General features: G+C 34.2%; 51 protein-coding genes. 29 read left to right on the forward strand and 22 right to left on the reverse strand.

Going from position 1 to position 57671, the window contains the following annotated elements; translation table 11 throughout:
- Nucleotides 1-2559, forward strand: a 2559-nt coding sequence (locus ABWO08_RS06155; protein WP_353084348.1) for a CUB domain-containing protein, incomplete at its 5' end; no start/stop codon positions are given.
- A 308-nt stretch (nucleotides 2560-2867) separates the two neighbouring features.
- Here ABWO08_RS06155 and ABWO08_RS06160 read toward each other — a convergent pair.
- Nucleotides 2868-3173 (reverse strand): hypothetical protein, encoded by a 306-nt coding sequence (locus ABWO08_RS06160; RefSeq protein WP_353084349.1) that lies wholly within the window; start codon nucleotides 3171-3173, stop codon nucleotides 2868-2870.
- Nucleotides 3174-3310: 137 nt separating this feature from the next.
- Entirely contained in the window at nucleotides 3311-4825 is a 1515-nt protein-coding gene (locus ABWO08_RS06165) for a T9SS type A sorting domain-containing protein (protein WP_353084351.1), read from the reverse strand.
- Between the two features lie 71 nt (nucleotides 4826-4896).
- Here ABWO08_RS06165 and ABWO08_RS06170 point away from each other — a divergent pair, with 71 nt between their 5' ends.
- From ABWO08_RS06170 to ABWO08_RS06180, 3 genes are all read left to right on the forward strand, one after another.
- On the forward strand, nucleotides 4897-6126 hold the full coding sequence (locus tag ABWO08_RS06170; RefSeq protein WP_353084354.1) for a hypothetical protein: 1230 nt from the start codon (nucleotides 4897-4899) through the stop codon (nucleotides 6124-6126).
- 228 nt (nucleotides 6127-6354) lie between these two features.
- The gene (locus tag ABWO08_RS06175; RefSeq protein ID WP_353084356.1) at nucleotides 6355-6708 is read left to right on the forward strand and encodes a cupin domain-containing protein; all 354 of its coding nucleotides are present in this window, start codon (nucleotides 6355-6357) and stop codon (nucleotides 6706-6708) included.
- A gap of 41 nt (nucleotides 6709-6749) precedes the next feature.
- Nucleotides 6750-7313, forward strand: coding sequence for a helix-turn-helix domain-containing protein (locus ABWO08_RS06180; RefSeq protein WP_353084358.1), 564 nt, complete (start codon nucleotides 6750-6752; stop codon nucleotides 7311-7313).
- A gap of 60 nt (nucleotides 7314-7373) precedes the next feature.
- Here the strand turns inward: ABWO08_RS06180 and ABWO08_RS06185 are convergent, their stop codons facing one another.
- Entirely contained in the window at nucleotides 7374-8285 is a 912-nt protein-coding gene (locus ABWO08_RS06185; protein WP_353084360.1) for a PorP/SprF family type IX secretion system membrane protein, read from the reverse strand.
- Between the two features lie 9 nt (nucleotides 8286-8294).
- A complete protein-coding gene (locus ABWO08_RS06190; RefSeq protein WP_353084361.1) occupies nucleotides 8295-14567 on the reverse strand; it encodes a LamG-like jellyroll fold domain-containing protein in 6273 nt (2090 codons plus the stop codon).
- Between the two features lie 277 nt (nucleotides 14568-14844).
- Here ABWO08_RS06190 and ABWO08_RS06195 point away from each other — a divergent pair, with 277 nt between their 5' ends.
- Nucleotides 14845-15291 carry a KTSC domain-containing protein gene (locus ABWO08_RS06195; protein ID WP_353084363.1) on the forward strand — a complete coding sequence of 149 codons (447 nt, stop codon included), beginning with the start codon at nucleotides 14845-14847 and terminating at the stop codon, nucleotides 15289-15291.
- A gap of 71 nt (nucleotides 15292-15362) precedes the next feature.
- Here ABWO08_RS06195 and tpiA read toward each other — a convergent pair whose 3' ends face one another.
- The 4 genes from tpiA to ABWO08_RS06215 are packed head-to-tail and all read right to left on the reverse strand — an operon-like array spanning nucleotide 15363 to nucleotide 18331.
- A complete protein-coding gene (tpiA, locus tag ABWO08_RS06200; RefSeq protein ID WP_353084364.1) occupies nucleotides 15363-16115 on the reverse strand; it encodes a triose-phosphate isomerase in 753 nt (250 codons plus the stop codon).
- Complete coding sequence (locus ABWO08_RS06205; protein ID WP_353084366.1) at nucleotides 16115-16618, reverse strand: TlpA family protein disulfide reductase; 504 nt, start codon at nucleotides 16616-16618, stop codon at nucleotides 16115-16117. The genes tpiA and ABWO08_RS06205 overlap by 1 nt, the downstream gene beginning before the upstream one ends.
- Before the next feature lie 25 nt (nucleotides 16619-16643).
- Nucleotides 16644-17753: a MauE/DoxX family redox-associated membrane protein gene (locus tag ABWO08_RS06210; protein WP_353084368.1), complete on the reverse strand. Its 1110-nt coding sequence runs from the start codon at nucleotides 17751-17753 to the stop codon at nucleotides 16644-16646.
- 35 nt (nucleotides 17754-17788) lie between these two features.
- Complete coding sequence (locus tag ABWO08_RS06215; RefSeq protein ID WP_353084369.1) at nucleotides 17789-18331, reverse strand: DUF1599 domain-containing protein; 543 nt, start codon at nucleotides 18329-18331, stop codon at nucleotides 17789-17791.
- Between the two features lie 113 nt (nucleotides 18332-18444).
- Between ABWO08_RS06215 and folP the strand changes: the two genes are divergently transcribed.
- Together folP and ABWO08_RS06225 are read left to right on the forward strand one after the other, a co-directional pair.
- Nucleotides 18445-19269, forward strand: coding sequence for a dihydropteroate synthase (gene folP / locus ABWO08_RS06220; protein ID WP_353084371.1), 825 nt, complete (start codon nucleotides 18445-18447; stop codon nucleotides 19267-19269).
- 1 nt (nucleotide 19270) lies between these two features.
- Nucleotides 19271-19891 carry a hypothetical protein gene (locus tag ABWO08_RS06225; protein ID WP_353084373.1) on the forward strand — a complete coding sequence of 207 codons (621 nt, stop codon included), beginning with the start codon at nucleotides 19271-19273 and terminating at the stop codon, nucleotides 19889-19891.
- A 16-nt stretch (nucleotides 19892-19907) separates the two neighbouring features.
- On the opposite strand, the gene rlmH is transcribed toward ABWO08_RS06225, so the two are convergent.
- Nucleotides 19908-20381 (reverse strand): 23S rRNA (pseudouridine(1915)-N(3))-methyltransferase RlmH, encoded by a 474-nt coding sequence (gene rlmH, locus ABWO08_RS06230; RefSeq protein WP_353084374.1) that lies wholly within the window; start codon nucleotides 20379-20381, stop codon nucleotides 19908-19910.
- Nucleotides 20382-20492: 111 nt separating this feature from the next.
- On the opposite strand from rlmH, the gene ABWO08_RS06235 reads away from it, so the two are divergent.
- Together ABWO08_RS06235 and ABWO08_RS06240 are read left to right on the forward strand one after the other, a co-directional pair.
- On the forward strand, nucleotides 20493-21512 hold the full coding sequence (locus ABWO08_RS06235) for a quinone-dependent dihydroorotate dehydrogenase (RefSeq protein ID WP_353084375.1): 1020 nt from the start codon (nucleotides 20493-20495) through the stop codon (nucleotides 21510-21512).
- Between the two features lie 20 nt (nucleotides 21513-21532).
- On the forward strand, nucleotides 21533-22396 hold the full coding sequence (locus ABWO08_RS06240) for a hydroxymethylglutaryl-CoA lyase (protein ID WP_353084377.1): 864 nt from the start codon (nucleotides 21533-21535) through the stop codon (nucleotides 22394-22396).
- Between the two features lie 8 nt (nucleotides 22397-22404).
- Here the strand turns inward: ABWO08_RS06240 and ABWO08_RS06245 are convergent, their stop codons facing one another.
- Nucleotides 22405-24912, reverse strand: a complete 2508-nt coding sequence (locus ABWO08_RS06245; protein ID WP_353084379.1) for a cation-translocating P-type ATPase — start codon at nucleotides 24910-24912, stop codon at nucleotides 22405-22407.
- A 155-nt stretch (nucleotides 24913-25067) separates the two neighbouring features.
- Here ABWO08_RS06245 and guaB point away from each other — a divergent pair, with 155 nt between their 5' ends.
- A complete protein-coding gene (gene guaB, locus ABWO08_RS06250; protein WP_353084380.1) occupies nucleotides 25068-26540 on the forward strand; it encodes an IMP dehydrogenase in 1473 nt (490 codons plus the stop codon).
- Nucleotides 26541-26755: 215 nt separating this feature from the next.
- Here the strand turns inward: guaB and ABWO08_RS06255 are convergent, their stop codons facing one another.
- The 10 genes from ABWO08_RS06255 to purB all read right to left on the reverse strand — a co-directional run bounded on the left by ABWO08_RS06255 (nucleotide 26756) and on the right by purB (nucleotide 37562).
- Nucleotides 26756-29419, reverse strand: coding sequence for a carboxypeptidase-like regulatory domain-containing protein (locus ABWO08_RS06255; protein WP_353084382.1), 2664 nt, complete (start codon nucleotides 29417-29419; stop codon nucleotides 26756-26758).
- Nucleotides 29420-29447: 28 nt separating this feature from the next.
- Entirely contained in the window at nucleotides 29448-30191 is a 744-nt protein-coding gene (locus ABWO08_RS06260; RefSeq protein WP_353084383.1) for a GLPGLI family protein, read from the reverse strand.
- Between the two features lie 66 nt (nucleotides 30192-30257).
- A complete protein-coding gene (locus ABWO08_RS06265) occupies nucleotides 30258-30644 on the reverse strand; it encodes a hypothetical protein (protein ID WP_353084384.1) in 387 nt (128 codons plus the stop codon).
- A gap of 594 nt (nucleotides 30645-31238) precedes the next feature.
- Nucleotides 31239-31835, reverse strand: a complete 597-nt coding sequence (locus ABWO08_RS06270; RefSeq protein WP_353084386.1) for a hypothetical protein — start codon at nucleotides 31833-31835, stop codon at nucleotides 31239-31241.
- Nucleotides 31836-32041: 206 nt separating this feature from the next.
- A complete protein-coding gene (locus ABWO08_RS06275) occupies nucleotides 32042-32734 on the reverse strand; it encodes a transmembrane-type terpene cyclase (protein WP_353084388.1) in 693 nt (230 codons plus the stop codon).
- Nucleotides 32735-33172: 438 nt separating this feature from the next.
- Nucleotides 33173-33511 (reverse strand): hypothetical protein, encoded by a 339-nt coding sequence (locus tag ABWO08_RS06280; protein WP_353084389.1) that lies wholly within the window; start codon nucleotides 33509-33511, stop codon nucleotides 33173-33175.
- Between the two features lie 578 nt (nucleotides 33512-34089).
- Nucleotides 34090-34566, reverse strand: coding sequence for a redoxin family protein (locus ABWO08_RS06285; protein WP_353084391.1), 477 nt, complete (start codon nucleotides 34564-34566; stop codon nucleotides 34090-34092).
- Nucleotides 34563-35609, reverse strand: a complete 1047-nt coding sequence (locus ABWO08_RS06290) for a hypothetical protein (RefSeq protein WP_353084392.1) — start codon at nucleotides 35607-35609, stop codon at nucleotides 34563-34565. Before ABWO08_RS06290 ends, ABWO08_RS06285 begins: the two co-directional genes overlap by 4 nt.
- Before the next feature lie 46 nt (nucleotides 35610-35655).
- Nucleotides 35656-35877: a hypothetical protein gene (locus ABWO08_RS06295; RefSeq protein WP_353084394.1), complete on the reverse strand. Its 222-nt coding sequence runs from the start codon at nucleotides 35875-35877 to the stop codon at nucleotides 35656-35658.
- Nucleotides 35878-36218: 341 nt separating this feature from the next.
- Nucleotides 36219-37562: an adenylosuccinate lyase gene (gene purB / locus ABWO08_RS06300; RefSeq protein WP_353084396.1), complete on the reverse strand. Its 1344-nt coding sequence runs from the start codon at nucleotides 37560-37562 to the stop codon at nucleotides 36219-36221.
- Between the two features lie 202 nt (nucleotides 37563-37764).
- Between purB and ABWO08_RS06305 the strand changes: the two genes are divergently transcribed.
- Nucleotides 37765-38394, forward strand: coding sequence for a TrmH family RNA methyltransferase (locus ABWO08_RS06305; RefSeq protein WP_353084460.1), 630 nt, complete (start codon nucleotides 37765-37767; stop codon nucleotides 38392-38394).
- Nucleotides 38395-39342: a GSCFA domain-containing protein gene (locus ABWO08_RS06310; RefSeq protein WP_353084398.1), complete on the forward strand. Its 948-nt coding sequence runs from the start codon at nucleotides 38395-38397 to the stop codon at nucleotides 39340-39342.
- On the opposite strand, the gene ABWO08_RS06315 is transcribed toward ABWO08_RS06310, so the two are convergent.
- Complete coding sequence (locus ABWO08_RS06315; protein WP_353084400.1) at nucleotides 39343-39651, reverse strand: rhodanese-like domain-containing protein; 309 nt, start codon at nucleotides 39649-39651, stop codon at nucleotides 39343-39345. It lies immediately after the preceding gene.
- 106 nt (nucleotides 39652-39757) lie between these two features.
- Here ABWO08_RS06315 and ABWO08_RS06320 point away from each other — a divergent pair, with 106 nt between their 5' ends.
- The 17 genes from ABWO08_RS06320 (at nucleotide 39758) to ABWO08_RS06400 (ending at nucleotide 56801) form a co-directional block, all read left to right on the forward strand.
- On the forward strand, nucleotides 39758-40327 hold the full coding sequence (locus ABWO08_RS06320) for a TetR/AcrR family transcriptional regulator (RefSeq protein ID WP_353084403.1): 570 nt from the start codon (nucleotides 39758-39760) through the stop codon (nucleotides 40325-40327).
- Between the two features lie 101 nt (nucleotides 40328-40428).
- Nucleotides 40429-41502: a 1,2-phenylacetyl-CoA epoxidase subunit PaaE gene (paaE, locus tag ABWO08_RS06325; protein WP_353084404.1), complete on the forward strand. Its 1074-nt coding sequence runs from the start codon at nucleotides 40429-40431 to the stop codon at nucleotides 41500-41502.
- A 49-nt stretch (nucleotides 41503-41551) separates the two neighbouring features.
- Nucleotides 41552-42508 (forward strand): 1,2-phenylacetyl-CoA epoxidase subunit PaaA, encoded by a 957-nt coding sequence (paaA, locus tag ABWO08_RS06330; RefSeq protein WP_353084406.1) that lies wholly within the window; start codon nucleotides 41552-41554, stop codon nucleotides 42506-42508.
- Between the two features lie 75 nt (nucleotides 42509-42583).
- Nucleotides 42584-42868, forward strand: a complete 285-nt coding sequence (gene paaB / locus ABWO08_RS06335; RefSeq protein ID WP_353084462.1) for a 1,2-phenylacetyl-CoA epoxidase subunit PaaB — start codon at nucleotides 42584-42586, stop codon at nucleotides 42866-42868.
- Between the two features lie 61 nt (nucleotides 42869-42929).
- Complete coding sequence (gene paaC, locus ABWO08_RS06340) at nucleotides 42930-43679, forward strand: 1,2-phenylacetyl-CoA epoxidase subunit PaaC (RefSeq protein ID WP_353084408.1); 750 nt, start codon at nucleotides 42930-42932, stop codon at nucleotides 43677-43679.
- A 13-nt stretch (nucleotides 43680-43692) separates the two neighbouring features.
- Nucleotides 43693-44193: a 1,2-phenylacetyl-CoA epoxidase subunit PaaD gene (paaD, locus tag ABWO08_RS06345; protein ID WP_353084410.1), complete on the forward strand. Its 501-nt coding sequence runs from the start codon at nucleotides 43693-43695 to the stop codon at nucleotides 44191-44193.
- Between the two features lie 6 nt (nucleotides 44194-44199).
- Entirely contained in the window at nucleotides 44200-44985 is a 786-nt protein-coding gene (locus tag ABWO08_RS06350) for an enoyl-CoA hydratase-related protein (protein WP_353084411.1), read from the forward strand.
- Between the two features lies 1 nt (nucleotide 44986).
- The gene (locus ABWO08_RS06355; RefSeq protein WP_353084413.1) at nucleotides 44987-46138 is read left to right on the forward strand and encodes a 3-hydroxyacyl-CoA dehydrogenase NAD-binding domain-containing protein; all 1152 of its coding nucleotides are present in this window, start codon (nucleotides 44987-44989) and stop codon (nucleotides 46136-46138) included.
- An 86-nt stretch (nucleotides 46139-46224) separates the two neighbouring features.
- Nucleotides 46225-46629, forward strand: coding sequence for a PaaI family thioesterase (locus ABWO08_RS06360; protein WP_353084415.1), 405 nt, complete (start codon nucleotides 46225-46227; stop codon nucleotides 46627-46629).
- 27 nt (nucleotides 46630-46656) lie between these two features.
- The gene (locus ABWO08_RS06365; protein ID WP_353084416.1) at nucleotides 46657-47022 is read left to right on the forward strand and encodes a four helix bundle protein; all 366 of its coding nucleotides are present in this window, start codon (nucleotides 46657-46659) and stop codon (nucleotides 47020-47022) included.
- A gap of 32 nt (nucleotides 47023-47054) precedes the next feature.
- A complete protein-coding gene (gene pcaF / locus ABWO08_RS06370; RefSeq protein WP_353084417.1) occupies nucleotides 47055-48257 on the forward strand; it encodes a 3-oxoadipyl-CoA thiolase in 1203 nt (400 codons plus the stop codon).
- Nucleotides 48258-48339: 82 nt separating this feature from the next.
- A complete protein-coding gene (gene paaZ, locus ABWO08_RS06375; RefSeq protein WP_353084418.1) occupies nucleotides 48340-50835 on the forward strand; it encodes a phenylacetic acid degradation bifunctional protein PaaZ in 2496 nt (831 codons plus the stop codon).
- Nucleotides 50836-50928: 93 nt separating this feature from the next.
- The gene (locus ABWO08_RS06380) at nucleotides 50929-51678 is read left to right on the forward strand and encodes an enoyl-CoA hydratase/isomerase family protein (RefSeq protein WP_353084420.1); all 750 of its coding nucleotides are present in this window, start codon (nucleotides 50929-50931) and stop codon (nucleotides 51676-51678) included.
- Between the two features lie 72 nt (nucleotides 51679-51750).
- Complete coding sequence (locus ABWO08_RS06385) at nucleotides 51751-52347, forward strand: acyltransferase (protein WP_353084422.1); 597 nt, start codon at nucleotides 51751-51753, stop codon at nucleotides 52345-52347.
- On the forward strand, nucleotides 52344-53624 hold the full coding sequence (locus ABWO08_RS06390) for a dihydrolipoamide acetyltransferase family protein (RefSeq protein WP_353084424.1): 1281 nt from the start codon (nucleotides 52344-52346) through the stop codon (nucleotides 53622-53624). Before ABWO08_RS06385 ends, ABWO08_RS06390 begins: the two co-directional genes overlap by 4 nt.
- A 15-nt stretch (nucleotides 53625-53639) precedes the next feature.
- On the forward strand, nucleotides 53640-54695 hold the full coding sequence (locus ABWO08_RS06395; protein ID WP_353084426.1) for a branched-chain amino acid aminotransferase: 1056 nt from the start codon (nucleotides 53640-53642) through the stop codon (nucleotides 54693-54695).
- 39 nt (nucleotides 54696-54734) lie between these two features.
- On the forward strand, nucleotides 54735-56801 hold the full coding sequence (locus tag ABWO08_RS06400) for an alpha-ketoacid dehydrogenase subunit alpha/beta (protein WP_353084428.1): 2067 nt from the start codon (nucleotides 54735-54737) through the stop codon (nucleotides 56799-56801).
- 48 nt (nucleotides 56802-56849) lie between these two features.
- Here the strand turns inward: ABWO08_RS06400 and ABWO08_RS06405 are convergent, their stop codons facing one another.
- A complete protein-coding gene (locus ABWO08_RS06405; RefSeq protein ID WP_353084430.1) occupies nucleotides 56850-57374 on the reverse strand; it encodes a DUF4136 domain-containing protein in 525 nt (174 codons plus the stop codon).
- Between the last annotated feature and the right edge of the window lie 297 nt (nucleotides 57375-57671).

A 57671-nucleotide genomic window follows, 5' to 3' on the forward strand; every position in this document is an offset into this window, starting at 1 on the left:
AATAATGGAAATTATATCGTTGAAAGTATTAACGGAAACCCAGCAATTGATGCTCATTGGGGAGCTGAAAAATCTCATGATTTTTTTCAAGATATCTTTGGTAGAAATAGTTTTGATGGGAATGGTGGTTTATTAAAGCAGTATTTAAATGTGCCCAAATCCATTTCCAGTACAATGCCTAATAACGCTTTTGCAGATCCATCAGCAACAAATAATATTTTAGGTTACGGCTTAGGTGATGGATTGTCGATAAATCCATTTGTCGGACTTGATTGTGTAGGGCATGAATTTTCACATTTAGTAGTTGCTTATAGACAAAACCTTAATACAACTCTTTTTCATTTGGGCAACGGTCTGAAGTATCAAGGTGAGTCTGGGGCATTAAATGAATCGTTTGCAGATATCTTTGGCACAGCTATTGAATTTCATACGAAACCAAGCACTGCAAATTGGACATTATTTGAAGATTTTTGTTTACCCTCTGGGGCACCTGATAGTTTTTCAAGGTCAATGTCAAATCCCAATTCAAAGGGACAACCAGATACTGTTAATGGTACTTATTGGACAAGCACTGCAGGCGTCCACACTTTGAGCGGTGTTCAAAATTATTGGTTTTATTTGCTTGCTCAAAACACTACTACACCAACAATAACTGATACTAATGATTTAGGCGATCAATATTCAGTTACCTCTATTGGAATTGATAAAGCACGACGAATAGCATATAAAAACTTAACCACATATATGCCGAGTAACACATCAACTTATATGGATTCGTATTATGGTTCGTTACTTGCTGCACAGGAACTTTATGGCAATCCGTCACCAGAATATAGCGCAGTTAGGAATGCTTGGTATGCAGTTGGTTTAGGGAATAATCCAAATTTTTCATGTAGTGGAACAACAAATTTAACAGCTAGTTCAGGAACTTTTACGGACGGTAGTAATAATGCTAATTATGGAAATAATTCAACTTGCAAGTGGGTGATTGCTCCCGCTGGCGCGACACAAATATCATTAAATTTTACAACATTTAATACAGAAGCTTCTTGGGACTTAGTTAGAGTTTATAATGGCCCGGATGATACATTTCCTTTATTAGATACATATTCTGGAAACGCGTTACCTTCCTCAATTTCGACAACTGCAGGAGTGGGTGCAATGTGTATAAAGTTTACTTCAGACACTTCAAATACTTTCAGTGGTTGGTCTGCTAATTATACTTCAATAATTACTACTCCAACGTGTAGTGGGTTAACAATGCTTACAACTCCGACAGGAACTTTTAGCGATGGTTCAGGTTCTAATAATTATACAAATAACCAACAATGTTTATGGTATATAGCACCACCCTGCGCGACAAGTGTAACTTTAAACTTTTCTTCATTCAATACAGAATTAGATTATGATCGTGTTTTAATTTACAATAGTTTAACGGCTACGACGACACCTGTAACATATTCAGGAACTTCTCTACCTGCATCTGTAACTTCTACAACTGGTGTCATGTTAGTTGTTTTTATTTCTGATTTTTCAACTATTTCACAAGGATTTACAGCTAATTACACATCAACAGGTTCATCATTTTGCTCGGGAACAACAAATTTAAATACAGCTGATTATGGTACAATTTCTGATGGTAGTGGTAGTAATAATTATTGTAATAATAGCAATTGTTCTTGGTTAATTCAACCACCAAATGCAACAAGTGTAACATTAAATTTTACATCATTTGATTTAGAACAACCATCAACAGATGGAAACTCTATTTATGATGTAGTTGAGGTTTATGATGGTACATCTGCAAATGCAACTTTGCTTGACAAATTCACTGGTAGCAATATACCACAATTAGTTACATCAACAGGCGGTAGTATGTTTATTAAATTTACTTCTGACATATCAGACACTTTTCAAGGTTGGACTGCAAATTACACATCAACTCAAAATTCTTATTGTAATTCTTCAACTACCACATTAACTTCTACAAGTGGAGCATTTACTGATGGTAGTGGTTTAGATAAATATGCCAATAATAGTGAATGTACTTGGTTAATTCAACCTACAAATGCAAATAACATTACGTTATCCTTTTCTTCATTTGATACAGAATTAGGCTTTGATGGCGTTATTGTTTATGATGGAACAAATAGTTCTGCTTCAGTTTTAGATGAATTCACTGGCACAACTTTACCTCCATCACTTACATCAAGTGGCGGTAGCATGTTTGTAGCTTTTATTTCAGACGAATCTTTTAGAAGTAATGGCTGGAACGCAAGTTATACAAGTACAATATTATCATCCGAAACTTTTGACTCTAATAATTCAATAAAATTATATCCAAATCCTACAACTTCAAAAGTCTTTTTTGATAACACAAATTCAAATTTTAACGAAGTAGTTATCTACAATTACTTAGGTCAAGAAGTAGGTAAGTCTAAATTTTCAGAATTTGCAAACAAACAAGAAATTGATTTAAGCATTTTTGCTTCGGGAGTTTACGTATTAAAATTTAGTAATCAGGAAAGTAATCAATCGGTTAAAATCATTAGAGAATAATAAAAAAACAATCGATGGGTTATTTAGAGCAGTAAGGTCATTTTAAAATATATATTCTATATAGTATTATTAAGGTATTAGGGTATTTTATTTCTATATCCTTTTTTGAATGTCTTACAAAGGATAATCTGGTTTGTTTGAGTTTTTATTTTGGTGGTTTAGTTGATATGTTGTCTTATTATTCTTGGTTTTCTAAATTGTATGATTTGTAGGGTGAAGGGTGAAGGGGTTTTCCTTCGGCAAGCTCAGGATGTGGAATAACTAATTTTCAAATAGTTGGCTTTACTTTGTAAAGTGGTTGATGTGTATTATCTAATTGTTGAAAATATTTTTTTGGGTTGTTTTATGAATGCTGTGCCGTTCCAATTGAATTGGTATATGACACTTTGTCCAGATAGTTGAAATCCAGAAGTGAGATAAACGAAAAGCGTATGTTGATTTTCTTCTAGGAAATAAATACTTCTAGAAAACGATTCGGTTTTTCTTGTATGATATTCTTTAATGATTGGTTTTTTTGGATTTCTTTTGTCAACTATAAATTCCCATTCAAAACATCCAATTTCTGTAATAGTTTCAATAGATTCTTCATAATATTGAAAAAGCCACGATGTCATGGCTTTAGTTAAAAAGTGGGGTAGTGCGGTTAGTCCTTTAAAAAAGCTTCAGATTTATCTGAAGCTTTTTGTTTTTAACAAGTTAAAAAGGAATTATTTTTTTATTTCTTGCTAAATCAAACTAACTAATTATTTTGTTACATTTTTAAAAACTTGATTGAGTTATTATCATTTACCTTTATAAAATAAACTCCTTTTGATAATTGTTCAACATTAATGGAATTATTATTTTTATTCAGTAACCCTTTATTAATTATTTTACCTTCAATATTAATTATTTGATAAGTATTAATTTCTAAATTATTTTCTAATTTTAGGTTTAATACATTGGTCACTGGATTAGGAAATAAAGACACTAAATTATTATTGGATGTTTCTTCTAACCCAAGAAAGCTGGAAAGTTTAACAATCCAGATATCACTACCTCCTTGATTTCCAGAAGCATCACCATCATTTGAAGTTGTATTACCAGCTATAATATAACCTCCATCTGTAGTTTGCTGTATAGTTTTACTATTATCATTATTTGTTCCTCCTAAACATTTCTTCCATTCAATTCCGCCTATATTAGTTAGTTTAACTACCCAAACATCATCTGCCCCATGCCAACCAGAAACATCACCATCAAAAGAGGAAGTATCGCCACACAGAATATAACCACCATCTGTAGTTTGTTGTATTGATGCTGCAAAATCAGACTGAACTCCTCCTAGACATTTCTGCCATTCAATTCCACCTAAATTAGTTAGTTTAGCTACCCATATATCAGAACCTCCGTGATTTCCAGAAACATCACCGTTACTTGAACTAGAACTACCCATTAGGATATAGCCACCATCTATAGTTTGCTTTATTGAACTCCCATAATCATTGCCAACTCCTCCTAAGCATTTCTGCCAAAGAATACCTGTATTATTTAGTTTAACCACCCAAATATCATATCCACCGTGATTTCCAGAAACATCACCATTATTTGATTCTGTGGAGCCAGTTAGAATATAATTACCATCTGTAGTTACCTGTATTGATCCACCGTAACTATTCCCCAAAAGTCCTCCTTTGCTATAAGACCATTGAATAGTAAAATTAAAATTTAATTTACATACATAGACAAGAGATCTAAATACACCATTGTTACTTATCTTCATTATTCCTGTTAATATATAACCTCCATCAGTTGTTTGTTTTATTGATCCCCCAAAATCATCCAAACTACCTCCTAAACATTTTTTATATTCAATTGTACCTAGGCTATTTAGTTTAACTACCCAGATGTCAGATCCACCTTGATTTCCTGAAACATCACCGTTATTTGATTTAGTACTACCTACTATGATGTAGCCACCATCTGTAGTTTGCTGTATTGAAGCTGCTGAATCATCAACACTTCCTCCTAAACATTTCTGCCATGAAAAGGTACCTAGGCTATTTAGTTTAACTACCCAAATATCAGATCCACCTTGATTTCCCGAAATATCACCGTTAGTAGAACTAGTACTGCCCACAAGGATATAGCCACCATCTGCTGTTTGCTGGATTGCCCCTACATAATCATACTGAAATCCTCCTAAGCATTTTTGCCAAGTTATTGTAGGTTGAGCATTTGAGTACAAACTCACTACCATTAATAAACCAAATAATAATTTTTTCATAATTTCTATTTTTTTTTCAAATTTCCATTTTCAAATAATTATAATTGATACATAATTGATACATTTGAAAAATGATAGACTATTTAAAAGAGCTTACTGTTAAAAATGCGGGTTTTGATATTGTTGATCGAGGTGATTGCCAATTGCTATCGGAACTTATAATTGAAAGAACAGATGAATCAGTTAACTATAATACCCTGAGGCGATTGTTTGGTTTAGCAAGTTATGTAAAACCAAGTAAAAGAACACTTGATACTCTTGCAAGATTTAATGGTTATAATAATTACATTCATTATTTAAAAATTAATCCTTATGAAGCGTATTGGAGTGATAAAGAAAAGCTGTACAATATTATTAATGAAGATTCTGAAGAGATTATTGAATTTATTAATAAGTCCGACTTTAAATATGAACATGCTCTAGATTTTATGATTTCGTTGTGCAGAGAATTAATTTATCTAAATAAAATAGATGAATTAGATCAAGTATTTAGGACCAAGTTTTTCAATAATCGTGATTTTAGTTACTCGGAAATAATCCATTTTGGAAATTCTGTTGGAATATTATTTAGAACAAAACAAGATTTAAATAAAAAACTGCTATCAAATGCTAATTTTTTAAAATTTGTTTATTGTATTCATGTAGATTATTCCTATTTAAATGGTTATTACGGAACATGGAGTGCTTATGTAAGTGAAAATACAACTGACATTCAAATCAAAAGTTTTTCTAAAGCAATACTTCAACTAATTAACTTTTTGAATGGAAAGACAGTTTCCTATTCTGGCTTTGAATTATTGGATACAAAAGAGTTTCATCCAATACTAAAAGGTAGGCTATTGTCTGTAAAGATACTTTCGGGAGATTATAACCTTACTGAAGTTTACAGGTATTTTGATAGTCTTAGAATTAACAGAAAAAGTAACTTATTTGATTATTTTTATGAGCTAATGATAATAGCTATTATTTCTAGAAATTTTTCATTAATGGAATTTATAAAAAATTTTCTATCAAATGAAAAATTTAATATTAAATACTATTATCAAGAACATCATCTGGAATTATATGAATTAATGTGCTTGTTTTATTCCTATTTTAGGCAGGATGAATTAAAAAATAATATTCTAGATTCAGAATTTAAATATAGTTATAAAGAAGTTATTCAGCTATTAAAAGTAGTCATCAATTTTCATACAGATAAAATAAACGGTGAAAAATATTTGAAGAAATTTGAAGAAATTTCAAAAAAACTCGGATACCCATTATTCACCAAAGATTATCTAATAAATTATTTTACATGATAAGTAAATCTTAAGTACCTTATATTTTTATCTACTGAAAAAAATTAATAAATAGAAATAATTAAAGTAATGACTTTGTTTAGTTTAACTTAGCTATTGACATCTTTACTTTAAATATAGGATATATGTAACTTATTTAACTAAAAGTGTAACTAGTTAAATGTAAATTTCATCAACTTTGTTTAGTAGTCTTATTAAGCTACTTACTAAAGAAAAACTACAATAAGGATGAAAAATAATCTCGAAAATTCAGAATTAGAAAAAAGTAAAATTCATATTGTCGTTGAGATTATTGAATACATGGCTAACGCTATTGTTAGTAAAACCATAATTAAAAAAACAACGGGCAATGTTACAGTTTCTTCATTTGATGCTGGTGAAGAACTTGATGAGAAAATTTCTCCATTTGACACCTACATTCAGATTATTGATGGTGTTGCTGAATTAACAATTAACAATAAAAAATATAAATTGAATTTAGGGGAAGGCATAATAATTCCTGCGCATTCAAAACATCATTTTAATGCAAATGTTCAGTTTAAAATGGTAGCTACTGTTATAAAAAGTGGATATGAAGAGTGAATTCTAACTACATGAATTAATTCATGTCTAAGCCATACTATATGATACTTTATATAAAATATATGGTTAGCCTTCGATGCAAGATGGTGGTTAAAGAGGAGTTGAAAAACCTAGGACTCCATTATGTTGTGGTAGATTTAGGTATGATTGAGATATTAGAAGACCTATCTTTGAGCCAATTCAATGAATTAAAATTGAATTTAGCTACTTCGGGGTTAGAACTTCTAGATGATAAAAGGGCAATCTTAATTGAAAAGATAAAAAGTGTAATCGTAGAAATGGTCCATTATACTGAAGAAGTGCCCAAAACAAATTATTCCAATTACATAAGTGAAAAGCTTCATCTTGATTATAATTATTTATCGAGTATTTTTTCAGAAGTTAAAGGAATTACAATTCAACAATTTATTATCATTCATAAAATAGAGCGTGTAAAAGAATTGTTGCTTTATGATGAATTGAATTTAACCGAAATATCTCAAATACTAGATTATAGCAGTGTAGCTCATTTGTCAAATCAATTCAAAAAAATTACAGGTTTAACTCCTTCTTATTTTAAAAAAATGAAATTGAAAAGAACTCAAAATTTAGAAAATATAAATTGAGCCTATAATGATATAAAAACCCCACCAATTGGTGGGGTTTTTTGTTTTTTCTAATCAAGTTTAGAATGTCCCGTAACCGTAATGATTTTCAAATAAATCTTCAAGTTTAAAACTTATATAAAAGGTGTGACACCCATTGTTGTTGGTGCTAAATTTATTTAATGAATTATCATAAGCATAACCTACAGCAATATTATTTTCGAATCGGTAGCCAAAAAATCCTCCTAAACTTGCTCCAGGCTGCATATTTATACTTCCTAATATTTTGTTTTCAAAATCTAAATTCACAGCAAATAAATTACTTACAGGTGCTCCCGAGGTAACACGCGTTAAGATATTTGGAGTTACAAATACTTCATCTCCTAATTCAAATTTATATCCTGCAGTCAGGAAATAATTTGGTTTAGCACTAGCTACCGAATTTTTAAATTCATTATAAAAATTAGTTTCTAACAAGTTTGGAACCGATAATCCAAAGTAACCGTTTTCATTAGATAAATACATTCCAGCACCAATAATTGGTGAGTATTGGGAAACTGAACCACGAATTAATCCGAACTCTTCTGGATTTTCAATGCTAAGTAAATCGTAGTTAATAATAAAATTATCTATCCCTGCCTTTAATCCGAATGTTAAATTAATTTCGTCGTTTATATAAACATGATAAGCAAAGTTTCCAACAAATTGGTTGTCTTGAACGGGTCCTATTTTATCACTGGTAATATTAATACCGGCACCAACTTCTCTTCTAAAAACATTAGAATGTGCAGAGAGAAAAAGGGTGGTTGGAGCTCCTTCAAATCCTACCCATTGGGAACTATAAAGTCCATTTACGCTCAGTCCGTTAAATACTCCCGCATAAGCTGGATTGTATTGTAGGGGATTATAACTAAATAAAGATAGTTTTGGTTCTGATTGGCTAAAAGCCGAAACCGTTAGTAATAAACTAAATGCAATTATATATTTTTTCATCTTTAAATCTTAATTATTATTACTGATATACAAATAGGACTTTGTTACCTCGTATTTATTTCGGTAAGGATTAAAATATTTTAATACATAATAATAAGTACCTGTTGGTAAATTATCATTTATTCGATATATCCCACCATAATTAGCTCGACCTTTAAATGTATTTGTAGTATTGTTATAATTATCTGTTCTCCATACTACTTGTCCGTATCTGTTATAGATTTCAATTTCGTTGGCTGGAAAGCTTTCAATATTTATTATATTCAAATTGTCATTTAAATTATTCCCATCTAAAGTCAGTAAATTATTTGCTTTTACCTCACAATCAAATGTGGTTATTGTTATCGTTTGTCTATCCAAACTTTCACAACCCGAAGTAGAATTATAGGTAGCTGCATAAAGCACTTGACTGTTAACTAATAAATAATCACTTGATAGCGGTGTGCCACCTGCTGGAGTATCATACCATATAACTATAGCGCCATTTGTATTTATGTCTCCAATAGTCTTTTCATCGGCTTCACAAAAAGTCAAATCATCAACTATTGTAGGTGCGTTTTCATTAATAATAAACACCGTTACTGCCAATCGGGTTAAACTTTGACAGCCAGTTATAATGTCAAATTGTTCAGCATAGTAAATAGTATTTGGAATTAATGGAGTATTTGGCGCTAAAGCAGTTGAACTGGTTGCAGAGCTATACCAATTTATAGAATTTTGATTTAATACTAAATTCTGAATTGTTGGATAGATGTTGGCACAAAAATATTGTGATGAATTACCTGTTGGTTCAAGTGGAGCAGCATTTATTATTACATCAATAGCAGTTCTAAGACTTTCGCATCCTGAAACTGTTTGCGATACATAATAGGTTGTATTTCCTGCAATTGTGGTTATTGGAGTTGGGGCTAAAACAGCTCCTGTTCCTCCAGTTGCAGCAGTATACCAAAGCAGGTTTGTACCAGTAGCTGTAAGTGGCAATGCTACACTATTTTGACAATAGGTTACTGGAGTTGTAACTGTTGGTTCTGATGGAGCTGCACTAATTATTACTTCAATTGCCGCTCGTGGACCTTCACAACCCGAAATAGATTGAGATACATAATAGGTGGTTGTCCCTGCAGTTGCGGTATCAGGTGTTGGTGCTGTTATAGATCCTGTACCTAAGTTTGGATCGGTATACCAAAGTAAATTTGGTCCTAATGCATTTAAGGGACTAGTAGTACTATACTGACAGAAAGTTACTGGAGTTAAAACCGGCGGAGCTATAGGTGTTGCAATTACTCTTACAATAATAGTTGCTCTTGATCCTTCGCATCCAGCTACAGTTTGTGAAACATAGTAATTAGTAATTCCAGCAGTTGTCGTGTCAGGGGTAGGTGCTGTTGCAGAACCAGTTCCGCCAGTTGCCGTAGTATACCAAAGCAGGTTTGTACCTGTAGCTGTTAATGGTGTTGCAATACTATTTTGACAATAATTAACTTGATTAGTTACTGCAGGTGGAAATGGCACAGCAGTAATTGTAACTTCTATTGCAGCTCTAGGACTTTCGCATCCTGAAATTGTTTGAGATACAAAATAATTTCGAACTCCAGGAAAAGTAGTAACCGGAGTTGGAACAACAGTAGATCCAGAACCTCCAATTGAAGCAGTATACCAAAGTAAATCAGTACCAGTTGCCGCTAAAGGAACTGCATTACTGTATTGACAATAGGTTAATGGTGAGGTTACAACTGGTGTTGGCGGAGTTGGAGTAATACTTACTTCAATAGTTTCTCTAGGACTCTCACAACCAAAAACCGTTTGTGACACATAATAAAAGGCAGATCCTGCAGCTGAAGTACTTGGTGTTGGCGCTGTTGCCGAACCAATTCCCGCATTTGGAGCAGTGTACCAAAGTAAATTAGTACCCGTTGCCGCTAACGGAATTGCAGAGCTATTTTGACAATAAACAAGTGGTGTAGTAACTAATGGTGGTGCTGGCGATGGAGTCACATAAATTACAATAGCTTCTCTTGTGCTTTCACAACCTGCTACAGATTGTGATACATACCAAGTAGTTGAACCAGGTGTTGTAGTATCAGGTGTTGGTGCAGTTGAAGTACCTGTTCCACCAGTTGCATCAGTATACCACAATAAGTTGGCCCCAGTTGCAGTTAATGGAGCTGCCACACTATTTTGACAATAAGTAACCGGAGTTATTACCGTAGGTGCTGGTGTGGTATTTACTGTAATTTCAATCTCTTTTCTACAAGTCACTCCGTTTACCGTTACATCACACCAGTAGGTTGTGGTTGCTGTTGGAGTAGGGTTGATTGTAGCCGTAGTTTCCCCTGTTGACCATAAGTAGGTAGTTTGGTTGTTATTGTAAAGTTGGTTAATTTCCGCTGAAGAAAGCGCACGGTTGTAGATAGCTACATCATCAATGATTCCATTTACCCAATAGTCATTTTCTATTGACTTGCCAATCAATAAATTACCTTGAGTAGTTGGGATGTTAATGTTAGTGTTAAATTCTGCATCTAAAATTGAATTAACATATATTTTGATAGAATTATTATCGTAGGTTCCTACAACATGATAATAATTATTTAAATTAATTATAGTATTTCCCCAAAGAGTTGTGAAGGTTCCATTTATATAAGTTCCATATTTGAATCTTTCACTATTTAGATTAATAGTTCCAGGATTATCATCATCCTGATAACATATCGTTAATGGTCCGGTGTTTGAATTTAGTCCTATTGAAATTAATGCATTACCCTGACTCGATCCGCCATAGAATGAACTTGGTTTAACCCAGCAACTAAATGTATTATTTGAAAGATTAGAAAGTGATGAGCTATTTGGAACTGTTATATAATTACTTACACCATCAAAACTATACGCGTTATTCGCATTTCCAAAACGGTCGGTAGTTAAAGTTGCCCCATTAACGGTTCCGTTATTGTTATTTCCTGAAGTATCATTTGCGTTTCCGCAGAAAGGCCAATAACCTACTAAGCCGTTTTGTAAATTGGTTGGTAAGTTGCAGGTTAATGGGTTTACAGTTGAACTTGCAGCCGATAAAGTCACTGCAGTTCCGCTACAAATGGTTGTTGCCGAAGCGGTAATTTGTGGATCGTTTAAGCTTACAGTTACGGCAAGCCTGTCGGTGCTTTCACAACCGGATACGGTTTGTGAAGCATAAGCTATTTGACCGTTGGTTAAGGTTGCGGTACTTGCTAATAAGTTACCGCCAGTTGCTGCGTCATACCATTGAATTGCTGTTCCTGAAGCAACTAAATCGGCTACTGTTGGCACCGGAGTCGCACAGAAAGTTTGTGTTGCCGCTCCTGTTGGTGCTGGCGTAGTGCTGTTTACAGTAATTGTAACTGATTTTCTACAAGTAACCCCGTTTACCGTTACATCACACCAGTAAGTTGTGGTTGCCGTTGGAGTAGGGTTAATTGTAGCCGTAGTTTCCCCTGTTGACCATAGGTAAGTGGTTTGATTGTTATTGTAAAGTTGAGTAATTTCCGCTGAAGAAAGTGCACGGTTGTATATGGTGATATCATCAAGTATTCCCGAAAAATAAGCAGACATATTATGGTTGTTAACACCAAAATAATTGTTCTGCCCAATTGTATTAAAAGATATTAATGAACTACTAAATTCATATCCATCCAAATATGTTTTTAAATTTCCTTGCCCATCATAAACAGCTCCAATATTATGCCATTGTCCATTATTCATGTTAGTAGTTGCTGAATAGAAATCACATGGATTAAATCCCATAACTCCAATGTTTCCATTGGAATTATTCATGTTAGCAAATAAATTGAATGTGTTACATGTTGAAGGATTTCCAGTAGAAATTGCACACAAGTAACCACTTGTTGAATCATATTTTACCCAAACAAAAATTGATCTCGCTTGATTTCCACTTCCTGCTATGTTAGGTACCGATATATAATCATTCACCCCATCAAAACTATACGCACTATCTGCATTCCCAAAACGGTCGGTAGTTAAAGTTGCGCCATTAACGGTTCCGTTATTTCCATTTACTGAAGAGTCATTTGCGTTTCCGCAGAAAGGCCAATAACCTACTAAGCCGTTTTGTAAATTGGTTTGTAAGTTGCAGGTTAATGGGTTTACAGTTGAACTTGCAGCAGATAAATTCACAGCAGTTCCGTTACAAACAGTTGTTGCCGAAGCGGTAATTTGTGGATCGTTTAAGCTAACTGTTACCGCAGTTCTTGTGCTTTCACAACCGGATACGGTTTGTGAAGCATAATAAGTCGTGCCGTCTACCAAAGAAGTTGTACTTGCTAATAAGTTACCAGCAGTAGCAGCATCATACCATTGAACACCAGTTCCTGTAGCAACTAAATCGGCTACGGTTGGCGCCGGAGTCGCACAGAAAGTTTGTGTTGCCGCTCCTGTTGGTACTGGCGTAGTGCTGTTTACAGTAATTGTAACTGATTTTCTACAAGTCACTCCGTTTACGGTTACATCACACCAATAAGTTGTGGTTGCCGTTGGAGTTGGGTTAATTGTAGCGGTTGTTTCACCTGTTGACCATAGGTAAGATGGCGCAGAAGTATATAATTGGTTTATTTCTGATACAGAAAGAGTGCGGTTCCAAAAACCGATATCATCAATTTTTCCATTGAAAAAATATTGCAGTAAGTTGAATTCTAACTGAGCTCCAAATGTGAGAGGTTTGTTATCAAATTGAATTAAATTTGTAGTTGTATTATTTGCAACTAATAATCCATCTATAAATAGTTTTTGAGAGTTTGTATTTTCATTATAGAGATAAACAATATGATGCCATTGTTGTTCGCTAATAGTGTTTGGTGATTGAATTAAAGTGCCATAATACCCTAAGCCACCTATTTGTGCTGTTAGGTTCCAATTAGAATTATTGTTAATTACTAAATTAATTGATTCGTTATTTGATGTACCTATGTTTTTTGATAATATTTGTTTAAAACCATTATAGTCAAGGCCATTAACCCATGATGAAATTGTAAATACATTTTGATTAAGAGAGTTACTATCTTGGACAGAAATTACATTACTTAAGCCATCAAAACTATACGCACTAGCTGCATTCCCAAAGCGGTCTGTTGTAAGGGTAGCCCCATTCACCGTTCCGTTATTGTTGTTACCTGAAGCATCATTTGCGTTTCCGCAGAAAGGCCAATAACCTACTAAGCCGTTTTGTAAATTGGTTGGTAAGTTGCAGGTTAATGGGTTTACTGTTGAACTTGCAGCAGATAAATTTACCGCAGTTCCGCTACAAACGGTGGTTGCCGAAGCCGTAATTTGTGGGTCGTTTAAGCTTACCGTTACCGCAGTTCTTGTGTTGCTTTCACAACCAGATACCGTTTGTGAGGCATAAGCTATTTGGCTGTTAGTTAAAGTTGCGGTGCTTGCTAATAATGTTCCACCAGTTGCAGCGTCATACCATTGAATACCAGTTCCTGTAGCAACTAAATCGGCTACCGTTGGCGCCGGAGTAGCGCAGAAAGTTTGCGTTGCCGCCGCAACTGGCGCTGCAGGCGGAGTAGCGCAAGGGTTGTATAAATTAGCAATTTCTTGAGCAGTTAACGCACGATTCCAAATACCAATATCGTCTATTTTGCCGTCAAATACTTTTACATTTCCAGCTGCCCAATTTGCTTTTCCAATTAATAAATCGGCTGAGGTGTTTCCTAATGTTGCAGAAGAGGTGTTTTGTGCAGTTAATACTCCGTTTATGTAGATGGTTCCTTGTGTACCGTTCCATGTTTGTACTATATGGTACCAGGTGTTTGTTGCTATAGAATTAGTCGGTGTATTAAGAGAAAATGCAGGATTTGATGTGCCATTTTGTATTCTAAAATTATTTAAAGCCACTACATCTAAATTTGAATTAAATCCATTTTGGTCGGTTCCAAAATTAATTTGCTTACTTAAAATTAAACTCATTTGTGACCCAGACAAAGAAGCTGCATTAATCCAATAAGAAAAGGTAAATTGGTTTTGAAAATTAAAAGTTGCATTATTAGGTACTGTAATAAATGAACTTGTTCCATTAAAACTGTAGGCACTATTGGTCAAGCCATTTCTATCAGTTGATAATGTTGCACCACTTACAGTTCCACTATTGCCATTTGTACTAACATCATTTGCGTTTCCGTTAAAAGGATAATAGGCAACTAGTCCATTAGTTGGGACATAAGAAGGTACTTGTGCAACAAGTGTAAAAAAAGTTAAAAACAGTACTATTGAAAATATCTTTGTTTTCATAGGGTTGGGTTATAATTTAACAAGTAATAGCTACAAATATATAAATAAATGTTAACAAATATGTTTAGCAAACTCAATTTGCAAACCATAAGCACACCCATCCGCTAGTTTATAAAAACATATTAATCCGAGGAAATAATTTATTTTTAAAAGATTAGGAATTATTCTGTGCTATTAATTACATTTGCAGCCGTAAAATCATAACAGTTAAAATTGATTTTACATCAGTCTACAAAAGAGAGACGCTATGTTGCTCTTTTATTAATTAAAACTATATATGAAAAGAGTAATCGAGTACAGAAAATTATTAGAAGTTGATAAAAATGTAACTTTAAAAGAGTTAAAAACCATTTACAGAAATTGCATGAAGGACAACCATCCGGATAAATTTGTAAATGACGAGGCAGGAATGCTGGCAGCCGAAGAGCACAGTAAAAACATCATTAATGCCTACCATTTTTTAGTTAGTATTTCTAATGAAACAGTAGAGAAAAACCTTCCAGAATATCAAGAAACTATCAATAATTTCAATATTCTTGATTTTAATTATGAGAAACAAACATTGATCATTACTTATGTAAATGGAGTTTCCTATGAGTATATTGGTGTACCAAGAAATATTTATGTGAAATTTGTAAATGCCGATTCTACTAACCGTTTTGCAAAACGCCACATTTATGGTAACTACATTTATAGAAAATCGGGTGAAGGATCAGAAGATTAATATAAATATAAGATATAAAAAAAGCCTTAATTATTAATTAAGGCTTTTTTATTTTATACAAGTTTGGTAAATTATATTGCGTTTACAATCGCAACAAAATCATCCGCTTTCAGGGCAGCACCTCCAATTAAACCTCCGTCAACATCGGGTTTTCCAAAAATCTCTTGAGCATTATCAGGCTTAACACTTCCGCCATAAAGAATAGAAACATCTTCTGCTACATCACTACCGTAAGTATGTCTAACCGTTTCTCTAATAAAAGCGTGCATTTCTTGTGCTTGTTCTGGACTTGCAGTTTCTCCTGTTCCAATTGCCCAAACAGGCTCGTATGCAAGAATAATATCTTCCCAAGCTTCTTTTCCTAAATGAAACAATCCGTCGCGCAATTGGTTTTCAACCACATTAAAATGTTGGTTGTTTTGACGGTCTTTTAATTCTTCGCCAAAGCAAAAAATAACGGTCATATCGTGTTTTAAAGCAGCATCAACTTTGTTGGCAATGATCGCATCTGTCTCTTGAAAAATAGCACGACGCTCCGAGTGACCTAAGATTACCGTATTAACTCCAACACTTTTTAGCATGTCTGCAGATATTTCTCCGGTATACGCACCGCTTTCTGCTTGGTGTAAATTTTGAGCCGCAACGGTAATGTTGGTAAATTCTAAATGATCTACCGCCGAAGCCAAATTCACAAAAGTAGGAGCAACAACAATCTGAACTTCCTTGTCTAATGGTAATTTATCAATTAATTCATTTAACAAATCTTCTGTTTCTTCACAGTTTTTATTCATTTTCCAATTACCAGCAACAATCTTTGTTCTCATTATTTTAAAGTATTTAAAGTAGTATTTATTTTGTCAAAATCAGTTTCTGTGGCACGATAAATCACTATCGCTCCCTCTTTGTTAATCACCATATATCTCGGAATCCAATCTAAATCTATCGATTGTCCAAAAGTTCCTTTCATACCCTCTGGATCATTCAACCAATAATGATCTCCTTTCATTTGGTGTTTTTCTACTCCAGCTTTCCATTTTTCCATAGATTTATCTAACGAAATAAACGCATAAGAAACATCAGGATTTTTCGCTTGTAATTCATTTATTAATGGTGCCGCTTTTACACAGTCACCACACCATGAAGCCCAAACTTCAACTAATAAAGTCTTGCCTTTATAGGTCTCTAATAATTCTTTAAAAGTAATTTTTTTACCTTCAGAAGTAATTACAATACTTTCAAGTGTTGTTTTAGAAAATTCTTTTTTTTGTGCATTGCTGCAGGATATTGATGATATAGCAACAGCTAATAATAATAGAATCTTTTTCATTGGTTTATTTGTTATTAAATTAAAATTACAATTTTGGATTTGTTTTCTTCAAATCGTCATACGATTTATGAAGGTATTCATTAAATTCGGATGCATTAAATTTATTATCGGTTATTCCCCAATAATATTTTATTTCATTTCCATTCCAAAAATATTTTACGCCTGGAGTATCTTTTCCTTTTCCTAAAATATTCCAAAACGGAATGATTTCAATAATTTTATAGGGATACGAAGCGCCCGCTTCTTTGAAAAAATCTGGAATCAGATCAGCTTCTTCGTTCATGAAAATAATAGACAAAGGTGGCATTGAAGCATCTTTTTTGCGTAGTTCGGTTAATTCTTTGGCAGCCGTACGACAATGGTCGCAACCCGGAACAAAATAGCATAAGATTTTTCTACCTTTATCAATTCCTGCAAAAAATTGTGCATTCCCCGATTTTACTTTTTTCGGTTCCTTAGCAATTTCGGTTTCAATTTTAGCAATAGTGTCCTTTTTTACTGGTGTGCCCTTTTGTAAAGTATCTACTACTTGTGTAGCTTGAGGTATTGTGTCTTGTGGTGTTTCTGTTAATGCCGAAACAGTAAAATTACTTGCCGGGGGTTGAATTGGAGCCAACATATAAATCCATAAAATACTAGCAAACAATACCGTGGTTAAGATCCAGAAGTTTCCATTTCTTGAAACATTTGGCAGTAATTTGTATAAATAAACTAACAATCCAACGGCGACAATATTTTTAATTATTGCTTCAATTGGAGTCATTGGAAGCAATTCACCAAAGCAACCACAGTTACCCGAATTTCCTCCGCTTAGGAAAGTTACATAAGTTAAGTGTCCAATAAAAACCAACAATAATGCTGTAGTTACCGGAACAATAAATCTTTTCAGCCAGTTATTTTGCAGCAGCAATAAACCTAAGGCCATCTCTATTCCGATAAGGGTTCTAGAAAAATAAGGTGCAATTCCTTCCGAAAATCCTAGGGTGTATAATTGTTTTACTTCAAATGTAGAAATGGCAAAATAGGGTGAATCCAGTAGTTGCCCTTTTGATAGTTTGGCCAAAGCCGAAAGAATAAAAAGTGCCGAAACGATAATTCTAATTGACCAAGAAAGATAGTTTTTTTTAGCTTCCATAGTTGTTGATTTTGATTAGTAAAACAGTACTTATTTTAGTTTCCGAATTTCATTAATATCAGTGCAAACACCGAATAATTAATCATGTCTTGGTAATTCGCATCGATACCTTCTGAAACAATTGTTTTCCCTTGATTGTCTTCAATTTGCTTTACGCGAAGTAATTTTTGAAGGATTAAATCGGTTAACGAACTCACACGCATTTCACGCCAAGCCTCACCGTAATCGTGGTTTTTGTCTTCCATTAATTTTTTGGTAAGCGCAATCTTAGCTTCATACAATTCCACTGCTTTTGCAACGCCCAAATCAGGTTGATCGGCAACGCCCATCTCCAATTGAATCAACGCCATGATGCAATAATTAATGATTCCAATAAATTCTCCCGTTTCATCTTCATCTACTTTTCGCACTTCATTTTCTTGTAAACTTCTTATGCGTTGCGCTTTGATAAAAATTTGATCGGTTAAAGAGGGTAATCGTAATATACGCCATGCGCTGCCATAATCGGTCATTTTTTTCTCAAATAAATCTTGGCAAACGCTAATAACTTTATCGTATTCTTGTGAAGTATTCTTCATTAATGATATCTTTGTATATAATTTTCAAAAGTAAATAATATTGAATAAAGATGGAAGTATTAATTGTAAAGATTTTTTACTTCTGAATTTAATTTAATAGAACATCGAAATTAATGACAATAAACTGCAACGGAAAACTGATTGATTTGACTTCCCCAAAAGTTATGGGAATTCTAAATGTAACGCCGAATTCTTTTTATGATGGCGGAAAACACACAGAAGAAAAAGTCACCCTGAAGCAAGTTGAAAAAATGCTTTCCGAAGGTGCTACTTTTATTGATGTGGGCGGTTATTCGAGTAAGCCCAATGCCGAAGAAGTTTCTGAAGAGCAAGAGTTACAACGCATTCTTCCGGTGGTTCAAAATATCATTAAAGAGTTTCCAAATACCGTTATTTCAATTGATACTTTTCGAAGTAAAGTGGCTCAAGCGGCAGTTGAAAATGGCGCGGCAATAATTAATGATATTTCTGCAGGAAATTTAGATGCCAATATGATGAAAACCGTTGCTCAATTACAAGTGCCTTACATCATGATGCACATGAAAGGAACACCGCAAACCATGCAATCTTTGGCACTTTATGAAAATATAATTAAAGAAATGCTGTTTTATTTTTCTGAAAAAATTGCGCAAGCCAGAAGTTTCGGAATCAACGATTTGATTCTAGATCCTGGTTTTGGATTTGCAAAAACAGTAGAACAAAATTTTGAAGTGCTTAGTAAATTAGAGTTGTTTCAAATAACCGAATTGCCAATTTTAGCAGGACTTTCAAGAAAATCAATGATTTATAAAACATTAGATACAACGGCCGAATTTGCGCTAAACGGAACCACTTCATTAAATACCATTTCGTTACTTAAAGGCGCCAAAATTCTTCGCGTGCACGATGTAAAAGAAGCGGCAGAATGCGTTCAGTTATACACTCAATTACAGAAATAAAATGAAATACTTTTTGGGATTATTACTTGTTTTTGGAATGCTTTCCTGTGATGGAAATAAGGAAGTTCAGTTGCCAAAAGCCGATAAAACAATCGTTGCCGATGTGCAAGAACATTCGCCAATTTATATATTTTTCAAAGTAGAAGGTAAGGACACAATCGCTAAGGTAAATCGAAAAAATTCGATAAGTTCGACCAATTGGATTTTCAATATCGACAAGCGTTTGCCTTTGCATTTGGTTGTCCCCGAATTAATAAAATTACAAGCCAAAAAAGACGGAAGCATGCACAAAAATGAAGCTTCAAAAAATTACTTTTCTTATGCTAATGAAGTAAAAAAAACCATGGCATTTATGCCATTCACAATGGTGAAATTTTTGATGAAAAAACCAAAAACAGGAGCCGTTGTTTATTTTGCCAAAAACAACAAAATTTTAGTTGATGATGTTGCGGTTCAAAAAGATTCGTTAGAAAATTATTTAGATAAATTACCACTTGCTAAATACCACGACATCAATTTTTGTTTTGATAAAAACAGCACTTTTGATAGCTATATTAAAAATCAAATGATCATTAGAAGTATGGAAATTGAATTTGCAAAACCAGAAAACTTCATCTTTTAACTTTAAACTTTCAGCTCTACTGATGGTGATACGGTTCGTTCTTTAAAATCGTGAACCCACGGTACAACTGCTCAATTACAAACAAGCGCACCATTTGGTGTGAAAAAGTCATTTCTGAAAGCGAAACTTTTCCCTGCGCTTTTTTATACACTTCTTCGCTAAATCCATAAGGGCCGCCAATTACAAAAACCAGTGTTTTGATTCCGGCATTCATTTTCTTTTGCAAATATTCGGAAAAAGCCAAACTTGAAAAGGTGCTTCCGTTTTCATCCAATAAAATCAATTGATCGGTTGCTGAAATTTTTGACAAAATCAATTCACCTTCTTTTTCTTTTTGTTGGGCTTCCGATAAATTCTTCACATTTTTAATATCCGGAATGACTTCCAAATCAAATTTGATATAAAAAGACAACCTTTTGGTGTACTCGTCAATTAATGATTGAAGCGATTTATTGTCGGTTTTGCCAATAGCTAAAAGTCGGATGTTCATCGAAATTGTAAATTAAAGTACAAATCTACAAATACATTTCTATTTTATTTCAACATCCAACATCCAACTACAAAACAATTTTCTATTTTTGCAAGACACAACCGCAACGCTATGTACAAACTACTAATTCGCCCGTTACTTTTTTTATTTGATCCCGAAAAAGTTCATTATTTCACCTTTTCATTAATTCGAATTGTATCAAAAATCCCCGGATTTCCATCTCTTTTCAGAGGTTTGTATTTAGTGGAAGACAAGCGATTGGAAACCGAAGTTTTCGGATTAAAATTTAAAAATCCGGTGGGGCTAGCAGCAGGTTTTGATAAAGATGCCAAGCTGTATAACGAACTTTCTAATTTTGGTTTCGGGTTTATTGAAATCGGAACTTTAACTCCAGTTGGACAAGAAGGAAATCCAAAAAAGCGCTTGTTTCGATTGAAAGAAGATTCGGCGATTATTAACCGAATGGGATTCAATAACGGCGGTGTGAAAGAAGCAGTTGCGCGATTGAAAAATAACAAAGGCGTATTAATTGGTGGTAACATCGGGAAAAACAAAGTGACTCCAAATGAAGAAGCAGTAAACGACTACGAAATATGTTTTGAAATCTTGTTTCCGTATGTTGATTATTTTGTGGTAAATGTGAGTTCGCCAAACACACCAAATTTAAGAGAATTGCAAGAAAAAGAGCCGCTTAAAAAGTTATTACAAACATTAGAAAATAATAAATTACAAGCAAGCAATCACAAGCCAATCCTATTAAAAATTGCTCCCGATTTAACCGATTCCCAGCTCTTGGATATCATCGAAATTGTAAATGAAACTAAAATTGCGGGTGTTATCGCGACCAATACTACTTTGTCTAGAGAAGGATTGCAATCGGAAAATAAATCAGAAACCGGTGGTTTATCGGGTAAACCGTTAACAAATCGTTCAACCGAAGTGATTCGTTTTCTATCGGAAAAAAGCAATAAATCATTTCCAATTATTGGTGTGGGCGGAATACACTCTGCTCAAGATGCAATGGAAAAACTGCAAGCCGGAGCGAGTTTGGTTCAATTGTACACCGGTTTTATTTATGAAGGTCCAAAATTAGTTCGAGATATCAATAAAGAATTATTGAAAAATCTTTAAACTTTTCTACCTTTGACTTAATGAACAAAATCAAAATCATAGAGTGTCCGCGCGATGCCATGCAGGGTATCAAGCCCTTCATTCCCACCGAGCGCAAAGTAGACTACATTCAGTCGTTGCTTAGGGTAGGTTTTGATACGATCGATTTTGGAAGTTTTGTTTCGCCTAAGGCCATTCCGCAAATGCAAGATACGGCAGCGGTTTTAGCCCAATTGGATTTATCCCAAACCAACAGCAAATTATTAGCTATTATCGCCAATACTCAAGGCGCAGTTTTGGCTTCCGAGCATAAAGAAATTCAGTATTTGGGTTTTCCTTTTTCGATATCAGAGAACTTCCAAATGCGAAATACCCACAAAACAATTGCCGAAAGTATCGTAACACTCAACGAGATTTTAGAAATTGCCTACAAACACCAAAAAGAAGTGGTGACCTATATTTCTATGGGATTTGGGAATCCGTATGGTGACCCTTGGAATGTGGATATTGTAGGGGAGTGGACCGAAAAATTGGCTGATATGGGAGTAAAAATTGTATCGCTTTCAGATACTATTGGAAGTTCTACACCCGAGGTGATTGATTATTTGTTTTCCAATTTAATTCCGAAATACCCAACGATCGAGTTTGGTGCGCATTTGCACACCACTCCCGATAAATGGTTTGAAAAAATTGATGCTGCATACCAAGCCGGTTGCCGCCGTTATGATGGTGCCATCCAAGGTTTTGGTGGTTGCCCCATGGCCAAAGACGATTTAACGGGAAACATGCCTACCGAAAAAATGTTGTCTTATTTCACGCAACAAAAAGCCGATACCAATTCCAGTCCCATGAGTTTTGAAAGTGCTTATAATGTAGCTTCAAGATTATTTGGGGAGTTTCATTAGAAACCTATTCAGCTATCCATTCCAATTTTTCTTCTAAAAATCTTATAAATTTCTATCCATATAATTGAAATAAATCCAACAAAAATGCACAAAGCAATTTGAAGGAAACTTATATTTTCAAACAAGAAAAAATTAGAGAAAACAGGGACAAATAATAATATTGAAGTAATTAGAATTGTGATTCCAATAATTAGTAAAACTAAATTATTTTTATAGCGAATGGTAGTAAAAATTGAATAGTAAAACGAACGATTTTCTAAGGTTAAAAAAATATTAGAAGTAATTAAAGCAAGGAAAATGGAAGTTCGAGTTTGGTTTTCATTCAATCCCTCAGTTAGGCAATATTGGTAAACAAAAAGTAATCCTAAAGTAATTACCAAACCTTGAATTACACTCAAAGTTATTTCTTTCAAGTTAAAAAAAGTACTTGTTAATGGCCTTGGTTTTTGCAACATTAAATCGCTTTCCATGGGTTCATTTTCATAGATAATAGAACAGGTTGGCCCCATGATAATTTCCAAAAATATGATGTGCACCGGAGTGAATATATTGGGATAAATCCACCCCAAAGCCAGTGGAATAAATACAATTAAAATAATCGGAATATGAATGGATATAATGTATTGAATTGCCTTTTTCAAATTCAAATAAATTCTTCTTCCCATAGCAATAGCATCCACCATTTTCGAAAAATCATCGTCTATCAAAATTAAATTTGCTGCTTGCTTGGCAATTTCTGTGCCTTTTTCTCCCATTGCAATTCCAATGTGTGCCGATTTAAGAGCAGGCCCATCATTTACCCCATCCCCAGTCATGGCCACAATTTGATTGTTGTCTTTTAATACCTGAATAATTTTTAGTTTGGCCTCTGGAAACATTCTAGTAAAAATGGAAGTTTCCATAACTTTTTGTTTTAAAGTCGCAGCGTCCATTTCTATGAGTTCGGAGCCATTTATTACTTTTTCGGAATTTTTAAATCCAATTTGTTTGGCAATATTAGTAGTAGTTGCAGCATTGTCTCCAGTAATTATTTTCACTTGAATACCGGCTTTATAAAAAGTTTCAAAAACAGCTTGAATATTTGCTTTTGGAGGATCATAAAATGCAATCAATCCTTTAAATATAAATTGGAAATCTTGTTGATTTTTTGGAAAAATTGTTCCCGAAAAGTCAGCAACTCCAACACCTAAAACTCGGTAACCGTTGGCGGCCATTTTTTGCATGGCTTTCAATATGTTTTCTTTTTGAGATTCCGAAAGAGTACAAACTTCTATTACAGCTTCGGGAGCACCTTTGGTGGCAATAATTTTTTTTCCTTCAAGATTCTCAAAAATATGCGTCATCATAGGTGGTTTTCCTCCTAATGGATATTCGTAAATCAATTTATAATTGGGTCTTTCGTCAATCGATTCCATATTTGAATATGCAGCATGAATAGCAATTTCCATTGCATCAAACGGAATAGGTTCACTAGACCACATAGCATAACTTAGCACTTCTTTGGCCTCGGGGCTTAATTTCTCATTGGCATTCATAATTGTATCTGATTGGAAAAGATACAATTGGGCTAAACTCATTTTGTTTTCGGTTATCGTGCCCGTTTTATCGGTGCAGATTACGGTGGCACTTCCTAGCGTTTCGACCGTTTTTGTTTGTTTGGTAATAATCCCCAATTTCATTAATCTCCAAGCACCTAGTGCCATAAAAGAAGCAAATGCAACCGGAATTTCTTCTGGAATTAAACTCATCGCTATGGTTAAGGCTTTAAGTAAACTATCTAAGATAAGGTTGGTGCGATAGATTTGAATTGCCCAAACTATTCCAAATATGCCCAAACCAATAAGCGACATTATTTTTATAAATTTTCCTATTTGAATTTGCAAAGGTGTTTTTTCTTCAATAATAGTTTCTAAACTAGTTCCAATTTTACCAAGATTGGTTTGATTTCCAATTGCAGTTACTTTGCAGATGGCCAATCCTGTTGCTACAATTGTACCTTGAAAAATCTGATTGTTTTGTGAATCTTCTGTTTTAAAAACAGATAAAGATTCTCCAGTTAATATGGCTTCGTTTACCGAAAAATCATTTGATTGAATGATAACACCATCTGCAGGAATAAAATGACCTTCTTCTATTTGTATGATATCGCCAAGTACAATTTCTTCAGTTGGAATTTGAACTAATTTGTTATTTCGAAATACTTTACAGTTGGGTTGCGATAATTTTTTTAAGGCTGCAATGGCATTCCGACTTCTAGATTCTTGAAATAGAGATATCGCCGAAACAAGAATAATAGCAACAGCCATAAAAATACCATCCCCATAATTTCCTGTAACAAAATAGATGCTTGCCGCTACAAACAAAAGTAAGAACATTGGTTCTTTGATTGTTGCTATCAAAGAAATTAGAAAATGATTCTTTTTTTGATGTTCTAAAGAGTTTGTCCCGCCGTTATTTCTAGAAATAAGCACTTCTTTATTGGAGAGGCCCGCAGGTATTTTAGTTGTAAATAGCATTATTGGTCATATCTAATTAAAGATAGTGAATTATAGTTCATCCTAAGCTTTAATTTAGAATTTTATGGTCAGATTAAAAAACTTCCAACTTCTCACTGCCAACTCCAAAATTTTACCTATATTTGCATGCAATTTAACAACTACAACAAATTGCAATGAAAGCACATACAACTAAAATCGTTGGCGAAGGTCTTACTTACGACGATGTTCTGCTTATCCCTAATTATTCTGAGGTTTTACCGCGCGAAGTAAGCATCCAATCTAAGTTTTCAAAAAACATTACTTTGAATGTTCCTATTGTGTCTGCCGCTATGGATACCGTAACCGAAAGTTCTATGGCAATTGCTATGGCGCAAGAAGGCGGAATTGGCGTGTTACACAAAAACATGACCATCGAGCAGCAAGCAGCCAAAGTAAGAAAAGTGAAGCGTGCCGAAGCCGGAATGATTATCGATCCGGTAACTTTGCCTTTATCAGCAACTGTGGGAGATGCCAAACAAGCCATGAAAGAATTTGGAATTGGCGGAATTCCGGTGGTAGATGAAAACGGAATCTTAAAAGGTATTGCAACCAACCGTGATTTGCGATTTGAAAAAATAAATTCGCGTTCTATTCTTGAGGTAATGACATCGACTAATTTAGTTACCGCAGCTGTTGGAACAACTTTGCAAGAAGCAGAGGGGATTTTGCAGCAAAATAAAATTGAAAAACTTCCTGTGGTAGACGCCGACTATAAATTAGGGGGACTAATCACTTTTAGAGATATTACTAAGCTTACGCAAAAACCAATTGCAAACAAAGATAAATTTGGTCGTTTGCGTGTAGCAGCGGCGCTTGGTGTTACTGCCGATGCGGTAGAACGCGCTACAGCTTTAGTAAATGCAGGCGTTGACGCCGTGATTATTGATACTGCTCATGGGCATACCAAAGGAGTGGTGGATGTATTAAAACAAGTTAAAGATAAATTTCCTGAATTGGATGTGGTAGTGGGTAACATTGCTACGCCCGAAGCCGCTTTGTATTTGGTTGCCAATGGTGCCGATGCAGTAAAAGTAGGAATCGGACCAGGTTCTATATGTACTACACGCGTAGTTGCAGGAGTTGGGTTTCCCCAATTTTCTGCAATTATAGAAGTTGCTGCGGCTTTAAAAGGTACCGGAGTTCCGGTTATTGCCGATGGTGGAATTCGTTATACAGGAGATATCCCGAAAGCAATTGCTGCAGGAGCCGATTGTGTAATGCTAGGATCATTATTAGCAGGAACCAAAGAATCACCTGGAGAAACCATTATTTTTGAAGGTAGAAAATTTAAGTCATATCGTGGAATGGGTTCTGTGGAAGCCATGCAAGAAGGATCAAAAGACCGTTACTTTCAAGATGTGGAAGACGATATTAAGAAATTAGTTCCCGAAGGAATTGTAGGACGTGTACCTTACAAAGGAGAACTAAACGAAAGCATGCAACAATTTATTGGCGGCTTGCGTGCCGGAATGGGTTACTGTGGTGCCAAAGACATTCCTACGCTGCAAGAAACCGGACGCTTCGTTCGAATTACCGCAAGCGGAATTGGGGAAAGCCACCCGCACAACGTCACCATTACCAAAGAAGCTCCAAATTATTCGAGATAAAAAAAGTCGCTGCAAAGCGACTTTTTTGTTTTAAGTGAGTATTGTAAATCAAATTTATTGGGTTTAAGAAATAAACTTTTGCAGCTTGGCTAAGTGGCGGATTAAGGAAGTCTAAACTTTCGGTTAAACACTATTTTACAGGTACAAAACCAACTTTAAATTAAGCCTAAAGCAGCCATATTGCAAAACGTATGTTGCAAGAAGCCATTCTTCTTTTAAAACCTATATTCCATTTTCAGCAATACATACCTTGGCATTAATCTGTATTCGGTTTGTGAAATGTTGATGTCGGAAATGCTATAATTTCTAAATGTTTCTGTGTTAAAAAGATTATTGCCTGACAAGAAAAAAGTTAGTTTGTTTTCTTTAACCACATAGCGAGCTTCTAAATCTAAGAAATAATATTTGTTGTTGTCTTTGTCTAAATTTCCGAAAAAGTAACGTTCTGATTGCACTTGAATATTAAATTTATCACTAAACATAAATGATAAATCTAAAAAACTCATATTGTCTGTGAAATTATTTTTAATAGTTGTTTCAACTTGATTGTAATTCCATTTTGAGCCAATATGATAATTAAAAAAACCTCTAAAACCTGAACGCAATTCAAATCCATAATTTGCGATGAAATTTTTAACTTCTCTTAAATTTGAATTGTTTACTATGTTTTTAAAATTTGTTTTTGTTGCTCCTAAATTGATTTTTAAATTTGATTTAATTGGTTTAAAATACCTATCAATACTTGATGAAATGGATAAAAATTCACGGTCTTTTATAATTATTTTTTCAGATTGTGAATAATTTTGAGCAATAATGGAATTAGTGCTAAAAAAATCATTGTTTTTGGAATACAAGATAAAAGTATTAGCAAAAAACTTGTCGCCCCAACTACCATAAGTATAATTTATAATAGCACTTGATGAATTTAATTGATTAAACTCTTCTAAACCCTTTGAAAATGAACGAAACCCTGTTTGTACAAAACCCGAATATACATCTAAAACCCCTGCGTTTGTTGTGTTATAAGAATACGAAGTAAGTAGTTTATTTTTCTCGTTAATTTTCCAATCTAATCCAATTTTTGGTAGAATGAAAAATGGATTTTGATTAGATTTTACATTGTAATTTTCTAATTGATTAGACAATTGATGTGCGTCTGCTTGGGTTAGTAAAGTAACATTCTTAAATTTAAAACGATATTTTGCTGATAAATATAAATCGTTTGTAGTATAAGTTAGTTGGTTTTGATAACCATTAGGAAAAGTAAGATTGTTATCGTTTTGTAATAACTCAAAACGAGTATTTAAACCATCTATTCGCAATTGATTACCGATTTTTATTTCCAATAAATCGCCGTTTTTCTTTTTATCTAACAAATGAGCTTCTAAACCTGCAAACTGCATTTTGTTTTCGCTAAATTGTTTGGTGATGTTGGCGTTTTCTGAAAATAAATCTTGAAAAATAAATTGATTAACAGAATAATTTTGAGGTGTTTTTTCATTGATGTATCTGCCAGAAAGTAAAAAAACTTTATTGTCTTTAAACTTGTTGGTATACACTACTTTTTGGTCAAAAAGTTGGTTGTTTGCGTTTAAGCGTTCGTTTAGTAAATCGTTATTGAATAATAAATCACTTCTATTTTTTTCGTTGGTTTTATTAAATTTCCCTGTGTATTCAAAAGTTTTTGTTTTTGAAATATCGTAGGTTATATCTACTTTTCCAAAACCTGTGAATTGTGTTTTTCTACCTACAAAATTTTCGGTATTGGTAAATGTTGTGGTTCCAATGGAAAAAGATTGAAAACTATTTCTAAAAAAATCAACTTCATCGGTGTTTAAAAAACCTAAAGTTTTAAGTTTAACCTTTTCTGATAATGTGAAAATACTGTTTAAAGACAGCATTTCGGCATTGTTGAGATTGGTTCTTTTTTGTTTAAGGTTTGGTGTGTCAAAACCTAATCCTAGTAATGAATTTGCTGTTTGGTCATCGCCAATACTACCAGCTTCATCAAAACGATACGGACGAATTAAATGGTTGATATCACCTGTTGCATCTTCGCCTATGTTATTGAAATTTGTTAAAAAGTAGTATTTGTTTTTTTTACCAAAGTTCATTAAATTGCTTCCAACCTTATAACGATTTTCTGAAACTAATCCATAACCCGCCGAAATATTGCCAAACCAAACACGTTTTGAATTTTCTTTAAGTGTTAGATTTAGTGCAACCTTATTACTATTTTCAATGCCTTTTAGAAGTTTGTTATTGGAATAATTTTGGTATAGTTCTACTTTATCAATTGGGTTAACAGACATGTTTTTGGTAAGTATTTTATATCCTTTTTCAAACATATCATCGCCATCTATCATTACTTTTTCGACTTCTTGATTACCTACTTTTATTGTACCGTTTGCATCAATATTTAATCCTGGTATTTTTTTTAACAAATCTTCAACTACTTGTTCGTTGCCTTGTTTAAAAGAATCGGCATTGAAAATGATAGTATCATTTTTTATTGTAATCGGTTTTTTGGATGTAATTTTTATTTCTTTGAGTTCTGTGATTTTTGGACTTAAGAAAAAATCAATTGTTTTTATTTCATTTTTGTTTTCAATAAGAAAATCAAAACTTTTTTGCTCAAAACCCATAGAGGAAGCAATTAAAAAAAATTGACCTGTTTTTTCTGTTTTTAAAACATATTTACCTAATTCATTAGTATAAGTGTATGAAATAATTTTGCCATTCTTATCATTAAGGATAAGATTAGCAGAAATTATAGATTGATTGTTTTTATCTTTTACTTCTCCTTTAATTACATTCTGAGAGTAAGAACTACAAAAAGAAAAACATAAAAAAAATATGCAACAATTGATTTTTAGCATTTGATATATTTATTTTCTTTAACTCATTTTAATCTAAAATTTCTATATCTACAGCTTTTCCAAATTTCACATCTAATTTTAAATTTCGGTCTCCCATAGATTTTAATCTCTCTTCATAATCTTTTTGCCAATTTTTTATTAGTTTATCAAAATCATTTTTTGATATATGTTTTATGGAATTATCTAATTGACAAGTATTTCTATCTATTTTTTGTATTTCAATGGCTTCAAAAAAAACTTCTCTTTTTTCATCTTGAGCAAGGATTATCAAACCTGGCAAACCGTTGAGTTTCCATGGTCCAAAAATTGAGGGATACTCAATTGCGTACCACACTTCATAAGTACGACCTTTATAAAAAGTAGTTGCTTTCTGACACTGAAGATTATTTATGTTTTTTATTTCATTAGTGATATTCCATTTAGGAATTGAAAGTGTATCTTCAACTAAATATACTGATTTAAGTTTCTTTAATTCAGTGATTTTTTTGTCTTTAAAATTGATAAATATTGATTGTTTATTTTTGTTAGGAAAATTAATTATTTTATGACCATTTTCATCTTGAGTCTCAGCTGTTGCAGTATCTTTTATGGATAGTTTGTATTCAAAACAAGAGTTTTGTTCGGAAAATGTTAAATTTGCATCATAATTTTTAATACCATCAAACAAAGTGGTCATTTTATATTGAACTTGGTAATTATTTTGTGAAAATGCACTAAAAGAGGTTAATAGTATAAATATGTTAATTTTAAATAGTCTATTTTGAAAAATCATAATATATATATTTTGGATAAAAGAAAATTATAAGAAGCCAAATTAATGGCTTCTTTTTTTGTGAATTTAAAAAGCACTTAAAATTAGTTTTTTTGCAGCTCCAATTTCATTTTTTATTCCACTTCTTGCAATATCTCCAGCTGCTGCGCATGTTGCTGCTGTTCCTGAACTAGTTACAGTAGTAGACACCCCCAAGTAAGTAAAGGTAACAGAATATGAAATAGTACATTCATCAAATTGTTCTGAATTAAGAATTTGCGTTGGTAGATTGTCTAATAAATTATACAATTCGGACTCACTTAAATTTGATAAATTACCTAAGTCAAATGATACCTTTAGATGATTTAAACAATTTTCAATTGTAACATTTTTATGTTTCTCAACAGGTTGAGTATTTGCAAAAGCAAATGAGCCGACTAGCATAAAAGCTAAAGTAAAAAATAAATTCTTCATACTATTTATAGTATTGTGCTTGAATCTTTGCAAGAGCTTCTGGCTCCCTTTAAGGCAGTCAAAGATTTTCTGCTGTTGTTTTCCCTTATGGGTTTCTGCCCGATACAAGTAATTTATTTTCTTCTGTTAGGTGTTATTTCGTTTCTGTACTAAGCCATTCCGAAGGCTGATCGTTGAAATTTTACCGAACGTTGGTCATATGGTTTCTTGCAACTAGTATATAGACGCTATAAAGTAGGTAATGCACAACCGTTTTGGGGTAGATAGTTGTAGCAAAAATGCTTATTACAATTAATTTACAACAATTTTTTACTTTCAGTAACAACTATTGTTTCTAAATTGGATTTTAAAGGGTGTAAAAAACAAAAGCCCAATAGAAACGGCTTCTATTGGGCTTTTGTATGATTTTTTGTTTGTTCTATATTCCTACAAAATCACCTGAAGTGATTTGAGTTAATTAGGCCTAAACTTTAAATAAAGTACTTACTCGGCAATCTTTCAAAACGTATGTTGGCATATGATTTTTTTTTATATATAAAAAGAGCAACTATGATTACCCTAATTGCTCTAAAAAGTATTATTTTTTTTCTAAAATTAACAAGCTCTGCCGCAAACACGAGTGTTTAATGCTCCTACATTTACTTGAGCATTTGCACAATCACCTGGGCCACTTATGTTTGCTGAAAGATAAGTTTGTATAGCATTTCCAACACATGTTTGAGGATTACTAAAGTTTCCACAAGATGCGAGTTGAGAATAGCCAGTAGGACAACCGCCACCTCCAAAGATTTCGTCCCAGTTTATTTTACGTGAAAGCAAAGCATAAGTATTTGAATTAGTATCCAATTCATAACCCTCAATTATTTTTTTTGTTTTATAATTAACATATAAAATTTTTGAAATAATTGCTTTACCATTGATAAAACTAATGTTAGTAATTACATTAGTTACTTCTGAATTATTTTTAATAATTTCTTTTGAGTCTTCAGTTATTAAATTGATTGCTTCATCAATTTCACTTATTAATTCTTTAGTATTACTGAAAGTGAATAATTTAATTTCACCATTTAGCTTTGAATCCTTTAAGTCAATTTTCATTTTAGTCAAATCAACTTTTTCAACAGAATCTTCTTGACCTCCACAAGATAGTAAAAATGTAAAGGATAATAAACCTAATATTATTTTTTTCATAATAACTATTTTACCTTGATTATTAATTCGGACTACCGAAAGGACGACAACTTTAGGTGCTATTTTTAATTTTATTAAACTATGGTTAATGTACCGCCCTGTTGATTTAAACTTTTAATTTTAAAATTCATCTGATGTTGTTAAATAAACTCTTCCAAAGTGACTTTATTTTTTATAGTGAGGATTTGAAATCTAAGCTATTAGCGTTATAATCTTGTCCAAGGATTAATACCTTCTTTTTTGAGTTGGTTGTAAATCAAACGCATATAGTAAGTATCAAAAATGAAAGTTACTAAAATGATTATGAATATCAAGGTTGCATCTTCGCCTTTATGGTCTACCAAAAGATATGACAGTCCTACTGTCATTGATGTTCCTATCCATTTTGACCATGCAATTGTGAACGATTGGCCTTCTGAACTTTGTCGTTGCCAATACATCAAAACAAAGCAAACTGAGATAACAAGGTTTTGAATGAATGCGATGAACTTTGCGCCTTCAAATATTTCTTTATGAAAGTAAGGCTCAAATTGACCGAAGAAAGGTCCGCCTACAATCATAATCCCGAACGATGCTGAAAATGCTACAATTATCAACATTATCCATTCTGATTTAGATATTTTGTAGCTGTTTTGGAAATATTTATAGCCATACATAAACAACGAAATTACGATTCCAACATCGAAAATCATCCAAACGGTATTAATTACAGTTGCTAAACCACCCGAAGTATGTGGTGGATAAATCAATGAAAAAGTAACCTCCCAAGCAATATTTAATGCCAATGGAACAAGTGGCATTCCATAAGATTTGTCTTTAAAACCACGATACACAAGCGCTAAATAAGTAATTGTCCAAGCAATACCGCTTGACAAAACCATAATTTCTGTCCATTTCATTTCTTTCTTTTTTAAATGTTACTAATAACTTGATAAAGTCTCTTTAAAGTAGTGCCTTTACAACTGTAATTTGGAAGATTTTCACTATTAAAGTGATTATTTAATATAATTTACAACAAACTTTTATATTTTGCAACTCTTGTTGAATTTTATTGAGTTTTAATAACTCGTAAAAAACAAAAGCCCAATAGAAACGGCTTCTATTGGGCTTTTGTATGATTTTTTGTTTGTTCTATATTCTTACAAAATTACCTGAAGTGATTTGCATTAATTCGGCCAAAACTTTAAATTAAGTACTTACTCCGCAATCTTGCAAAACCGCTGCTAGCTGACGTTGCATTTCTTTAGTCTATTTTTCGCCTAATGCTAATTCAATTAATTTGTTTCTAAGTGTCGTAACTCAATATTGGTAGCACACAAACATTATGTGTCACTTATTTAATCTATCCTCTCAACAAATACACCAATTTGACAATTAAAATCATTAGGGTCAGTTGGTGAATGCATATTTATTCCATAACCTCCGCTCTTATCATACGTCTTTTCTTCTAGCTTAAAATTTATATTCATAACCTTACATTTATATTCTTCAAGAGTTATTATATCTCCAATTTCAATAAATTGCGAATTATCATAAGTCTGTTTCTTTATGTTTAAAAGATGGTCGAGAGCTTCTCTATTGTATATATATGCAATTTCTCTCATAGCCTGTGTTTCGGTGTCTTGATATTTGAAAAGAATTCTTGTCAAAAATGGTTCTAATTTTTTTGTGTCCATTGTAATTTGTGTTTATTTATTTAAAATTATTAATACGCTTTTTTATCTCTAACTATGGATGTAGGGCAATGTCAGCTAACTAGTATATAGACGCTATAAAGTAGGTAATGCACAACTGTTTTGGGGAAGATAGTTGTAGCTAAAATGCTTATTACAATAATTTACAATAATTTACAATAATTTTTTGCTTTTAGTAACAACTATTGTTTCTAAATTGGATTTTAAAGGGTGTAAAAAACTAAAGCCCAATAGAAACGGCTTCTATTGGGCTTTTGTATAATTTTTTGTTTGTTCTATATTCCTACAAAATTACCTGAAGTGATTTGCATTAATTCAGCTTTAATTGCATCTAAATTATTCGATATGAAAAAGTCGCTGTAAAGCGACTTTTTTGTTTATAACAAGGATTGTAAATAATAGTTATTGGGTTTAAAAAATAACGTTTTGTAGCTTGCAGAAGTGGCGGATTAAGGAAGCATAAACTTTTCGGTTAAAAACTGGCTTTGCAATTACAAAACCAATATTAAATTAAGCCCAAAACCCGCCATTTTTGCAAACTGCTGTTGTATGATGCCATTTTATTTATAATCTAATAGTTTTGGGTTAATATCATTAATTAAAATTCCATTTTCATCAAAAACTATTATTTTTGGTAAATCTATTGAAATTCCTAATGAAAAATCAGAAGGGAAATTATTTTTTCCGTCAATTAATAAAGGAATACTTAACTGTTTTATTTTTTCATAATTAACAAAATTTTCAATTACATCTTTATTTTTCTCTGTTGTTATTAATATTATTTTGTTATTGTGAAGTATTTTTTTGTGATTTGCAATATTATTGATTAGTTCTTTACAATCATCACATTTGCAAGAAAAGTAAACAAAAACTGTTCTTTTATTTGATTTTTCAATAGATTTATTAGAATAGATTTCATTATCTATAGTTTTATATTCAAATGAAGGAATTTCAGAAATTGACTTAAATCTTGAATAGAAAAAATATGAAATTATAATTAGAAATAGAACTAATGCGATTTTTAGGTATTTTTTCATTTTAGAATTTTATAAGTTAATAAATCAAATTTTTTCGTTGTAGAAGCATCAAATGGAATTGTAGGCTCTTTTCTGCATATATTTTTAAAGATATTACCTTTAAATGTGCCATCAAGTATTTGCAATTGGCTATCGAAGCTATAGGTGACTAATTCATATTTGCCATTTTCATTTTTAGTATATTTAATAAAACTTTCTTCAAAAAGGATTTTAAAATTAATTATTTTGTCCCTAAATATAATATTTCTTTTATTTTTATCATCAATGGTAGATTTGCAACTAAATTCATAAAGACCAAAGTCATCATAGTCAACTATAATGTAGCCACTATATGGATATTCTTTATTGTTTTTTTTATTTTCAAATTTTATTTTATAAAAACCATCTGCTTTTGTTATTGAATAATCAAATCCTTTACGATACTTAATAACTATTTGGTATTCATAGCTAATTGATGGTGGATTGACATGACGGTAATCTAGATTAAAACTAATTTCTCTGTTATTTATAAAATATACTGCATTATTTCCATTTGTTACATTGAAATTATTAACTATATTTTTATCATTTTCACAATAATAACCATCTCTATTCTTATGAATTAGTCGCTTATTAATATATGTTAGCGTATCGCTTCCAGTCGTAAAGCAATTAAAAAAATGTAAATTTTGAGTAATCAATACATTTTTTAATTTTATTTTGTTTAAAATACTGTCTAAAACAGTATTAGCATTAAGATTAGTAACTATAACCTCGTCTAAAACTATTGCATTAATCTTTTTTAAATAAATATTTATATTTATATCTTTTACATTTATTATTGTGTCATAATAATCTTCTTTAACTAAAGATATCTTATTTATTTTTTTTAAATTTATATTAAAATATCCCTCTTTATCGGTTTTTTCAATTAGTGTTGAGTCAGCATAAATTTGAACGTTTTCAATTGGATTATTATTTTGATTTAATACCTGAATTTTTGCCTTTTGACAATAGATTTGTTTAGATATTAATATTGTTAATATAAAAATTATTTTTTTCATTTTTTTAAATATTTAATATTGGGGCATTAATGCCCCAATAAGTTAATTACTCCCAAAACCATTGCCATCTGTTTCCAGCACTACAAGGCACTTCAATTGGATTATTAACGAGTACAAAAGTTGTACCATTGTCAACCCACTCCCAATTATCTTGAAAGGTAGTTCCTGAAATGATAGTAACAAATCCAAGACTTAGCGAACGACATTCAGCAAAACTAGAAGTTGAGCATAACAAAGTAATTGCCATTACGAAAATTATTTTTTTCATCTTTTTTATGTTATCAATTAAACAATTCCTCGACAGTTTAAATTCCGCTTCAAGGTTATACAGAACGTTATTTCTATTTTCCATCTCACTTTCAGCGTTTTATTTACGCTTCGTGTAGCTCAAAGATTTCTGGCAACTTGTATATAAACGCTATAAAGTAGGTAATGCACAACCGTTTTGGGGTAGATAGTTGTAGCTAAAATGCTTATTACAATTAATTTACAACAATTTTTACTTATGGTAACAACTATTGTGTCTAAATTGGATTTTATAGAGTGTTAAAAAACAAAAGCCCAATAGAAACGGCTTCTATTGGGCTTTTGTATGATTTTTTGGTAGTTCTATATTCCCACAAAATTTCCTGGAGTGATTTGCATTAATTCGGTTTTAATTGCATCTGAAACGGCTAAAGTTTGAATGAACGAATGAATTGCATTTTTATCAATGGCTTCGTTAGTTCTTGTCAATCCTTTCAACGCTTCGTATGGGTTTGGATACCCTTCTCTTCTTAAAATCGTTTGAATTGCCTCGGCAACAACTGCCCAATTTTTTTCTAAATCTTCGTGAAACTTTGGTTCGTTCAATAGCAATTTATTCAGTCCTTTCAATGTAGCTTCAAAGGCGATTAAAGTGTGTCCCATAGGCACACCAATGTTTCTCAAAACGGTACTATCGGTTAAGTCACGCTGCAATCTCGATACCGGTAATTTTGCCGAAAGGTGCTCAAAAATCGCATTGGCAATTCCTAAATTTCCTTCGCTATTTTCAAAATCAATTGGGTTTACTTTGTGTGGCATCGCCGATGATCCAATTTCACCCGCTTTAATTTTTTGTTTGAAATAATCCATCGAAACATAGGTCCAAATGTCGCGATCTAAATCTAAAATGATGGTGTTGATACGTTTTAAAGCATCAAAAAACGCTGCAAAATGATCGTAATGTTCTATTTGTGTCGTTGGAAACGAGTGGTGTAATCCAAGAGTAGATTCTACAAAATCGGTTCCGAATTTTTTCCAGTCGGTAGTTGGATACGCTACGTGGTGTGCATTGTAATTTCCTGTTGCGCCACCAAATTTAGCCGCAAACGGAATGTTGAATAACAAACGCATTTGCTCTTCCAAGCGTTCTACAAAAACTAAGATTTCTTTTCCTAAACGAGTTGGAGAAGCAGGTTGTCCGTGGGTTCTAGCCAACATCGGAACGTCCTTCCATTCTACAGAAAGCTCTTTTAATTTAGCAATAACCGAAATCAAACTTGGTAAATATACTTTTTCAAATGCTTCTTTAACAGATAATGGAATCGCCGTATTGTTTATGTCTTGTGAAGTCAATCCAAAATGGATGAACTCTTTGTATTGGCTTAAGCCCAAAGATTCAAACTTGTCTTTTATAAAATATTCTACCGCTTTTACATCGTGGTTGGTAGTTTTTTCGGTTTCTTTAATCCAAAGCGCATCTTGGGTAGAGAAATTGGTGTAAATTTTTCTCAAATTTCCGTAAACCGATTCTTTTATTCCGTTCAGTTGTGGCAATTGTGCCTCACAAAGCGCAATAAAATATTCTACTTCTATTAAAACTCGATATTTAATAAGCGCCTCTTCTGAAAAGTAGGGCGATAAGGAAACTGTTTTACTTCTATATCTTCCGTCAATAGGTGAAATAGCATTTAATTCCGTTAGTTGCATGGTGTTGTGTTGTAGTTTCAAGTTGCAAAAGTAAGCAATAGAGTTCAGTCTTGGATAATCCTTTTTTAATTTTTTATCAAATTTTATGCTGCTAACTGCCGTCTTCCTGTTTTAATTGAATGGAACAACAGCAATTTTACTATTTTTGTCAAAATTAATACCGAATTAAGTGGATTTAGAATACCTCGCTTTTTTAGAAAACATGCTTACCGAAAACCGAAAAGAACGCTTTGAGCAAGTGCTTGCTCATCGATCGAATCATTTTACTGTGGTTATTGAAGATGTTTTTCAACTGCACAACACAAGCGCGGTGATGCGCAGCTGTGAGGTTTTTGGAATTCAGCAGCTTAATGTTATTGAGGAACGCTACACCAAATCAATCGATAAAGAAATTGCAATGGGAGCCCAAAAATGGGTGGATGTAAACCGTTACAATAGCATTACAAATTGCATTTCAGATTTAAAAAATAAAGGCTATCAAATAATTGCAACTACACCACATCACGACGATTGTGAACTGGATGATTTTGATATTACCCAACCCAGCGCTTTGTTTTTTGGTACAGAAAAAGAAGGTTTATCTGCCGAGGTGCTTGAAAAAGCCGATGGATTTCTTAAAATTCCGATGGTGGGTTTTACCGAGAGTTTGAATATTTCTGTTTCGGCGGCAATCATTATTCAGAATTTGATGAACCGATTGCGCAAATCGGAGATTCCTTGGCAATTATCTGAAGAAGAAATCTTGGAAAAACGATTACAATGGGCCAAAAATTCCATTAAAGATATTAAGCGAATTGAAGAACGGTACCACACCGAAAATAAAGCCAAATAAATGAATTTCACTACCAAAGTTCCAATAGCAAAATCCAATTCTCCGATAGATTATTCGTCGCAAATCGTTGCTATGGGTTCTTGTTTTGCTGAAAATATGGGTGAAAAATTCGACTTTTATAAATTCCAAAATACAACCAATCCTTTCGGAATTATCTTCAATCCCGTTTCTATTGAGAAGATTTTAGAGCGTGCAATTCATTTGAATTATTTCACTGAAACCGATTTGTTTTTTTATAACGAATTATGGCATTGTTATGAAGTCCATTCCGATTTAAGTCAGCCAAATAAAGAAGCAATGTTGTCGAATTTAAATCGGTTATTGACTGAAATGAATTCGAAATTAGCTGCGGCTACACATCTATTTATTACCTACGGAACTTCCTGGGTTTACCAATTAAAATCAACTGGAGTTGTGGTTGCCAATTGTCATAAAGTAGCGCAAGACCAATTTGAAAAGGTAATTTTATCGGTTACCGAAATTGAAAATGCCATCCAGAATTCGATTGATTTAATTCAAAAAATTAATCCAAAGTGCCAATTGGTATTTACGGTTTCGCCGGTGCGTCACATTAAAGATGGCTTTGTAGAAAACCAACGAAGTAAAGCCAATTTGATTTCGGCATTACATACTTCCATTTCCCAACAGCCAACTTCTAGCTATTTTCCTTCTTATGAAATTGTGATGGATGAGCTTAGAGATTACCGATTTTATGCTCAAGATTTGCTTCACCCCAATGCAGTAGCAATTGATTATATCTGGGAGTGTTTTTGCGAAACCAACATAACCGAAGCGGCACAAAAAGTTATGCAAGAGGTAGAAAGCATCCAAAAAGGAATGGCCCATCGACCGTTTCATCCCGATTTGAAAAGCCACTCTAAATTTCTTCAAAAACTAAAGGAGAAAAGTGCGCACTTGGAAGCGCAGTTTCCTTTTATGAAATTTTAGTTACAGTTTGCTTTGCAAACTGTTCCAGCCTCCGCCATTCATAGCGTCAATTCCGTTTGATTTTAAAATAGAAGTTCCCTGAGCGCTTCGCATGCCACTAGCACAACAAGCAATTACGGGTTTGTTCCATTTTTTTATTTCCGATATTTTATCCGACAAGACATTCAACGGAATGTTTTTTGAACCTTTGATATGTCCACCCTGGTATTCACCCGGAGTTCTAACATCAACAATTACGGCTCCTTTTTCAATAAATTCGGCTATACTTTCCGATTTTCCGCTTAAACCTAACATGCTTAATAATCCCATTTTTTGTGTTTTAGTATTAAATGATACTGCAAAATAAAAGCATTTCTTTCTTCAATTTGGTAACAAAGGTTACGCAAACAAAAATATTCTTTATATTTGAAATCAGATGAAAATTACAGATAGAAAATCGGAAATAATTGCGGTCTCTGCCAAGCTTTTTAAAGAAAAAGGTTACAGCGCAGTGACCATGCGCGATATTGCTCAGGCTATGGATATCAAAGCGGCGAGCCTTTATAACCACATTCAATCTAAGCAAGAAATTTTAGTGTTGATTGTTATCGAAATTGCCGAAGAATTCACCAATATTATGGATGAAGTATTAAATTCGGATGCTTCAACGCAAGCCAAATTAGAGCGCATCATCCAACTTCATATTGACATTACTTTACGAAATCCAGATGCATTGGCTTGTCTAAACAACGATTGGATGCACTTAACGGATGACAAATTAGTGCAATTCATAAAAATGCGAAAAGATTATGAAAATAATTTTAAAGCAATTGTTAAACAAGGAATTGCAAACGGGGAGATAAAAAATTACAACCTCGATGTGATTATTTTCTCAATACTTTCAACGCTTCGCACCATGTATATATGGTATAATAAGACAAATGCCTTGAGTCCGAAATCACTTTCCGACAACATGGTTAAGGTGTTGATTAATGGAATTGTATGATAAAAAATTGCTAAAAACTACCTCGTTTTCGTAATGTATTAAAAAATTAGTAAATTTGCATTGTAAACTAACAATTGTTAGTTTGGTTTAATTAGAATTTTATGGCAAAATTTCATACTTTATCAATTGCAGATATTTACAAAGAAACCAAGGATTGCTCGGTAATAACATTTGATGTTCCCGAGGCATTACAATCGGAATTTCAATACAAGCAAGGACAATATTTAACGTTAAGAACAGAACTTGAAGGCAAGGAAGTGCGCCGATCGTATTCGTTGTGTTCGAGTCCGATTGATAATAAATGGCAGGTTGCGGTGAAACAAATTAACGGAGGTTTGTTTTCAACTTTTGCAAATAACCAGCTTGCCGCCGGAGATACACTTGATGTGATGGCACCTCACGGAACTTTCTGTACTGAAGTGAATCCAGATGCCTCAAAAAATTATATTGCGTTTGCAGCAGGTAGCGGAATTACACCGATGCTTTCTATCATAAAAACACATTTGGCCAAAGAGCCAAAAAGCACATTCAAATTATTTTACCTAAACGGAACGGTAAAATCAATCATTTTTAAAGAAGAATTAGAGCAGTTAAAAAACAAGTATTTTGACCGTTTTGAAATATTTTATTTTTTAACCAAAGAACACCGTTCGGCTGAGTTATTTAATGGTCGTTTTACCAAAGAAAAAATTCAGGTTTTAACCGATAAAATCATTGACCTTTCTGAAACCGATGATTGCTTCATTTGTGGTCCCGAAGAAATGATTTTCCTAATCCGCGATGAGCTATCTGCTGCAGGATTGGCAAAAGAAAAAATACATTATGAATTATTTACCACAGGATTAACTGCAGAAGACAAACTTCGAATAACTAAAATTGTGGAGAAAAAAGTTGAAGGTACCGAAGTTACGATCATCGATGGTGGAAAAGAATTCCACTTTGTAATGGGCGATGACTTTGATAATATTCTTGACGGAGCTATTGCAGCAGGAGCCGATTTACCTTACGCATGTAAAGGAGGCGTTTGCAGTACTTGCCGTTGTCAAGTGGTAGAAGGAACAGCAGAAATGAAATTGAATTACTCGTTAGAAGAAGACGAATTGGCCAAAAATTACATTTTGAGTTGCCAAGCGGTTCCTACTTCTAAAAAGGTAGTAGTAGATTTTGGAATTTAATAAAGCAGATAATTACATTCAATAAGTATCAAATAAATTGTAAAGAATTATGTCAGATCAAGAAGTAAAAAATTTAGAATTATTGTTTCAGGCTCGTATTGATAACGATGAAAAAATTGAACCAAAAGATTGGATGCCCGAAAAGTATCGCAAGACACACATTCGTCAAATTTCACAACACGCACACTCTGAAATTGTTGGAATGTTGCCCGAAGGAAATTGGATTACGCGTGCGCCTTCTTTGAGAAGAAAAGTAGCGTTATTGGCTAAGATTCAAGATGAAGGGGGTCACGGATTGTATTTGTACAGCGCTGCTGAAACTTTGGGAATTACTCGAGATGAATTGTTTGAACAATTGCATTCTGGTGAGGCCAAATATTCTAGTATTTTTAATTATCCAGCAGTAACTTGGGCCGATATGGGAACAGTGGGTTGGTTAGTTGACGGTGCCGCAATCATGAATCAAGTTGCATTAATGGGAACTTCCTATGGACCTTATTCTCGTGCTATGGTGCGTATTTGTAAAGAAGAAAGTTTTCACCAACGCCAAGGATATGAAATTTTATTAACTCTTTGTAATGGAACTCCAGAGCAAAAAGCAATGGCGCAAGATTCGCTTAACCGCTGGTGGTGGCCTTCTTTAATGATGTTTGGCCCACGCGATGCAGAATCTCCAAATACAGAGCAATCGGTAAAATGGAAATTAAAAAGAAAAACCAACGACGAATTGCGTCAAGCCTTCGTAGATCAAACGGTTCCGCAAGCGAATATTTTAGGTTTAACTATTCCGGATCCAAATTTAAAATGGAACGAAGAGAGAAAACATTACGATTTTGGTGAATTGGATTGGGACGAATTCTGGCAAGTAGTAAAAGGACATGGTCCTTGCAACAAGCAACGAATTGAAGCTAGAGTGAAAGCTTGCAACGACGGACAATGGGTAAGAGATGCTGCTATGGCTTACGCCGAAAAACAAGAAAATAAATTAGAAAAAAAAGCGATATAATCAATTACGGATTATCAATTACGATTTTTTTCAAGTAAAATTTTCGAATTCATAATTCCTAATTTAAAATTCATAATTATGAAAAACTGGCCACTTTGGGAAGTATTTATCAGAAGTAAAAACGGATTAGAGCACCGCCATTGCGGAAGTTTGCATGCAAGTGATGCTACTATGGCTCTAGAAAATGCACGCGATGTATACACGCGTCGTATGGAAGGAGTAAGTATTTGGGTAGTGCCTTCTACGCAAATTACGGCATCCAACCCAGAAAATAATGGCGAAACTTTTGAGCCAGCAATGGACAAAGCGTACCGTCATCCAACATTTTATGAATTGCCAGACGAGTTAAAACACATGTAAAATAATTAGGAGTTTATTACGCTTTCTTAAGCTTAAAATTCAAAAACAAAATTTAAAACTAATGAACAACTTAATTCAATACATTCTCGGAATTTCAGACAATGCGCTGATTCTTGGTCAACGCTTGGGAGAACTTTGCGGCCACGGACCAAGTCTTGAAACCGACATTGCAATGACTAATATTTCTTTAGATTTATTAGGTCAAACGAGAAGTTACTATCAGTATGTTGCTAAAATGCAAGGTGGAGATGCTACCGAAGATACTGTAGCGTTTTTGAGATTGGAAAGAGAATATAAAAATGTGCTTTTAGTAGAACAACCAAATACCGATTTTGGCTATTCTATTGCGAGACAATTTTTGTTTGATGTTTTTCATTTAGCGCTATTAGAAGAATTGCAAAATAGTAAAGACGAAATGATTGCGGCAATTGCTAAAAAAAGTATCAAAGAGGTTTTGTATCACACCCGATTTTCTTCCGATTGGATTAAAAGATTAGGCGATGGAACCGAAGAAAGTCATAACAGAATACAAACTGCTATAAACGATTTATGGATTTTTACGGATGAATTATTTCATCAAACTGATGCTGATAAAGCAATGGTTGCTGAAGGAATTGGAGTAGATACTTCGTTGTTAAAATCGAATTATTACAAAAAAGTGAGCGGTATTTTGGATGAAGCAACCTTGCAAACTCCGGTTGTAGAATATTTCCAAAAAGGAGGAAAGCAAGGAATTCATAGTGAGCATATGGGATTTATTTTAACCGAATTGCAATACATGCAGCGCACCTATCCAAATATGACTTGGTAAAAAATAAATATAAATGACCGAACAACTTGCAAATATTGATCAAAAACTATTTGAAATTCTGGAAACGGTATCCGATCCAGAAATTCCGGTTTTGTCAATTATGGAAATGGGAGTGGTTCGTTCTGCCAACTTAAAAAACGGAATAGTTGAGGTAGAAATTACACCAACATACAGCGGATGCCCTGCTATGGATGTTATTGGTGATGATATCAAAGCAGCATTTAGACTGGAAGGTTATGAAGCCAAAGTAGAATTAATTCTTTCACCTGCTTGGACTACCGATTGGATTACTCCGAAAGGAAGAACGGCATTAGAAAAATACGGAATTGCTTCACCATTAGCTGCTGAGGCTGATAAAGAAGCACTTCTTGGAAATAAAAAATTAGTTAAATGTCCGCAATGCGGATCCTTAAATACTAAATTAATAAGTCAATTTGGGTCTACAGCTTGTAAAGCATTTTTTCAATGCGAGGAGTGTTTAGAGCCATTTGATTATTTTAAATGTTTGAAATAAATAGGTATGAGCAGTAATTTAATCGAAGTTAAAATTGAAAATAATGTTGCGTGGATTTCACTCAACAGACCTGAAGTTTTTAATAGCTTTAATCGTGAAATGGCTTTGCAATTGCAAAATACATTAGACGATTGTGCTGCAAATTCCAATGTTCGCGCACTTGTAATTACAGGAAATGGTAAGGCTTTTTGTGCCGGACAAGATTTAAAAGAAGTTACAGATCCGGAGTTAAATCCTGGTTTTCGTAAAATATTGGAGGAGCATTACAATCCAATAATTCAAAAAATAAGAACTATTGAAAAGCCAATTATTGCTGCCGTAAACGGAGTTGCTGCAGGCGCAGGTGCCAATATTGCTTTAGCATGCGACATTGTAGTGGCTACCGAGCAAGCAAGTTTTATTCAGGCTTTTAGTAAAATTGGGTTAGTTCCTGATAGTGCTGGAACTTTCTTTTTACCAAGATTAATTGGTTTTCAAAAAGCATCGGCCTTAATGATGTTGGGCGATAAAGTTTCTGCTCCTGAAGCGCTAACAATCGGGATGATTTATAAAATATTTCCAATAGCAATATTTGAGGATGAAGTAAAAACACTGGCTGAAAATTTAGCTCAAATGCCAACCAAAGCCATAGGATTGACAAAAAGATTGTTGAACCAATCTATGGGTAATAATTTAGAGCAACAATTAAAGTTAGAATCTGATTTGCAAATTGAGGCTAGCTCATCCTACGATTATAACGAAGGAGTAACCGCTTTTGTTGAAAAAAGAAAACCCGAATTTAAAGGAAATTAATATGAATGTTTCAGTAATCGGTTCCGGAACCATGGGAAGTGGCATTGCACAAGTAGCAGCTACTGCTGGTTGTAATGTAAAATTATTCGATTTAAATCAAGAAGCTTTGGCCAAAAGTAAAAATGCTTTGGAAGTTTCTTTAACTAAATTGGTTGAAAAAGAAAAAATAGATTCAGCTGAAAAAAGTCGCATCCAAGGCAACATTTCTTATGTAAGTTCCATGAAGGAATTAGCAGATTCTGATATGGTAATTGAAGCCATAGTTGAAAATTTGGAAGTCAAGCGAAAGGTTTTCTCCGAATTGGAAGAACTGGTATCTAAAGACACCATTCTGGCATCCAATACCTCGTCACTTTCAATAGCTTCCATTGCTGCGTCATGTAAAACTCCTGATCGCGTCATTGGAATTCACTTTTTTAATCCGGCACCTTTAATGCAATTGGTGGAAGTAATTCCTGCCGTGCAAACCAGCAACGAAGTGTTAGAAAAAGTGGTGCAAATTATCTCCGATTGGAAAAAAGTAGTGGCTGTTGCCAAAGACACGCCCGGTTTTATTGTAAATCGAGTTGCTCGATCTTTTTATAGTGAAAGCATCCGAATTTATGAAGAAGGAATGGCAGATTTTGCTACCATCGACTGGGCTTTAAAGACGGAAGGCGGTTTCCGTATGGGCCCATTTGAATTAATGGATTTCATTGGACATGATGTAAATTATATTGTAACCGAAACAGTTTTTAACGCTTTTTATTTTGATCCAAAGTTTAAACCTTCTTTCACCCAAAAAAGATTGTTAGAAGCAGGGTTTTTAGGAAGAAAAACGGGAAGAGGTTTTTATGATTATTCGAAAGAATTACCAAAACCTACTGAAGATAATGCACTTGCAAAAGCAATTTTTGAACGAGTGATTGTTATGCTAATAAATGAAGCAGCGGATACTTTGTTTTTGAATATTGCTTCCGCAAAAGATATTGATAATGCAATGACCAAAGGGGTTAATTATCCAAAAGGTTTATTAGCATGGGCAGATGAACTCGGAATAAATTGGTGTGTAGAAAAACTAGATGCACTTTATAATGAATACCACGAAGATCGCTATAGATGTAGTCCGATTTTACGAAGAATGGCAAAAGGAAATAAGAGTTTTTTCAATTAACGATAGAAGATTAACGATGTTTGATTTTAGAGAAAAATAAAATTCAGCAATCAACAATCGTTGATCAACAATCAAATAAATCATTTATGGAAGGAACCAAAATACCATACAAAATGTTAAGCCAAGACCCCTACAGTCAGTGGTTGGGAATAGAAATATTAGAATGCGAAATTGGGCGATGTAAAGTGGCGATGACCGTTCGCAAGGAAATGCTGAACAGTATGAATAAAGCACATGGGGGAATTACTTATTCTTTGGCAGACACTGCTTTTGGATTTGCAGCCAATACCCATGGAAAGTTTGCAGTTTCAATAGAAACATCCATAAATCATATTGAAGCAGTTAATGAAGGCGATTATTTAGTCGCCGAATCGGTAATTGAAAAAGTAAATAATAAATTGGGATTCAATATAATTGAAGTAAAACGAGGTGATGAAATGGTAGCGCTTTTTAAAGGCGTTGTGTATCGCACTCAAAAAGAATGGGATTGATTAATTATGAATTAATAATTAGAAGTTATGAGTGAAAGTATTATAAAAGTTAAGAGTTTTGAATTAGCAATTTCAGGGGTTAATTTTTATAAATATTTAGTAACTGAAAAGAAGGAATTTGTAATGAGTAAACAGTTTTTAAGATCAATAACTTCTGTTGGAGCTAATGTAAGAGAAGCTGTAAATGCTCAAAGTAAATTAGATTTTATTCATAAGTTAGCAATTGCTCAAAAAGAATGCGATGAATCATTGTATTGGCTTGAATTATTAAATGCAACAAAATATGTTGAGGAAAAAGATTTTAATCCAATCTACATACAATCAATAGAAGTATTAAAAATAATTAAAAGTATAATTATTACGACAAAGAAAAATATACAAGTTAAGAACTAATAATTCATAACTAATAATTCATAATTATTTAAATGGAAGCATATATTATAGACGGAGTTCGTACTCCAATTGGTAGTTATCAAGGAACGCTAGCGCCAGTTAGAGCAGATGATTTAGGAGCATTGGTAATTAAGTCGGTTACCGATAAAAACCCTGCTATTCCTTTGGAGGCATACGATGATGTAATTCTGGGTTGTGCTAATCAAGCGGGAGATGATAATAGAAATGTGGCTCGAATGTCGTTGCTTCTTGCAGGCTTGCCGTATTCAGTTCCAGGAGAAACCGTAAATCGTTTGTGTAGTTCAGGTCTGTCGGCAATTATTCATGCAAGTCGCGCTATAAATGCGGGCGATGGACATGTTTTTATTGCAGGTGGAGTAGAGAATATGACGCGTGGACCGTTGGTGGTTTCTAAACCCTCTACTGCCTATGGAACCGATTCTAAAATGTACGATTCTAGTTTTGGCTGGCGTTTTGTAAACCCTAAAATGCAGGCACTTTTTGGAACGGATGCAATGGGAGAAACAGCCGAAAATTTAGTTGAAAAATACAATGTTACTCGTGAAGATCAAGATGCTTTTGCTTTGCATAGCCAACAGAAAGCAGCTGCGGCTCAGGCTTCAGGAAGACTCGCTAAAGAAATAGTTACAGTTGAAATTCCGCAACGAAAAGGAGATGCCTTACTTTTCTCGAAAGATGAATTTGTAAAGCCAACTACTTCCATGGAAGGGTTATCCAAATTACGACCTGCCTTCAAAAAAGACGGAAGCGTAACTGCAGGAAATTCTTCGGGGTTGAATGATGGTGCTGCAGCAACGATTATTGCTTCTGCGGAAGCGGTAAAAAAATACAACTTGAAACCTATGGCTCGAATAGTAAGTTCGGCTGTGGTGGGAGTAGAGCCAAGAATTATGGGAATTGGACCTGTGGATGCTTCAAAAAAAGCACTTGAAAAAGCAGGTTTAACTCTTGATCAAATTGATATTATCGAATTAAATGAAGCTTTTGCAGCGCAAAGTATTGCTTGCATTCGCGAATTGGGATTGCAAGACAATGACCCAAGAATAAACCCAAATGGTGGTGCTATTGCAATAGGGCATCCACTTGGAGTAACTGGTGCTAGAATTTTATATTCTGCCGCATTAGAATTGCAATTAACCCTAAAAAGATATGCCTTAATTACCATGTGTATTGGCGTTGGACAAGGTTATGCAGTAATTATTGAAAGAGTATAGATTAACGATTTTTGACCCGAGAGCTTTGCTCGAACTGGCGAAGCAATTTTGAACTTTTTGAATCAACAATCAAATAGAAAATATGATTAAAACACAACATTACGTACTTGGAAAATGGACTTCGGCAACGGGAGAGGGTAAAGCTTCTTATGATGCCGTAACCGGCGAATTCATTGCAGAAACTTCGGTTGAAGGATTAGATATTCCTGCTATTTTGCACTACGGAAGAACTAAAGGCGGTGAAAAATTACGCAAAATGACCTTCCAAGAACGCGGAAATATGATCAAAAGTTTGGCGATGTATTTAACCAAACGTAAAGAAGCGTTCTACGAAATTAGTTACAGAACCGGTGCTACTCGTGTTGATTCATGGATTGATATTGAAGGAGGTTTCGGAAATTTATATGCGAATGCCTCGCTACGAAAATTATTTCCCAATCAGCCGTACCATGTAGAAGGTGATCCAATTGATTTGTCAAAAGGGGGTCGTTTCATGGCGCATCATATTTTGGTTCCCAAAAAAGGAGTTGCTATTCATATCAATGCATTCAATTTTCCAATTTGGGGAATGCTAGAAAAATGTGCGGTTAATTGGATGGCCGGAATGCCAGCCGTTGTGTTGCCAGCTCCTGTTACTGCTTACTTAACAGAGGCCGTAGTGAGAGAAATTATAGCTTCTAATATTTTGCCGGAAGGCGCATTGCAATTAATTTCAGGTACAGCCAAAAACATATTTGACACTGTTGAAAGTCAGGATGTAATTACATTTACAGGATCGGCAGCAACAGGAAGATTGCTAAAAGCACATCCAAGAATTATTGAGGAAGCAGTTCCGTTTACCATGGAAGCCGATTCATTGAATGCCTCCATTTTAGGCGAAGACGCCGTTCCAGGCACACCCGAATTTGATTTATTTATCAATCAAGCGCGGAGCGAAATCACGGTTAAAGCTGGTCAAAAATGTACCGCTATTCGTAGAATGATTGTTCCAGAGAAGTTGATTGATGAAGTACAAGATGCCCTTTCTAAATCGTTGGATAAAGTTACTGTTGGTGATCCTAGATTGAAGGAAGTGCGTATGGGTGCTTTGGTTAGTAAAGATCAAGTTGAGGTGCTTAAAAATAGAGTTTCGGAGTTATCTAAATCAGCCAAATTAGTTTATGGCGATTTAGAAAAAGTGAATTTAATTGGTGCCGATGCTAAAGGTGCTTTTGTGAGTCCGATTTTACTTCGCGAAGACAAACCATTACAAAATTTAGCCGTTCACGAAACCGAGGCCTTCGGACCAGTTTCTACGCTAATGCCTTATAAAAATTTAGAAGAAGCAGTTGAATTAGCCCAATTGGGTAAAGGTTCTTTGGTTTCTTCAATTGTTACCAACTCGGATGTTATTGCAAAAGAATATGTTGTAAATGCCGCTTCGCATCACGGAAGAATTTTAGTTCTTAATCGCGAAAATGCCAAACAAAGTACCGGTCACGGTTCGCCATTACCTTTATTGGTTCATGGTGGTCCTGGGCGTGCTGGTGGAGGTGAAGAGATGGGTGGAGTTCGCGGAATTACGCATTACATGCAGCGTTGCGCTATTCAAGGTACGCCAAAAACGTTGACAGAAATCACCGGAATTTACCAAGCGAATTCAGCTTATAAAGAAATCACACAACATCCGTTTCAATACCATTGGGAGGATATCCAACCAGGAATGTCTTTGCGCACCCACAATAGAACGGTTACCGATACGGATATCATAAATTTTGCTAACTTGACTTGGGATCATTTCTATGCCCATACCGATATTACTTCGTTGGACGGAAGTATTTTCAAGAAAAGAACGGCTCATGGTTATTTCATTTTGGCCGCTGCAGCAGGATTGTTTGTTTACCCAAATAAAGGTCCGGTAGCTGCCAATTACGGATTGGAAGAATGCCGTTTCTTGCGCCCAATTTACCACAACGACACCGTTTATGTGCGATTGACTTGCAAACAAAAAGTTGATCGTGATGTGGCTTCTGCCGAACATCCAAGCGGAATTGTAAAATGGTTTGTAGAAGTTTTTGATACTAACGATGAGTTGGTGGCTGTGGCTACAATCTTAACCATGGTGCAGAAAAAACAAGAAGTTTTTGTGGAAATGACCGAGGAGAAAATAATAGAATGCATTAATAAATTAACCGAAAATTCGAAACCAAAATGGGGAACGATGACGGCACAACATTTAGTAGAGCATTTGGAATTTGGTTACCGAATTGCATCGGGTGAAATTCAAGATTTTGATATTACCACACCCGAAAAGATTTTGGATAAAGTGCACAATACACTTTACAATTATGAAAAAATGCCACAGAATTTTGATTTTCCATTAGCCGAAAAATCAAAAATAAACGAGTTAAAGCATTCTGATATAGCGGAAGCTAAAGAAAAAATGATGCAAGCGCGTTCTCAGTATCTTGCTTATTTCAATCAAAACCCAGATGCACTTTTGAAAAATGCTGTTTTTGGTGATATGAACCGTTACGAATGGTATTTATTAGAACGAAAACATTTGAACCATCATTTTGAACAGTTTGAAGTAGTATAATTAACGATTGAAGATTAACGACTTTTGATTTTAGAAGTATTTAAAATCAACAATCAACAATCAACAATCAACAATCAACAATCAAAAATTATTATGAGCGCATACGTAAAACATAACATAGAAAACCACATTGCCACGATTGAATTTTTTCATCCAGAGCAAAACTCATTGCCCGGAACTATTTTGTCGCAATTGGCAACAACGATTACCAATGCTGGAACAAACGACCAAGTTAAAGTCATTGTTCTGAAAAGTGGTGGAGAAAGAACCTTTTGTGCAGGAGCAAGTTTTCAAGAATTAGTTGCCATAAACAATGCCGAAACAGGGAAAGTATTTTTCTCAGGTTTTGCCAATGTTATCAATGCAATGCGCAAATGTCCGAAATTCATCATTGGAAGAATCCAAGGAAAAACCGTCGGTGGTGGATTAGGAATTGCTGCTGCTACCGATTATTGTATGGCTACAAAATTTGCAGCCATAAAATTATCCGAATTAAATGTCGGAATCGGACCTTTCGTGGTATCACCTGCTATCGAAAGAAAGATGGGCGTTTCTGCCATGTCACAAATTGCCATTGATGCCAATTCTTTTTACGATGCCAATTGGGCAAAAGAGAAAGGTTTGTTTGCACAAGTATTTGAAAGCATTGAAGAAATGGATGAAGCAGTACAAAATTTTGCCGAACATTTATGCACCTACAATCCAGAAGCCATGCTCGAAATGAAAAAAGTATTTTGGAGAGGCACCGAAGATTGGGATAATTTATTGGCCGAAAGAGCCGCTATCAGCGGAAGATTAGTTTTATCTGATTTCACAAAAGAAACGTTGAAGAAGTTTAAATAGGTTAAAGGTTTGAGGTGTTAGGTATAAGAAAAAAACCTAAAACCGAGAACCTAGAGCCCATAACCTAATATAATGATATACGAATTCAAAGGATTTATACCGGTTGTTCACGAAAGTAGTTTCATCCATCCGCAGGCTGCGGTTACGGGGAATGTTATTATTGGGAAAAATGTATATGTTGGTCCTGGTGCAGCCATTCGTGGCGATTGGGGTGAAATCATCATTGAAGATGGTTGTAATGTGCAAGAAAATTGCACGATTCACATGTTTCCAGGAAAGACTATGGTGTTAAAAGCCGGAGCTCATATTGGTCACGGAGCAATTATTCACGGAGCCAATATTGGCGCCAATTCCCTTATCGGAATGAATGCAGTGATTATGGATGACGTTACGATTGGAGATGAATGTATCGTGGGCGCTTTGAGTTTCGTTAAAGCAGGAACACAAATTCCAAATAGAAAAATGGTGGTTGGTAATCCAGCTGCAATTATAAAAGATATTTCTGATGAAATGATCGATTGGAAAACCAAAGGAACTGCTTTGTACCAGCAATTGCCAAAAGAGTGTTATGATACCTTAAAAGCGGTTGAACCTTTGCGAGAAATTCCAGCAGATCGACCAACACAAGAAGCGTTTTATAAAACATTAGAAGAATTTAAATCAAAATGATAATAGAATTCAAAATGCCCAAAATGGGTGAAAGTATTTCCGAAGCAACTATAATCAGTTGGGTTAAAAACGTGGGTGATTATGTCGAAGCAGAAGAAACAATTTTAGAAGTGGCTACCGATAAAGTCGATAGTGAAGTGCCTGCACCCGTTTCGGGAGTAATTACTGAAATCCGTTTTCAGAAAGATGCTGTTGTTGAGGTAGGAACTGTTTTGGCGTTGATTGAAGAAGCAGCTGGAAGTCGGAAGCCAGAAGTTGGAAGCAGAAAAAACGAAGATGTTGTTAAATCGAATGTTGTTGAAGCACCACAACCCACAACTCACAACTCAAAATTCATAGCGAATTCTGACGCTTTTATTTCGCCTTTAATTGTTTCGATTGCTCAAAAGGAAAATGTATCGATAGAAGAATTACAAAGCATTCCGGGTTCTGGAGCAGAAGGACGTTTGCAAAAAAGTGATGTTTTTAATTATTTGAAAAATAGAAAATATCCAATACAAAGTAAGCCAGCAACGAATAGCCAACCTAAATCTACTTATCCGAAACCTAAAATCAATTTTGTTGAAGGAAAAGACCGAATTGTAGAGATGGATCGCATGCGTAAAATGATTGCCGATCACATGGTTTATTCTAAGCAAACTTCGCCTCATGTTACGTCTTACATTGAAGTTGATGTTACAAATTTGGTGAATTGGCGCAATGAAAACAAAGAGAAATTTCAAGAGAAATACAACGAAAAATTGACTTTTACACCTGTTTTTGTTCAGGCTGTAGCCAAAGCAATTGTAGATTTTCCAATGATTAATGTTTCTGTGGACGACAAGAATATAATCGTGCACAACGACATTCATATCGGAATGGCAACGGCTTTACCAAACGGAAATTTAATTGTTCCTGTGGTGAAAAATGCCAATGAAAAAGATTTAGCTGCATTAGCAAAAGATGTAAATTATTTGGCCGATGCTTCTCGAAATAACAAATTAAAACCAGAAGAAATTCAAGGAAGCACTTTCACCATTTCCAATGTGGGAACTTTTGGAAGTTTGATGGGAACTCCAATTATCAACCAACCCGAAGTGGCCATTTTAGCACTCGGAATTATTAAAAAAAGACCTGAAGTAATCACAACTTCCAAGGGCGATGAAATTGCTATAAGAAGTATGATGTATCTTTCGCTATCCTTTGATCACAGAGTAGTGGATGGCTTTTTAGGAGGTTCTTTTTTAAGAAAAATTGGAGATTATTTAGAACAATTTGACACAAACACAACACTATAAATCAGAATTAAGATTATGAAATTTGACATTAAAATAAATAAAGTTGCACAATCCAAAGTAAGCCAAATCGATTTGGATAATGTAATAATGGGATTCAATTTTACAGACCACATGTTTGTTTGCGATTATGAAAACGGACAATGGAATAACCCACGAATTGAGCCACTAGAATTAATTCCGACGCATCCTGCAGCAATGGCATTGCATTACGGACAAGCTATTTTTGAAGGAATGAAAGCCACTTTAGGAAAAGACGGAACTGCTTTATTATTTCGCCCAATTGAAAATGCAAAACGTTTTAATCATAGTGCAGATAGAATGGGAATGCCCTTAGTTCCCGAAGATTTATTTGTGGAAGCATTAAAACAATTTACGACATTAGAAAAAAACTGGATTCCGAGCAAAGTTGGAAGCGCCTTATATATTAGACCTTTTATGTATGCAGATGAACCATTTATTGGTATGCGAGCTGCAAATAATTATAAGTTTATTGTGATGGCTTCTCCAGCGGGACCTTTATATAGCAGAAAAATTAAATTGTTTGCTGAAAAAACTTTTGTTCGTGCCGTTAATGGTGGAACCGGAGAAGCAAAGGCAGCAGGAAATTATGCGGCTGCAATTCGCCCAACAGAATATGCAAAGGCAAAAGGGTACGATCAAGTTTTGTGGTTGGATCCATACAATTTCGAATACATTCAGGAGGTAGGAACCATGAATATCTTCATAAAAATTGCAGGTAAATTTATCACTCCCGATTTAAGTGGATCGATATTATCCGGAATTACGAGAATGAGTGTAATTGATTTATTGCGAAGCAAAGGTTATGAAGTTACAGAAAGACCAATTACCATTTCAGAAATTGTGGAAGCATCGAATAATGGAACTTTAGAAGAAGCCTTCGGAACTGGAACTGCAGTTGGAATTGCCATGATAGAAGAAATTGGAAACAATGAATTGGCTATAAAATTCCCTGAAAACAATCCGGTATCAGTATTCGTAAATGATACTTTGAACGCCATTAAAGTTCAAGATATCAAAGACGAATTTGGTTGGATAGTGGAAGCAAAATAAGGGAATTATTTATTCCAAAATTATACAATAACAGAATCAATGTTAGATAAAAAAATATTAGAAAAAGCCTTCTCTACAATGGCAACTGCCAAAGCCATGGCAACCTTGTATGAAGACAATTTCAAAATAGTTTCAAAATATGTGCACGCTACTTCCCGCGGACATGAAGCCATTCAAATTGCTATGGCGATGCAATTATTGCCTCAAGATTATGCGTTTCCGTATTATCGAGATGATGCTATGATGTTGGGAATTGGAATGCAACCCTATGATTTGATGTTGCAATTAATGGCAAAAAAAGACGACCCGTTTTCTGGTGGGCGAACTTATTATTGCCACCCAAGTTTGAAGGATGCCGACAAACCTAAAATTCCGCATCAATCATCGGCAACAGGAATGCAAGCCATTCCGGCGACTGGAGCTGCAATGGGATTTTGGTATAAAGAAAATACAGGAATTCAAGATAAAAATCAAGAAAATCCAATTGTGGTTTGTTCGCTTGGTGATGCTTCGGTTACCGAAGGAGAAATCGCTGAGGCGCTACAAATGGCCGCTTTAAAACAGCTTCCAATTTTGTATTTGGTGCAAGATAATGGCTGGGATATTTCGGCGAATGCTGCCGAAACACGAGCACAAAATGCTTTTGAATATGCCAAAGGATTTCACGGAATAGAAGCGATTTCTATTGATGGCGCAAATTTTACCGAAAGTTATGAGGCCGTTCAAAAAGTGGTGCAAACCATCCGAAATGAGCGTCGACCATTTTTAGTTCATGCAAAAGTTCCGTTGTTGAATCACCACACTTCGGGAGTTCGAATGGAATGGTATCGCGATGATTTGGAAGAAGCAAAATCTCGAGATCCATATCCGGTTTTAATTAAACAATTAGAAGATGCCGGATTTTCATCCGAAGAAATAAAAAATATTGAAAGTAAAGCGGTTGCCCAAGTGCAAGCCGATTTTGATAAAGCACAGCTTGCAGAAGATCCTTCGCCGGAAGATTTATTCACGCACGATTTTGCGCCAACTCCAATAACTGAAGAAGTTGGAGAACGAAATCCGGAACGTGAGGAAAAAGTGGTAATGGTAGATTGCGCTCTTTTTGCTGTGGAAGAATTAATGAAAAAACATTCCGAATGTTTGCTTTACGGACAAGATGTAGGTGGAAGATTGGGAGGTGTTTTTAGAGAAGCCGCAACATTGGCTCAAAAATTTGGCGACGATCGTGTTTTTAATACACCTATACAGGAAGCTTTTATTGTAGGTTCTACTGTCGGGATGTCGGCAGTTGGTTTGAAACCAATTGTTGAGGTCCAGTTTGCCGATTACATTTGGCCTGGATTGAATCAGCTGTTTACCGAAGTGAGTCGTTCGTGTTATTTGTCGAACGGAAAATGGCCTGTGAGCATGATTTTGCGAGTTCCAATTGGGGCTTACGGCAGCGGTGGACCGTATCATTCTTCTTCTGTGGAAAGTGTGTTAACTAATATCCGTGGAATCAAAATTGCCTATCCAAGTAATGGTGCCGACTTAAAAGGACTCCTAAAAGCAGCGTATTACGACCCAAATCCGGTTGTAATTTTAGAACATAAAGGTTTGTATTGGAGTAAAGTGAAAGGCACTGATGCTGCTCGAGTTAATGAGCCAAACGAAGATTATGTTTTACCTTTTGGAAAAGCGAATGTGGTGCAAGAAATTTGGGAGCAAGAAACGGAAGAAACAATTTCGGTAATTACCTACGGAATGGGAGTGCATTGGGCTTTAAATGCATCTGCAGAGATTCTTCGACAAGCTCAGAATGACAAACAGCGAATTGAAATTATCGATTTGCGTACTTTGTATCCGCTTGACGAAGAAACTATTTTTAAATCGGTTAAGAAAACAAAAAAATGTTTGGTTGTGACTGAAGAGCCTACCAATAATTCTTTTGCTAGAAGTTTGGCAGGATTAATTCAGGAAAAATGCTTCAAACATTTGGATGCACCTGTAATGGTAATCGGCTCCGAAAATATGCCAGCTATTCCGCTTAACAGCAACTTAGAATTCACAATGATTCCGAATGCAGGTAAGGTCCGATTAAAAATGGAAGAACTTTTAAAGTATTAAATCATAAAAAAACCACAACTTAGTTGTGGTTTTTTTATGATAGTTAGTTTACTTTTTTTGAGGAGGATATTGTTCTAGAATTTTGTCTACAAATTCTTTAATTCGGGCGTCTTTTTGTTCTACATCTTTGGTTAAATTTCCACTTCCTTCTCCTTGCCAAATTAATTCTTTAGTTTTTGCGTCTAATAAATCAATGAATAAAGATCCTTCGGGAGTGACATAAGTCGAAGAATATCCCATTCCAAAACCAGGGCCCCAGCCCCATCCCCAGCCAAAACCAGAATTGTTATAAACATCTACGCGTTGATTTTCTTTAGTAAAAATACTGACCAATAAATCGGGTGTTTCACTTTTAGAAAAGCCTTTTAAGGCTAGCGCCTCATCTATAGAATGTAAAATTCGTTTTTTATCTAAGTCGGAAATTTCAACTTTATCGATGGCACTTTTTAGAAAAGCGTAGGTTTTATAGCTGTCGAAATTTGCTTTTTTGTCGTAATCGACATTTACTCTAACCGAACTACATGAAGTTACAATTAAAAGTAAAAATAGAGAAACTAGTTTTATTGCATTCATAATTAGAGAGTTGATGAAATTATACAAATATTATTTCATCTCAAATTTAATAAAAAATCAGTTGCAACTACTTTTTGTTTTCTTAATTAACAATTTATTCATGAGTTTTAACACTAATTAACAAGGGTGTGTTGTTTAAATCAATTTTTTGCTGAAAGTAATATTTTACTTTAAATTATATTCTGCACTTTTTCTGTCAAATTCTTTCCACTTTTTTTGTTGTTTTATAAAAAAGTAGTACTTTTGCAATCCTTTTGGCGAAGAAGAGTTTCCATTAGGAATCAACTATTTATGTAA

It is taken from the genome of Flavobacterium sp., from assembly GCF_040383245.1.
Lineage (GTDB): Bacteria > Bacteroidota > Bacteroidia > Flavobacteriales > Flavobacteriaceae > Flavobacterium.

What these genes read in the sequence shown, in the direction of transcription:
- ABWO08_RS06160 (WP_353084349.1), bottom strand. Translation starts at nt 3,173, where the DNA reads ATGACATCGTGGCTTTTTCAATATTATGAAGAATCTATTGAAACTATT.
- ABWO08_RS06165 (WP_353084351.1), bottom strand. Translation starts at nt 4,825, where the DNA reads ATGAAAAAATTATTATTTGGTTTATTAATGGTAGTGAGTTTGTACTCA.
- ABWO08_RS06170 (WP_353084354.1), top strand. Translation starts at nt 4,897, where the DNA reads ATGATAGACTATTTAAAAGAGCTTACTGTTAAAAATGCGGGTTTTGAT.
- ABWO08_RS06175 (WP_353084356.1), top strand. Translation starts at nt 6,355, where the DNA reads ATGAAAAATAATCTCGAAAATTCAGAATTAGAAAAAAGTAAAATTCAT.
- ABWO08_RS06180 (WP_353084358.1), top strand. Translation starts at nt 6,750, where the DNA reads ATGATACTTTATATAAAATATATGGTTAGCCTTCGATGCAAGATGGTG.
- ABWO08_RS06185 (WP_353084360.1), bottom strand. Translation starts at nt 8,285, where the DNA reads ATGAAAAAATATATAATTGCATTTAGTTTATTACTAACGGTTTCGGCT.
- ABWO08_RS06190 (WP_353084361.1), bottom strand. Translation starts at nt 14,567, where the DNA reads ATGAAAACAAAGATATTTTCAATAGTACTGTTTTTAACTTTTTTTACA.
- ABWO08_RS06195 (WP_353084363.1), top strand. Translation starts at nt 14,845, where the DNA reads ATGAAAAGAGTAATCGAGTACAGAAAATTATTAGAAGTTGATAAAAAT.
- tpiA (WP_353084364.1), bottom strand. Translation starts at nt 16,115, where the DNA reads ATGAGAACAAAGATTGTTGCTGGTAATTGGAAAATGAATAAAAACTGT.
- ABWO08_RS06205 (WP_353084366.1), bottom strand. Translation starts at nt 16,618, where the DNA reads ATGAAAAAGATTCTATTATTATTAGCTGTTGCTATATCATCAATATCC.
- ABWO08_RS06210 (WP_353084368.1), bottom strand. Translation starts at nt 17,753, where the DNA reads ATGGAAGCTAAAAAAAACTATCTTTCTTGGTCAATTAGAATTATCGTT.
- ABWO08_RS06215 (WP_353084369.1), bottom strand. Translation starts at nt 18,331, where the DNA reads ATGAAGAATACTTCACAAGAATACGATAAAGTTATTAGCGTTTGCCAA.
- folP (WP_353084371.1), top strand. Translation starts at nt 18,445, where the DNA reads ATGACAATAAACTGCAACGGAAAACTGATTGATTTGACTTCCCCAAAA.
- ABWO08_RS06225 (WP_353084373.1), top strand. Translation starts at nt 19,271, where the DNA reads ATGAAATACTTTTTGGGATTATTACTTGTTTTTGGAATGCTTTCCTGT.
- rlmH (WP_353084374.1), bottom strand. Translation starts at nt 20,381, where the DNA reads ATGAACATCCGACTTTTAGCTATTGGCAAAACCGACAATAAATCGCTT.
- ABWO08_RS06235 (WP_353084375.1), top strand. Translation starts at nt 20,493, where the DNA reads ATGTACAAACTACTAATTCGCCCGTTACTTTTTTTATTTGATCCCGAA.
- ABWO08_RS06240 (WP_353084377.1), top strand. Translation starts at nt 21,533, where the DNA reads ATGAACAAAATCAAAATCATAGAGTGTCCGCGCGATGCCATGCAGGGT.
- ABWO08_RS06245 (WP_353084379.1), bottom strand. Translation starts at nt 24,912, where the DNA reads ATGCTATTTACAACTAAAATACCTGCGGGCCTCTCCAATAAAGAAGTG.
- guaB (WP_353084380.1), top strand. Translation starts at nt 25,068, where the DNA reads ATGAAAGCACATACAACTAAAATCGTTGGCGAAGGTCTTACTTACGAC.
- ABWO08_RS06255 (WP_353084382.1), bottom strand. Translation starts at nt 29,419, where the DNA reads ATGCTAAAAATCAATTGTTGCATATTTTTTTTATGTTTTTCTTTTTGT.
- ABWO08_RS06260 (WP_353084383.1), bottom strand. Translation starts at nt 30,191, where the DNA reads ATGATTTTTCAAAATAGACTATTTAAAATTAACATATTTATACTATTA.
- ABWO08_RS06265 (WP_353084384.1), bottom strand. Translation starts at nt 30,644, where the DNA reads ATGAAGAATTTATTTTTTACTTTAGCTTTTATGCTAGTCGGCTCATTT.
- ABWO08_RS06270 (WP_353084386.1), bottom strand. Translation starts at nt 31,835, where the DNA reads ATGAAAAAAATAATATTAGGTTTATTATCCTTTACATTTTTACTATCT.
- ABWO08_RS06275 (WP_353084388.1), bottom strand. Translation starts at nt 32,734, where the DNA reads ATGAAATGGACAGAAATTATGGTTTTGTCAAGCGGTATTGCTTGGACA.
- ABWO08_RS06280 (WP_353084389.1), bottom strand. Translation starts at nt 33,511, where the DNA reads ATGGACACAAAAAAATTAGAACCATTTTTGACAAGAATTCTTTTCAAA.
- ABWO08_RS06285 (WP_353084391.1), bottom strand. Translation starts at nt 34,566, where the DNA reads ATGAAAAAATACCTAAAAATCGCATTAGTTCTATTTCTAATTATAATT.
- ABWO08_RS06290 (WP_353084392.1), bottom strand. Translation starts at nt 35,609, where the DNA reads ATGAAAAAAATAATTTTTATATTAACAATATTAATATCTAAACAAATC.
- ABWO08_RS06295 (WP_353084394.1), bottom strand. Translation starts at nt 35,877, where the DNA reads ATGAAAAAAATAATTTTCGTAATGGCAATTACTTTGTTATGCTCAACT.
- purB (WP_353084396.1), bottom strand. Translation starts at nt 37,562, where the DNA reads ATGCAACTAACGGAATTAAATGCTATTTCACCTATTGACGGAAGATAT.
- ABWO08_RS06305 (WP_353084460.1), top strand. Translation starts at nt 37,765, where the DNA reads ATGCTTACCGAAAACCGAAAAGAACGCTTTGAGCAAGTGCTTGCTCAT.
- ABWO08_RS06310 (WP_353084398.1), top strand. Translation starts at nt 38,395, where the DNA reads ATGAATTTCACTACCAAAGTTCCAATAGCAAAATCCAATTCTCCGATA.
- ABWO08_RS06315 (WP_353084400.1), bottom strand. Translation starts at nt 39,651, where the DNA reads ATGGGATTATTAAGCATGTTAGGTTTAAGCGGAAAATCGGAAAGTATA.
- ABWO08_RS06320 (WP_353084403.1), top strand. Translation starts at nt 39,758, where the DNA reads ATGAAAATTACAGATAGAAAATCGGAAATAATTGCGGTCTCTGCCAAG.
- paaE (WP_353084404.1), top strand. Translation starts at nt 40,429, where the DNA reads ATGGCAAAATTTCATACTTTATCAATTGCAGATATTTACAAAGAAACC.
- paaA (WP_353084406.1), top strand. Translation starts at nt 41,552, where the DNA reads ATGTCAGATCAAGAAGTAAAAAATTTAGAATTATTGTTTCAGGCTCGT.
- paaC (WP_353084408.1), top strand. Translation starts at nt 42,930, where the DNA reads ATGAACAACTTAATTCAATACATTCTCGGAATTTCAGACAATGCGCTG.
- paaD (WP_353084410.1), top strand. Translation starts at nt 43,693, where the DNA reads ATGACCGAACAACTTGCAAATATTGATCAAAAACTATTTGAAATTCTG.
- ABWO08_RS06350 (WP_353084411.1), top strand. Translation starts at nt 44,200, where the DNA reads ATGAGCAGTAATTTAATCGAAGTTAAAATTGAAAATAATGTTGCGTGG.
- ABWO08_RS06355 (WP_353084413.1), top strand. Translation starts at nt 44,987, where the DNA reads ATGAATGTTTCAGTAATCGGTTCCGGAACCATGGGAAGTGGCATTGCA.
- ABWO08_RS06360 (WP_353084415.1), top strand. Translation starts at nt 46,225, where the DNA reads ATGGAAGGAACCAAAATACCATACAAAATGTTAAGCCAAGACCCCTAC.
- ABWO08_RS06365 (WP_353084416.1), top strand. Translation starts at nt 46,657, where the DNA reads ATGAGTGAAAGTATTATAAAAGTTAAGAGTTTTGAATTAGCAATTTCA.
- pcaF (WP_353084417.1), top strand. Translation starts at nt 47,055, where the DNA reads ATGGAAGCATATATTATAGACGGAGTTCGTACTCCAATTGGTAGTTAT.
- paaZ (WP_353084418.1), top strand. Translation starts at nt 48,340, where the DNA reads ATGATTAAAACACAACATTACGTACTTGGAAAATGGACTTCGGCAACG.
- ABWO08_RS06380 (WP_353084420.1), top strand. Translation starts at nt 50,929, where the DNA reads ATGAGCGCATACGTAAAACATAACATAGAAAACCACATTGCCACGATT.
- ABWO08_RS06385 (WP_353084422.1), top strand. Translation starts at nt 51,751, where the DNA reads ATGATATACGAATTCAAAGGATTTATACCGGTTGTTCACGAAAGTAGT.
- ABWO08_RS06390 (WP_353084424.1), top strand. Translation starts at nt 52,344, where the DNA reads ATGATAATAGAATTCAAAATGCCCAAAATGGGTGAAAGTATTTCCGAA.
- ABWO08_RS06395 (WP_353084426.1), top strand. Translation starts at nt 53,640, where the DNA reads ATGAAATTTGACATTAAAATAAATAAAGTTGCACAATCCAAAGTAAGC.
- ABWO08_RS06400 (WP_353084428.1), top strand. Translation starts at nt 54,735, where the DNA reads ATGTTAGATAAAAAAATATTAGAAAAAGCCTTCTCTACAATGGCAACT.
- ABWO08_RS06405 (WP_353084430.1), bottom strand. Translation starts at nt 57,374, where the DNA reads ATGAATGCAATAAAACTAGTTTCTCTATTTTTACTTTTAATTGTAACT.